General features: G+C 39.4%; 46 protein-coding genes and 1 riboswitch (2 of these 47 cut by a window edge). Of the genes, 29 read left to right on the top strand and 17 right to left on the bottom strand.

Annotated features, from left to right (window positions below; genetic code table 11):
- Positions 1-953, top strand: the end of a protein-coding gene (gene dnaK / locus G521_RS0107020; protein ID WP_026897906.1) for a molecular chaperone DnaK. The gene continues 970 nt to the left of window position 1, outside the view; only the last 953 of its 1,923 coding nucleotides appear in the window; its start codon lies off the left edge, out of view; its stop codon occupies positions 951-953.
- A 116-nt stretch (positions 954-1,069) separates the two neighbouring features.
- Here the strand turns inward: dnaK and G521_RS0107025 are convergent, their stop codons facing one another.
- The 5 genes from G521_RS0107025 to G521_RS0107045 form a co-directional block, all read right to left on the bottom strand.
- Complete coding sequence (locus tag G521_RS0107025; protein ID WP_026897907.1) at positions 1,070-1,969, bottom strand: nucleotidyltransferase family protein; 900 nt, start codon at positions 1,967-1,969, stop codon at positions 1,070-1,072.
- Between the two features lie 153 nt (positions 1,970-2,122).
- On the bottom strand, positions 2,123-3,682 hold the full coding sequence (locus G521_RS0107030) for a helicase HerA-like domain-containing protein (protein WP_026897908.1): 1,560 nt from the start codon (positions 3,680-3,682) through the stop codon (positions 2,123-2,125).
- Positions 3,683-3,761: 79 nt separating this feature from the next.
- Complete coding sequence (locus G521_RS0107035) at positions 3,762-6,179, bottom strand: alpha/beta hydrolase family protein (protein WP_026897909.1); 2,418 nt, start codon at positions 6,177-6,179, stop codon at positions 3,762-3,764.
- Between the two features lie 110 nt (positions 6,180-6,289).
- The gene (locus tag G521_RS0107040) at positions 6,290-7,393 is read right to left on the bottom strand and encodes a M42 family metallopeptidase (protein WP_026897910.1); all 1,104 of its coding nucleotides are present in this window, start codon (positions 7,391-7,393) and stop codon (positions 6,290-6,292) included.
- Between the two features lie 23 nt (positions 7,394-7,416).
- Positions 7,417-7,827 carry a GNAT family N-acetyltransferase gene (locus tag G521_RS0107045; RefSeq protein ID WP_245580838.1) on the bottom strand — a complete coding sequence of 137 codons (411 nt, stop codon included), beginning with the start codon at positions 7,825-7,827 and terminating at the stop codon, positions 7,417-7,419.
- Positions 7,828-8,246: 419 nt separating this feature from the next.
- Here G521_RS0107045 and G521_RS0107050 point away from each other — a divergent pair, with 419 nt between their 5' ends.
- The 5 genes from G521_RS0107050 (at position 8,247) to G521_RS0107070 (ending at position 14,946) form a co-directional block, all read left to right on the top strand.
- Positions 8,247-9,800: a SulP family inorganic anion transporter gene (locus tag G521_RS0107050; protein ID WP_026897912.1), complete on the top strand. Its 1,554-nt coding sequence runs from the start codon at positions 8,247-8,249 to the stop codon at positions 9,798-9,800.
- Between the two features lie 28 nt (positions 9,801-9,828).
- A complete protein-coding gene (locus tag G521_RS0107055) occupies positions 9,829-10,470 on the top strand; it encodes a carbonic anhydrase family protein (RefSeq protein WP_026897913.1) in 642 nt (213 codons plus the stop codon).
- A gap of 74 nt (positions 10,471-10,544) precedes the next feature.
- Positions 10,545-12,224 carry a peptidase domain-containing ABC transporter gene (locus G521_RS0107060; RefSeq protein ID WP_026897914.1) on the top strand — a complete coding sequence of 560 codons (1,680 nt, stop codon included), beginning with the start codon at positions 10,545-10,547 and terminating at the stop codon, positions 12,222-12,224.
- Between the two features lie 2 nt (positions 12,225-12,226).
- The gene (locus tag G521_RS16700) at positions 12,227-13,540 is read left to right on the top strand and encodes an HlyD family secretion protein (RefSeq protein WP_051189549.1); all 1,314 of its coding nucleotides are present in this window, start codon (positions 12,227-12,229) and stop codon (positions 13,538-13,540) included.
- Entirely contained in the window at positions 13,537-14,946 is a 1,410-nt protein-coding gene (locus tag G521_RS0107070) for a TolC family protein (RefSeq protein ID WP_026897915.1), read from the top strand. Before G521_RS16700 ends, G521_RS0107070 begins: the two co-directional genes overlap by 4 nt.
- Before the next feature lie 352 nt (positions 14,947-15,298).
- Here the strand turns inward: G521_RS0107070 and G521_RS0107075 are convergent, their stop codons facing one another.
- Positions 15,299-16,840, bottom strand: coding sequence for an acyl-CoA carboxylase subunit beta (locus tag G521_RS0107075; protein ID WP_026897916.1), 1,542 nt, complete (start codon positions 16,838-16,840; stop codon positions 15,299-15,301).
- Positions 16,841-17,112: 272 nt separating this feature from the next.
- Between G521_RS0107075 and G521_RS16705 the strand changes: the two genes are divergently transcribed.
- From G521_RS16705 to can, 3 genes are all read left to right on the top strand, one after another.
- Positions 17,113-17,463, top strand: coding sequence for a hypothetical protein (locus G521_RS16705; protein ID WP_155975695.1), 351 nt, complete (start codon positions 17,113-17,115; stop codon positions 17,461-17,463).
- A gap of 87 nt (positions 17,464-17,550) precedes the next feature.
- Positions 17,551-19,158, top strand: coding sequence for a SulP family inorganic anion transporter (locus tag G521_RS0107090; protein ID WP_026897917.1), 1,608 nt, complete (start codon positions 17,551-17,553; stop codon positions 19,156-19,158).
- A gap of 41 nt (positions 19,159-19,199) precedes the next feature.
- Entirely contained in the window at positions 19,200-19,871 is a 672-nt protein-coding gene (gene can / locus G521_RS0107095; RefSeq protein ID WP_026897918.1) for a carbonate dehydratase, read from the top strand.
- 68 nt (positions 19,872-19,939) lie between these two features.
- Here the strand turns inward: can and pruA are convergent, their stop codons facing one another.
- A complete protein-coding gene (gene pruA / locus G521_RS0107100) occupies positions 19,940-21,574 on the bottom strand; it encodes an L-glutamate gamma-semialdehyde dehydrogenase (protein ID WP_026897919.1) in 1,635 nt (544 codons plus the stop codon).
- Between the two features lie 250 nt (positions 21,575-21,824).
- Between pruA and G521_RS0107105 the strand changes: the two genes are divergently transcribed.
- Positions 21,825-22,385, top strand: coding sequence for a cytochrome c family protein (locus G521_RS0107105; protein WP_026897920.1), 561 nt, complete (start codon positions 21,825-21,827; stop codon positions 22,383-22,385).
- A gap of 105 nt (positions 22,386-22,490) precedes the next feature.
- On the opposite strand, the gene G521_RS0107110 is transcribed toward G521_RS0107105, so the two are convergent.
- Both G521_RS0107110 and G521_RS0107115 read right to left on the bottom strand, forming a co-directional pair.
- Complete coding sequence (locus G521_RS0107110; protein ID WP_026897921.1) at positions 22,491-22,817, bottom strand: DMT family transporter; 327 nt, start codon at positions 22,815-22,817, stop codon at positions 22,491-22,493.
- Positions 22,818-23,005: 188 nt separating this feature from the next.
- On the bottom strand, positions 23,006-23,917 hold the full coding sequence (locus G521_RS0107115; RefSeq protein ID WP_026897922.1) for a serine hydrolase: 912 nt from the start codon (positions 23,915-23,917) through the stop codon (positions 23,006-23,008).
- An 84-nt stretch (positions 23,918-24,001) separates the two neighbouring features.
- On the opposite strand from G521_RS0107115, the gene lpxK reads away from it, so the two are divergent.
- The 3 genes from lpxK to G521_RS0107130 are packed head-to-tail and all read left to right on the top strand — an operon-like array spanning position 24,002 to position 27,826.
- Complete coding sequence (gene lpxK, locus G521_RS0107120; protein WP_026897923.1) at positions 24,002-25,081, top strand: tetraacyldisaccharide 4'-kinase; 1,080 nt, start codon at positions 24,002-24,004, stop codon at positions 25,079-25,081.
- A complete protein-coding gene (locus G521_RS0107125; protein ID WP_026897924.1) occupies positions 25,038-25,856 on the top strand; it encodes a purine-nucleoside phosphorylase in 819 nt (272 codons plus the stop codon). The genes lpxK and G521_RS0107125 overlap by 44 nt, the downstream gene beginning before the upstream one ends.
- Positions 25,853-27,826: a putative porin gene (locus G521_RS0107130; protein WP_026897925.1), complete on the top strand. Its 1,974-nt coding sequence runs from the start codon at positions 25,853-25,855 to the stop codon at positions 27,824-27,826. The genes G521_RS0107125 and G521_RS0107130 overlap by 4 nt, the downstream gene beginning before the upstream one ends.
- Before the next feature lie 13 nt (positions 27,827-27,839).
- Here the strand turns inward: G521_RS0107130 and G521_RS0107135 are convergent, their stop codons facing one another.
- Entirely contained in the window at positions 27,840-29,021 is a 1,182-nt protein-coding gene (locus tag G521_RS0107135; RefSeq protein WP_220096054.1) for an asparagine synthetase B, read from the bottom strand.
- 198 nt (positions 29,022-29,219) lie between these two features.
- Here G521_RS0107135 and G521_RS0107140 point away from each other — a divergent pair, with 198 nt between their 5' ends.
- Both G521_RS0107140 and G521_RS0107145 read left to right on the top strand, forming a co-directional pair.
- A complete protein-coding gene (locus G521_RS0107140) occupies positions 29,220-29,657 on the top strand; it encodes a peptidylprolyl isomerase (RefSeq protein WP_026897927.1) in 438 nt (145 codons plus the stop codon).
- An 80-nt stretch (positions 29,658-29,737) separates the two neighbouring features.
- Positions 29,738-30,259 (top strand): DUF5606 family protein, encoded by a 522-nt coding sequence (locus G521_RS0107145; protein ID WP_026897928.1) that lies wholly within the window; start codon positions 29,738-29,740, stop codon positions 30,257-30,259.
- Between the two features lie 236 nt (positions 30,260-30,495).
- Here the strand turns inward: G521_RS0107145 and rlmH are convergent, their stop codons facing one another.
- From rlmH to G521_RS0107170, 4 genes are all read right to left on the bottom strand, one after another.
- Positions 30,496-30,969, bottom strand: a complete 474-nt coding sequence (rlmH, locus tag G521_RS0107155; protein WP_026897929.1) for a 23S rRNA (pseudouridine(1915)-N(3))-methyltransferase RlmH — start codon at positions 30,967-30,969, stop codon at positions 30,496-30,498.
- Entirely contained in the window at positions 30,970-33,471 is a 2,502-nt protein-coding gene (locus G521_RS0107160; RefSeq protein WP_026897930.1) for a gliding motility-associated C-terminal domain-containing protein, read from the bottom strand.
- Positions 33,472-33,555: 84 nt separating this feature from the next.
- On the bottom strand, positions 33,556-35,823 hold the full coding sequence (locus tag G521_RS0107165) for an aconitate hydratase (RefSeq protein WP_026897931.1): 2,268 nt from the start codon (positions 35,821-35,823) through the stop codon (positions 33,556-33,558).
- Positions 35,824-36,048: 225 nt separating this feature from the next.
- Positions 36,049-36,684, bottom strand: coding sequence for a polysaccharide deacetylase family protein (locus G521_RS0107170; RefSeq protein WP_026897932.1), 636 nt, complete (start codon positions 36,682-36,684; stop codon positions 36,049-36,051).
- 85 nt (positions 36,685-36,769) lie between these two features.
- Here G521_RS0107170 and G521_RS0107175 point away from each other — a divergent pair, with 85 nt between their 5' ends.
- The 4 genes from G521_RS0107175 (at position 36,770) to G521_RS0107190 (ending at position 41,140) form a co-directional block, all read left to right on the top strand.
- Positions 36,770-38,218 carry a TolC family protein gene (locus tag G521_RS0107175; RefSeq protein ID WP_036678615.1) on the top strand — a complete coding sequence of 483 codons (1,449 nt, stop codon included), beginning with the start codon at positions 36,770-36,772 and terminating at the stop codon, positions 38,216-38,218.
- 25 nt (positions 38,219-38,243) lie between these two features.
- Positions 38,244-39,602, top strand: coding sequence for an efflux RND transporter periplasmic adaptor subunit (locus G521_RS0107180; RefSeq protein WP_026897934.1), 1,359 nt, complete (start codon positions 38,244-38,246; stop codon positions 39,600-39,602).
- Between the two features lie 153 nt (positions 39,603-39,755).
- A complete protein-coding gene (locus G521_RS0107185; RefSeq protein WP_026897935.1) occupies positions 39,756-40,763 on the top strand; it encodes an NAD(P)H-dependent glycerol-3-phosphate dehydrogenase in 1,008 nt (335 codons plus the stop codon).
- A gap of 98 nt (positions 40,764-40,861) precedes the next feature.
- Entirely contained in the window at positions 40,862-41,140 is a 279-nt protein-coding gene (locus tag G521_RS0107190) for a hypothetical protein (RefSeq protein ID WP_026897936.1), read from the top strand.
- Between the two features lie 115 nt (positions 41,141-41,255).
- On the opposite strand, the gene G521_RS0107195 is transcribed toward G521_RS0107190, so the two are convergent.
- Together G521_RS0107195 and G521_RS0107200 are read right to left on the bottom strand one after the other, a co-directional pair.
- A complete protein-coding gene (locus G521_RS0107195) occupies positions 41,256-43,121 on the bottom strand; it encodes a DEAD/DEAH box helicase (RefSeq protein ID WP_036678306.1) in 1,866 nt (621 codons plus the stop codon).
- A gap of 134 nt (positions 43,122-43,255) precedes the next feature.
- Positions 43,256-43,723 (bottom strand): DUF4293 domain-containing protein, encoded by a 468-nt coding sequence (locus G521_RS0107200; RefSeq protein WP_026897938.1) that lies wholly within the window; start codon positions 43,721-43,723, stop codon positions 43,256-43,258.
- A gap of 257 nt (positions 43,724-43,980) precedes the next feature.
- On the opposite strand from G521_RS0107200, the gene truA reads away from it, so the two are divergent.
- The 8 genes from truA to G521_RS0107240 all read left to right on the top strand — a co-directional run bounded on the left by truA (position 43,981) and on the right by G521_RS0107240 (position 55,451).
- The gene (truA, locus tag G521_RS0107205) at positions 43,981-44,727 is read left to right on the top strand and encodes a tRNA pseudouridine(38-40) synthase TruA (RefSeq protein WP_026897939.1); all 747 of its coding nucleotides are present in this window, start codon (positions 43,981-43,983) and stop codon (positions 44,725-44,727) included.
- Between the two features lie 25 nt (positions 44,728-44,752).
- Positions 44,753-46,516, top strand: a complete 1,764-nt coding sequence (locus tag G521_RS0107210; RefSeq protein WP_026897940.1) for an ABC transporter ATP-binding protein — start codon at positions 44,753-44,755, stop codon at positions 46,514-46,516.
- Positions 46,517-46,672: 156 nt separating this feature from the next.
- Entirely contained in the window at positions 46,673-47,557 is an 885-nt protein-coding gene (gene sucD / locus G521_RS0107215) for a succinate--CoA ligase subunit alpha (protein ID WP_026897941.1), read from the top strand.
- 191 nt (positions 47,558-47,748) lie between these two features.
- The gene (locus G521_RS17745; RefSeq protein ID WP_051189551.1) at positions 47,749-50,679 is read left to right on the top strand and encodes a PAS domain S-box protein; all 2,931 of its coding nucleotides are present in this window, start codon (positions 47,749-47,751) and stop codon (positions 50,677-50,679) included.
- 194 nt (positions 50,680-50,873) lie between these two features.
- Positions 50,874-51,245 carry a methionine-R-sulfoxide reductase gene (locus G521_RS0107225; protein ID WP_026897942.1) on the top strand — a complete coding sequence of 124 codons (372 nt, stop codon included), beginning with the start codon at positions 50,874-50,876 and terminating at the stop codon, positions 51,243-51,245.
- Positions 51,246-51,274: 29 nt separating this feature from the next.
- Entirely contained in the window at positions 51,275-51,568 is a 294-nt protein-coding gene (locus G521_RS0107230; protein WP_026897943.1) for a putative quinol monooxygenase, read from the top strand.
- A gap of 173 nt (positions 51,569-51,741) precedes the next feature.
- Positions 51,742-51,891: riboswitch (cobalamin riboswitch) on the top strand.
- 91 nt (positions 51,892-51,982) lie between these two features.
- The gene (locus G521_RS0107235) at positions 51,983-52,957 is read left to right on the top strand and encodes a ribonucleoside-diphosphate reductase small subunit (protein WP_026897944.1); all 975 of its coding nucleotides are present in this window, start codon (positions 51,983-51,985) and stop codon (positions 52,955-52,957) included.
- A gap of 130 nt (positions 52,958-53,087) precedes the next feature.
- Complete coding sequence (locus G521_RS0107240; protein WP_026897945.1) at positions 53,088-55,451, top strand: ribonucleoside-diphosphate reductase subunit alpha; 2,364 nt, start codon at positions 53,088-53,090, stop codon at positions 55,449-55,451.
- 132 nt (positions 55,452-55,583) lie between these two features.
- Here G521_RS0107240 and G521_RS0107245 read toward each other — a convergent pair whose 3' ends face one another.
- The gene (locus tag G521_RS0107245; protein WP_026897946.1) at positions 55,584-56,261 is read right to left on the bottom strand and encodes a class I SAM-dependent methyltransferase; all 678 of its coding nucleotides are present in this window, start codon (positions 56,259-56,261) and stop codon (positions 55,584-55,586) included.
- A gap of 171 nt (positions 56,262-56,432) precedes the next feature.
- On the opposite strand from G521_RS0107245, the gene fabG reads away from it, so the two are divergent.
- The gene (gene fabG / locus G521_RS0107250) at positions 56,433-57,176 is read left to right on the top strand and encodes a 3-oxoacyl-[acyl-carrier-protein] reductase (protein WP_026897947.1); all 744 of its coding nucleotides are present in this window, start codon (positions 56,433-56,435) and stop codon (positions 57,174-57,176) included.
- A gap of 118 nt (positions 57,177-57,294) precedes the next feature.
- Positions 57,295-57,671: the 5' portion of an SIMPL domain-containing protein gene (locus G521_RS0107255; protein WP_026897948.1), read on the top strand. Its footprint extends 349 nt past the window's final position; 377 of the gene's 726 nt are visible here — the first part of the coding sequence; its start codon is at positions 57,295-57,297; its stop codon lies beyond the right edge, outside the window.

Below are 57,671 nucleotides of genomic sequence, written 5' to 3' on the forward strand. Positions count from 1 at the left end.
AAACTACAGATATTGACGAGATTATTTTGGTTGGTGGATCAACACGTATCCCGGCTATCCAGGATGCAGTTAAATCTTTCTTCGGTAAAGACCCTTCAAAAGGTGTTAACCCGGATGAGGTTGTTGCAATTGGTGCAGCTATTCAGGGTGGTGTGTTAACCGGAGAAGTGAAAGATGTATTGTTATTAGACGTTACTCCACTTTCTCTAGGTATCGAAACCATGGGTGGTGTAATGACTAAATTAATAGAGGCTAATACAACCATCCCAACTAAAAAGTCTGAAGTATTTTCAACAGCATCAGATAATCAACCATCAGTAGAGATTCATGTTTTACAGGGTGAGCGCCCAATGGCAAATCAAAACAGAAAGCTTGGTAATTTCCATTTGGATGGTATTCCTCCTGCTCCTCGTGGTATTCCTCAGATCGAAGTTACATTTGATATTGATGCCAATGGTATTCTGCATGTTGCTGCAAAAGATAAAGCAACTAATAAAGAGCAGAAAATCCGTATTGAATCTTCTTCAGGTTTAACTGATGAAGAAATCAAGAAAATGAGAGATGAAGCTGAAGCTAATGCTGAGTCTGATCAGAAAGCCAGAGAAGAAGTTGAAAAATTGAATGCTGCTGATGCTTTAATTTTCTCTACTGAAAAACAACTGAAAGAGTATGGTGATAAAATCTCTGCTGAGAAGAAAGCACCTATCGAAGAAGGTTTAAAGAAATTGAAAGATGCTCATGCTTCTAAAGATTTCGCTTCTATGGAAACTGCTCAAACTGAATTACAGGAATCATGGAATGCCGCATCTGAAGAAATGTATAAAGCAACTCAGGAAACTGCGGGTGCGGAAGCTGGAAACGGCCAGGCAACTGGTTCAGGTCCTTCAGGTGAAGCAGATGATTCTGTAACTGATGTTGATTTTGAAGAAGTAAAGGAAGACGATAAGAAATAACACTTATCAACTTATAAACAAGAAACCCCGCTCATTTTTGAGCGGGGTTTTCTGTTATATATAAATCCTGAGCTTTTACAGAATCTTAAAATGTGAAAAATTTCACTGATTAAAATTTAGTTCCAGAGATTATTTGGATACTCTCCGCTGCTTACAAGCTTGTCAATGCTGGCCTGTACAATTGGCTTATCTTCTTTATAAGTAACACCAAACCATTTAGCGTCTGTAGGGATAACTTTAAAAGTCGCAATGTTGTGTTTGATGAGATGATCAGCAATTAGCGGAATGAAAAATTCAGCTTTTGGATCATTCTCATTATTTTTTACAAATTCTACGAAAAGCTCTTCGATTGTCGGGAAAACGTGTGGCGTAAATCCCCAAAAATTCATAGAAACAGGAGTTGAAGCATCTAAAGGAAATTCTTTATCGTTTTCTTCAAACACAATTCCACCGTTTTTTGAATATACTTTGGTACGCTCATCAATTTCACTCATATTTCCCTTATCATCTGTTTGACAAACTCCGCGGGATACAGAACCGTTTTCAGAAAGTGTGTTGCCTATTTTGTAACCAACAATACTGTATTTATTCTCTGCGGCTTCTGATGTTAAAAATGTGGCCATGTTTTTAAAAGCCTCGTAACCATAATAATCATCGGCATTAATTACACAAAAAGGTTCGTGAACCTGATTTTTTGCTTCTAAAATCGCATGACCTGTTCCCCATGGTTTTGCTCTTTCAATTTCTTTGTCAATTCCGTATTTCTGCAGATCAAAGGTTTGAAAAACATAATCGGTTTCTACTTTACCAGCGAGTTTTGGCTCAAAAATAGATTTAAAATTATCTAAAAATTCTTCCTTAATTATAAAAACAACCTTTCCAAAACCAGCCTTAATAGCATCAGAAATAGAATAATCAATAATTGTTTCTCCGTTCGGACCAAATCCGTCAGTTTGCTTCATGCTACCGTAGCGGCTGGCCATTCCGGCAGCTAAAATCAGTAATGTTGGTTTCATAAGTATTATAAGTAATGTTTAATTTTTATAAAATAAAACTTGGCTAAAAATTAAGCTTGGTTAGCTAAATTAATAATTAGAGTATGATTACAGCAAAAAAGATTCCGAGTTTGCATTTTATGTACAACGATTTGTTATAATGGGCATTTATTTTTAAAAACCGAACAAACTACCGGATTTTCCCCTTGGCTTTTTACCCGAAAGCATACCAAATAAGCCCCTGATAATAGCAGTACCAATTTGTCTTGTAAAAGGTGCATTAATCACCTTTTCCATGGTGCTTTTTTCAGGCCTGCCGGATTTCTGTTCTTCTTTGACCTTTTCTTTCTCTTTTAATATTTCCTGATCAATTGCCAGCCGGTCGTTTACCTTTTTGGTGAGAATATCATATGCGCTTTCCGGATCAATTGTTTCTTTATATTTTCCATATAATTCGCTCGACTGAATCAGCGTATCTATATCAGCTGCCGGCATAGGTCCCATAACGGAGCGGGGAGGAGTTAAATGAGTGGCAACAACTTCAGTTGGAATTCCTTTTTCATTTAATACAGTTATTAAAGCCTGCCCGGTTCCCAGCGAAGTTAAAATTCTATCAATCTCATAAAATTCTGATTTTGGGTAAGTATTAACCGTTTTTTTCAATGCTTCAACATCGTTTGGAGTAAATGCTCTTAAAGCATGTTGTACCCTGTTTCCTAATTGTGCCAGAACGCTTTCAGGAACGTCCATTGGCGTTTGGGTGCAAAAGAATACGCCAATTCCTTTAGAACGAATCAGTCTGATAACCGTTTCAATCTGTTCCAGAAAAGCTTTTGGAGAATCTTTAAAAAGTAAATGTGCTTCATCAAAGAAAAAAACCAGTTTAGGTTTATCCAGATCGCCGGCTTCCGGCATACTGTAAAAAATCTCGGCAAGTAAGCTTAACAGGAAGGTGGAAAAAAGAACCGGTTGGTTTTGAACATCGGATATATTTAACAAGCTTATTACTCCTTTGCCATCCACACGATTAAAAAGATCCTGAATTTCGAAAGATCTTTCTCCAAATATCTGAGCTAAACCCTGCTGTTCAATGGCAACAATTTTCCGAAGAATTGTTCCGGAGGTTGCGGTAGAAATAGATCCGTAATTTTCTTTAATCTCTGCAGCGCCCGGTCCTTCTGATAAGTAAGAAATAACTTTTTTCAGATCATTCAGATCAACCAGTGCAAGCGTATTGTCATCAGCATATTTAAATATGACGGCCATCACACCTGCCTGAGTTTCGTTTAATCCAAGAATTTTAGACAATAATACAGGGCCGAACTCAAGTATTGTGGCCCGCATCTGTGCTCCGGATTTTCCGGTTAAAGAATAAAGCTCTACCGGGAAACCGGATGGATTAAAAGGCATACCTAATGCAGTAGCTCTTTCTTCGAGTTTTGCATTGGTTGGCCCCGGCTGATTTAAGCCTGAAAGGTCACCTTTAACATCGAGCATAAAAACCGGAACACCTGCATCAGAAAGTTGTTCGGCAATTAATTGGAGAGTTCTGGTTTTGCCGGTTCCGGTTGCACCGGCTATCAGCCCGTGCCTGTTCATCATTTTTAATGATAAATTAACCTGAGCTTCAGCAATAATCGCCCCGTCTAAAATTCCGGCGCCTAAGTAAATCGAAGGGTTTTGGGTATTATAAGATGAATTGATTTTCTCGGTAAACAAAACTTTTTTTTCCATGCCGTCAATTTTTGGATTTCTGAATTTACAATAAAATCTATTAATGTACTGGTATACACCAGTTGCCTTTACATCTTGATTATTTAGTTACTTTTTCCGGTTTTGCTTTCTTAACGTATTTTTCAAGCCAGTTATCCATTTCCCACATCATATGCAATACAGATTCTCTTCCCTGGTATCCATGGGCCTCGGCAGGTAAAATCACCAGTCGGGTTGTAGCGCCATGCCCTTTAAGCGCATTGTAAAAACGTTCACTTTGCATGGGGAATGTTCCCGAATTATTGTCTGCTTCGCCGTGGATAAGTAATAAGGGCTCCTTAATTTTATCGGCATATGAAAAAGGCGACATCTTATTGTAAACCTCGGGTGCTTCCCAATAAGTACGTTCTTCTGCCTGGAAACCAAATGGTGTTAATGTTCGGTTGTAAGCTCCGCTTCGGGCAATGCCCGCAGCAAATAGATCAGTATGGGCCAGCAAATTGGCAGTCATAAATGCACCATATGAGTGTCCGCCAACAGCAATTCTTGCGCTGTCTGCAACACCCATTTTTACCAGTGTATCAATAGCCGCCTGGGCATTATACCTGATCTGTTCAATAAAAGTATCATTTGGCTGATCATTGCTTTCACCAACAATTGGCATGTCAGCATTATCTAAAATGGCGTAGCCGCGGTTTACCCAGTATATTGGCGAGCCTGAACTGATTCTTGTAAACTGATAAGGAGATCCCTTAACTTGTCCGGCAGCCAAAGCAGTTTTAAACTCCCGCGGATAAGCCCACATCAATACCGGTAAAGCACCGTCAGAAGTGCTGTAGTTTTTTGGCAGGTAAAGTGTTGCGCTTAAATTTAATCCGTCAAGTCTTTTATAATTTAGCTGTTGTTTGATGACTCCTGCTAAACCAGGATACGGATTTGTGAAATCTGTTAATTGGGTATATGTGCTGTCGGCAAGTTTTACATGATAATAATTGGCAACCGAATCTGCAGATTCTCTGCTTATAATAAGGAATTTTGTGTTATTGAAGAACACAGGCTTTTCATAATAAGGCGCTTGCGAATGAAATAGGGTATCGGTTAATTTGGTTTTAATATTGAATTTTAGCAGAAAAGGACGATCTCCTTCCGGCGACGCTCCATTACTGATAGTAAAGATATTTTGATTTTCTGTCAGTAAAACGTCTCGCTTATAAGCATTTTTCTTGATGACGAATTTCCCGGGATCACTGTAAGCATTTTCATAATAGCGGTCGAATAAGTTTACACGATAAGAGGCGTTTCCGGGTTTAATATAAACTCTTCTTTCAGCACGTGTTTTCCACCATCGCTCTGTAACAATAGCAAGATCATCATCAGCCCAGTCAATATTATTAAATCTTAAATAACATTCTGCGAGTTTTTGAGCAGTTTTTTTAAATGGAGCTTCCAGCATGTAGATAACATCTCTCAAAGGGACCTGCCGGTTCGGATCGCCTTCATCTTTTGCTTCAACCCAAAAAAGTGTTGATGCTTTATCAGTTCGCCAGCCAAATTCACGGGGACCTTTAGGAACACCATCAAATCCGGATGGGATGTTATCTGCCAATGGCGCTTTAAAAAATGTCTTAACAAGTTTTCCCTTTACATTATAAACTGCCGTGGTATATGGAAATAAATTAGCAGGCACCATATAAGAGTAAGGGCGGTTAATTGTTTGAATTAGGATATGCTTGCCGTCTGGTGAAAAATCAAAAGATTTATAGATAGCAGGGATATTCCAGTCTGCAGCTTCGCCTTCCAGGGGCACTATTTTCATTTGCGAACTTAAATAGTAATCAAATAATAATTCCTGATAAGGATTTTTTAAGAGATCCTGATAGGTTCTGGATGGTGCTGTTTTGCCAATGTTTTCCTGAACAATTGGACCGGTTGGACGCAGATCAGCTAGCGGAGGGTCTGCACGGTTTGTATCAACAAATTTTGCAAGTAATGATTTACTGCCAGGTGACCAGATAAATGGAGTGCCGTAAGTATCATTAAGGTATGATTCAGACAGTTTTTTAGCTTCTAAGGTTTTAATATCTGCTACCCAAAGTTCTATACCGTAAGCGGATAAATTACTGAATGCAATTTTACTTTCATCCGGCGACCAGCTTACATCAGAGATTCTGAGAATTTCAGGCAAGCCTGTAAACTCGAATTCTTCATTTTTTTTTACTGACTTTAATTTAATTCCATTAAAATATGCAGATCTGCTCTGACCATTAGTTGCAGGATTTATTCTGAGTCCGGCAATTCTTAATTCGGGCTGTGCAACTTCTGAAATAGGAGGCAAACCAGGTTTTTGAAGAAGCAGCATCCAGCTGCCGTCAGAATTTAATTTAATTTCGGGAGTAGTAGGTGCATCAACCAGATCAATTATTGATTGAGGTGGTGTTTGATAAGTCAGTTCCTCCTGTGCGAAGGCAGATAGTTTGAGGAAAATAAATCCCGCAAAGGCTAAAAGATTAAGTTTCATACGTGTTTATAAAATGAGACTTCTCAAATACTGATTATCATCCTGAGTTGAGCCACCATTAATAGATTGGTTGTCTGACATTTTCATGATGTCAGACACCCGAATTTTATTTATTTAATCGACCGGAAATCATGATCAACCTCAATATTTAACAATGATTCATAAATTAACCGAATTACATTGTCAACATCTTCTTTGTGTATCATTTCCACGGTGGTGTGCATGTATCGAAGAGGCAGAGAGATAAGCGCAGAAACCACGCCATCGTTAGAATAAGCAAAAGCATCTGTATCCGTTCCCGTTGAACGTGAAGACGCTTGTCTCTGAAAAGGAATATTATTGTTTTCGGCAACCCTGATCAATAATTTATTAAGGTTGGTTTGAACGGCAGGTGCGTAAGAAACTACCGGTCCCTTGCCGCAGGCCAGATCGCCCTGAGAAATTTTATTGATCATTGGTGTTTGAGTATCATGAGTTACATCCGTTACGATGGCAACATGAGGCTTTATGCGGTGGGCGATCATTTCAGCACCGCGTAAGCCAATTTCTTCCTGTACTGAATTTACAATGTAAAGAGCGAAAGGAAGGGTTTTTTTATTCTCTTTTAATAAGCGGGCAACTTCGGCAATCATGAAACCGCCTGCACGGTTATCTAATGCACGGCCTACATAGTAACGATCATTTAAAACCATAAATTCATCATCGTACGTAATCACACAACCAACATGAATACCAAGTTTTTCAACTTCTTCTGCAGAAGTACAACCACAGTCGAGGAAAATGTTTTTTAATGAAGGAGCTTCTTCTTTTTCACCGCTGCGTGTATGGATTGCAGGCCATCCGAAAACTGCTTTTACAATTCCTTTTTCGGTGTGAATATTTACTCTTTTAGACGGTGCAATCTGGTGGTCAGAGCCGCCATTTCTGATCACGTAAATTAAACCTTCTTTATTAATGTAATTTACATACCAAGAAATTTCATCGGCATGAGCCTCAATAACTACCCGGTAAGGAGCTTCAGGATTAATTACTGCTACTGCAGTACCGTAATTGTCTACGAAATGCTCGTCAACATATGGTTTTAAATAGTCAAGCCATAAACGTTGTCCTTCCCATTCGTAGCCGGTTGGCGAGGGGTTGTTGATGTACTTTTCAAAAAACTGAAGAGATTGTTCGGTAACTACCGGAATGTGCTTATTTTCTTTCTTAGCCATTATATTTATTGCTGATATATTTATTATTGCAGAGATAATTCCATTATCACAAAATCATACCCATCCTGATTAAAAGTATTTTCTGTTAGTTTAAAACCCAACTTTTTATAAAAATCAGATACATTTTTACGGGAATTACACCATAGCATGTCTGCACGCTCACTCTTACTGAACTCAATTATATGTTCCATTAACAAAGTAGCATAACCAAAACCCTGATATTGTTTTACTGTTGCGAGTTTTCGAAACTGAGCATTATTTCCTCTTTTAAACCAGGAAACTATACTGATTAATTGATTATGATCAAATAACCCAAAGTGTATGCCATCTTCATCGTCAGCTAATTTAATATCTTTTAATTCTTTTTCAGGATACATTACTTCATGACGAATAGCCCAGGTCAATTCTGCCGGTATTTGTTCGATTTGATACACAATTTATTTTTTTGGGATGCTAATTTACTGATCAACCTCTATCCAACCAACCAAATCACAACTAAAAGGTGTGGAACAGTCACAGCGAGGTTAATCCTTCAAGCCGCAAAATACCAAATCTTTCATAAATGAAATAGTCTTGATTCCATTCACAAAATGTTTATATTACCTCTGGTTGCCATTCATTCTAGACTCAGAGACAATCTTTTCTGTCATTTTTATTTCAAATTCTTATTGCAATTATGTTGGTTTTTTAATGATTCCTTTTGGGATTCTTCGCTTTAGGGTAAACCAGTAGAGAAAGTTAAACCTTATAGCATAAAAGGAGTTAAAAGTATTGCAATTTAAAATGATAGTAATACTATCATTTTAAATTAAAGTACTATCTTCGCCTAATAAACTTACAATGACAATTGATTATGGAATTGAAAGACGCGTTTAAAGAATTGAAGAACGATTTGCCCGCAAGCATCGTTGTGTTTTTTGTGGCAGTACCTTTATGCCTTGGAATTGCCTTAGCTTCAGGGGCTCCGTTGTTTGCCGGGATTATAGCCGGAATAGTGGGCGGAATTATAGTAGGTATAGCCAGTGGTTCCCCTTTGGGAGTTAGTGGTCCGGCAGCCGGGTTAGCTGTAATTGTGCTGACCTCTATCGCTGCACTTGGTTCCTGGCCTGCATTCTTGCTAGCGGTTGTACTTGCCGGAGTTTTTCAGGTAATTATGGGCTATGCCAAGGCGGGTTTTATTGCGTACTTCTTTCCTTCTTCTGTAGTTAAAGGAATGCTTACCGGTATCGGGCTGTTGATAATTTTAAAACAAATACCCCACGCTTTAGGATACGATAATGATGCTGAAGGAGACTTATCTTTCTTACAGGCCGATGGTGAAACCACCCTTTCATCCATATACAAAGCGTTTGATGTGATAACGCCTGGAGCCCTGCTAATAGCCGGCCTATCTATCGCCATTCTTATATTGTGGGATCAGGTTCTGATAAAAAAACATAAATTTTTTCAGTTGGTACAAGGCCCTATTGTGGTTGTGATATTGAGCATTGTCATGAATTATTTATTCCAAACAGGTGCTATGAATTACAGCCTTTCGGCAGATCAGGTAGTGAGGCTTCCGGTTGCAAACACCCTCACTGATTTTTTTAGCTTTTTTACGTTTCCGGATTTCTCTGCGATCACTAACCTGAAAGTTTGGGAAGTGGCTGCCGTACTAGCAATTGTTGCAAGTTTAGAAACTTTGTTGTGTGTTGAGGCTACCGATAAAATGGACGCAGAGAAACGGGTTACGCCCACTAACAGAGAATTGAAGGCTCAAGGATTAGGTAATATTGTTTCTGGCTTAATCGGCGGTTTGCCAATTACTCAGGTAATTGTTCGCAGTTCGGCCAACATTTCATTTGGCGGTAAAACAAAAATGTCTGCCATATTGCATGGCGTATTTTTACTGATCAGTGCTATTACTATTGCAGGCTTATTGAATATGATTCCACTCTCCAGTTTAGCAGCCATCTTAATTATGGTAGGTTATAAACTTGCGAAGCCTGCTCTCTTTAAACAGATGTACAAATTGGGATGGGAGCAGTTTGTGCCTTTTATGGTAACAATAGTTGCAATTTTGTTAACCGATTTATTGAAAGGAATAACCGCGGGATTAATGGTGGGCGGCTTTTATGCGTTGCTACACAGCTACCGCAATTCACACTACATGAAAGAGATTATTACTACGGAAGATGGTATTCAAACGTATCACCTGGTATTAGCTGAGGAAGTTTCATTCTTTAATAAAGCCAATGTGGTGAAAGAACTGGATCAAATTCCGGCAAATTCAAAAGTGATAATTGATTTTTCCAACTCAAAATCGGTAGCATACGATGTTCTTGAACTAATAAAAGATTATGAGGTTAACGCTAAAACTAAAAACATTACCGTTGAAAAGATAAATTTTATTGAAAGAGCTGCTTAAACACAAACCATTTAAAAATTGAAATATTATGAAAACGTTGAACAAAGAAATGCAAGATGCGATTACACCCACTATGGCGCTGGACATATTAAAAGAGGGGAACAAGAGATTTGTAAGTAACCTGAAAGTAAACCGAAACCTGTTGCAGCAAGCCAATGAGACATCAGACGGGCAGCATCCCTTTGCCGTCATTTTAAGTTGCATTGATTCCCGTACTTCGGCAGAGTTAATTTTTGACCAGGGTCTGGGTGATGTTTTTAGCGTGCGGATTGCAGGTAACATCATCAACGAAGATATTTTGGGCAGTATGGAATTTGGCTGCAAAGTAGCCGGCTCAAAAATAATTGTAGTGTTGGGCCATACAAAATGCGGGGCTATAAAAGGTGCCTGCGATCACGTAGAAATGGGCAACCTGACGGCGCTGTTAAGCAAAATACAACCCGCCGTTTATGATGAAAAAACAGAAACAGAAAACCGCAATTCAGGCAATATCGAATTTGTGGAGAAAGTGGCCGCCATTAATGTGAAGAGAACCGTTCATGCCATTATGGAGCGCAGCCCTATTTTAAAAGAAATGATAGAAGCCGGAGAAATCGGAATTGCAGGCGGCAGTCATAATATTGCAACCGGCGAGGTGAGTTTTTATGAAGATACGTTAATTCTTAAATAGTTTAAAAGCCATAAACCTGATTATCCCAATTAGGGCCGGGCAGATAAATTAGCACCATTAAATAAAATCGATCAATGCCAACAACTGCAAGCCCTCTTTCGCGGATCCTTAACCTGTTAGAACTGGAGCGAAATGAAATAACTGCTGTATACTTATATGCCATACTAGGCGGGCTGATACAGCTTTCGCTCCCTTTAGGCGTGCAGGCCATCATTGGTTTTGTGCTTGGTGCCACCATGAGGGCTACATTAGTTGTATTAATAGCACTCGTGGTTATAGGTGTACTTGTTGCGGGTATTATGCAGGTTAATCAGATGAAACTGATCGAAAAAATCCAACAGAAACTTTTTGTTCGTTACTCTTTTGCCTTCGCTAAACATATCCCAAAGATAGATCTGAAGAAAACAGACGCTATTTATCTGCCCGAATTGGTAAACCGGTTTTTTGATATCCCCGTGCTGCAAAAAAGTTTGGCGAAAATACTGCTGGACATACCTACAGCCAGTATTCAAATATTATTTGGATTGATACTACTATCTTTTTATCACCCTGCATTTATCCTTTTTGGATTGATTCTTATTATTTTGCTTTGGCTGATACTTCGCTACACAGGTAAACACGGCTTGTCTACCAGCATTGCCGAAAGTAGTTATAAGTACAAAGTAGCCGCCTGGCTGGAAGAAACCGCAAGAGTAGTAAAATCTATTAAACTGGTAAAAAGTAATAATTTTCACCTGCATAAAACCGATGGACATGTAAGCGATTACCTGGACGCCCGCAATCGGCATTTTAAAATATTGCTGTTTCAGTACCATGTGCTGGTAGTTTTTAAAACGATAATTACCGCGTCGATGCTGATAGTAGGCACCATATTGCTCGTCAATCAGCAGTTAAATATCGGCCAGTTTATTGCCGCTGAAATCATCATCCTGCTTGTGCTCAATTCCGTAGAAAAACTCATTATGAACCTGGATAGTGTGTATGATACGCTGACATCGGTTGAGAAAATATCCAACCTGACCGATATGCCGGTAGAAGAAAGTGGTTCTGCCAAATTACCCGGCAATGGCAATGGGTTAAAAGTGGAAATGAAAAACGTGGGCTTTGGTTACAATAATGAGAAAGAAATATTAAATAATATTTCGCTGCAAATAAATCCCGGAGAAAAAGTATGTATAAAAGGCAAAGACAGTTCCGGTAAATCAACATTGATACGGCTAATGGCCGGTGCCTACACAGAATTTAAAGGCTCTATTCTCTTAGATAATATACCTGTTGGAAATTATGATCTTGATTCAGTTCATTCGCAGATAGGGGTGCTAATCAATCATCAGGATATTTTCACCGGTACTCTTTGGGAAAACATCGCATTGGGTAGTTCAACTGCTACTATAGAATCAGTGAGTAATTATGCCGATAAGGTTGGGCTAAATGATTTTGTGGCCACACTGAAGAATGGTTACGAAACCATGCTTGATCCCACCGGTAACAGGCTGCCAAGAAACGTGGTACATAAAATTTTATTGGTGAGAGCCCTTGCCGGAAACCCTCGTTTATTATTGCTGGAAGAACCCTGGATGCACTTCGAAAATGGGTTCCGAACGCAAATTATTCAACTGCTCAACGAAATTAAGAACACAACGCTGGTAGTGGTAAGCAATGATGAAGAGTTTGCAAAGCAATCCGACAAGGTTTTAATTATGGAAAAGGGAACCATCACTACTCTGGTAAATACCAAGTCATCCAACCAATAACCATGAACGATATTTCAATTAAATCAAACACCCGTATTTACCAGTATGATAAAAATAGTAAGGTAAAGACATGGTTCTTTATCTGTGTATTGATTTTTGTTATTTTCTTATTCTTGCCATGGACACAGAATATCCGGGCTACCGGAACGGTGACCACCCTGTTCCAGGATCAGCGTCCACAACAGGTGAATACCATTATCGGCGGCCAGGTAGCCAAATGGCATATTAAAGAAGGTGATTATGTGAAAACTGGCGATACATTAATTCAGCTAACAGAAATAAAGGTGGACTACCTTGACCCGAATTTGCTGAAGCGTACGCAGGAACAATTAGCCGGTAAACAGCAATCGGTTGATTATTATAAAAGCAAAGTAGATGTAGCCGACCAGCAAATAGGCGCCATAAATTCAGGGCTTCTGTTAAAATTAAACCAGTTAGAAAACAAGCTTAAACAGTTGCAATTGAAAGTGCAGGCGGACAGCGCAGAAGCGGCTTCTGCCAATAACGACTTCGTTATAAGTACTACGCAATACAATCGACAAAAGACTATGTACGATAGCGGCCTTGTGTCATTAACCCAATTGGAAATTCGTAATCAGCAATTCCAAAGTGCCCAGGCAAAAAAAATCAGTGCCGAAAATAAACTTGAAAACAGTAAGCAGGATTTAGTTATTACCCGGATAGAGATGAGTTCCCTGAAACAGGAAAACCTGGAAAAAGTGACCAAAGCGCAGGGCGAGCAATTTCAATCATTAACACAAATAGCCGGTGGCCAGGCTGATATTGCCAAACTTAAAAATCAATACGCAAGCTATAGTATCCGTAACGGCCAGTATTTTATACTGGCTTCTCAAAGCGGGCAAATTATAAAAGCGCAAAAAGCCGGTATTGGTGAATTTGTAAAAGATGGTGATATGATTGCCGAAATAGTGCCCGACAAAATTCAATATGCTGTCGAAATGTTTGTACGGCCGCTTGATTTACCCTTGCTTGCAAAAGGACAAAAAGTTCGTTTTCTCTTTGACGGATTTCCGGCCATTGTATTTAGCGGATGGCCCAAAGCCTCTTCGGGCACCTTTGGCGGCGAAATTGTAGCGGTAGAAAGCAACATGAGCGTAAATGGCAAATACAGAGTTTTAGTGCAGGAAGATGCGAACGATAGCCCATGGCCAAAAGAACTGAGAATTGGTGTAGGGGCGCAAGCTATTACTTTACTAATGGATGTGCCGGTTTGGTACGAGTTATGGCGGAATATTAATGGCTTTCCACCAGACTATTATACAAAAGAGGATGTGAAATCAAAAGGGAAAAAATGAATGCTGTAAAATTTGCTTCCTTTCTTATTATACTATTATTGGCTTTCTCGGCGAAGGCACAGGATAGCTTAAAAACTTTGTCGGCAGGCCAGGTAATGGAGATTGTTAAACAGTTTCATCCGATGGCAAAGCAGGCAGACATCTTTGTAGATAAAGCGAAAGCAGATGTGACTAGTGCAAGAGGCCTGTTTGATCCGGTTCTTAAGAATGAAATGGCGGAGAAAACATTTGATGGTACAAATTACTATTCCTACAACAGACCTGAACTTATTATACCCACCTGGTTTGGTATGGAAGTTTCGGCAGGTTTAGAAAATTTATCCGGGAGTCGCACTCCGCCTGAAGAAACGCAAGGAAAAACAAGTTATGTGGGCATCAGTATACCTTTGGCAAAAAATTTACTGATAGACAAAAGAAGAGCAGTTTTGCAAACAGCAAAAATTTTAGAGGATGCTTCAGCTGTTGAGAAAAGAACCATACTCAACACCCTGTTGTTGGATGCGATGAACAGTTATTGGAATTGGGCGAAGCAATACCAAATATATAACATATTAACCGATGCCGTAAAAGTTAACGAGAAAAGAGTCGGGTTTACAAAAACGGCTTTTAGGTTGGGCGATAGACCGGCTATTGATACGACAGAAGCGCTCGCACAATTGCAGAATTTTGAATTGCTGAAAAGTCAGGCCTTGCTTGATTTTCAGAATGCTGGCCTGGAACTCTCCCTTTTTATGTGGACTGGAAATGCACAGCCCTACACCTTGACATTAGATATTGTTCCGGCAGATGACATACAACTTAAAAATATTGCGGCAGCGCAGCTTCCGGAATTAAATAATTTACTGCAGGACGCCCTAGAGAATCACCCAGACTTACTCATTTATAATTATAAGCTGGATGTATTAAGCGTGGAGAAGAGGCTAAAATTTCAGGACTTGTTACCTACTGTAAATTTCAGATACAATCAGTTAGGGAAGGGTTATGATGTACCCCAAATCGGTCCGTTCTTTGAAAATAATTATCAGTACGGGTTATCGTTGGCCATTCCGCTCCGCTTGTCACAGGGAAGGGGTGAATACCGGAAAGCAAAATTGAAAATTACAGAAACGCAATTACAGCAGAGAGAAAAACAATGGCAGGTGGAAAACAAGGTAAAAAGTTATTTTAACGAATTGATGGCGTTGAAAAGCCAGGTGGCCTTGCAGGAAAAAGCTTTGAAAAATTACCAGTTGTTACAGCGGGGAGAAGAAATCCGGTTTCAGGCAGGAGAAAGTTCTTTATTTCTCATTAATTCCCGCGAAAACAAAACATTGGAAGCCCTGCAGAAGCTACAAGATCTGAAAGTGAAATATTATAAAACAGAAAATAGCCTGCAGTGGGCTGCAGGTAGGCTGATACCATACTAACTATAAACATTTAGATTTTAAAGCCATAAAATGTGTCCGAATTGTGATGAAACATAGGTAGTAACGAAAAGACAAGGTTTATAGATTGTTTACTATCCTAAATGCCTAGGTACTCGGTTGGATAAGGGATACCTGGATAAGATAATTGAGAAGTCGGCCTCAGTAGATTTACCCCAGCAATCAAACCAGGGGCATGACCCTCAGTCGGTTATGCTTTAAGCAAAGACTTTACTCTCACGATCCAATAAGAGGAACACTCCGACATCATAAAAAATTGCCCAAAATAGGGTGAGGCTTAATTTTTTTTTAAGGAAATCGCATTTCCGAACAATTATTCTTTTAGCTCAAGGATTTACAAAGGAATATTCCCGTGTTTTTTCCTTGGATTGTTAACCACTTTATTCTCCAGCATTTTGAATGCCTTAATCAGTTTTTTCCGGGTTTCGGCAGGCTCAATAACTTCGTCTATAAATCCCCGTTCTGCAGCACGATACGGATTAGCGAAAATATCAGAATATTCTTTTTCCTTTTCAAGCCATTTGGCGTTAGAATCATCTGCTGTAGAAATCTCTTTTTTGAAGATAATTTCTGCCGCACCTTTAGCTCCCATCACGGCAATTTCGGCTGTGGGCCAGGCGTAATTCATATCTGCTCCAATATGCTTGGAGTTCATAACATCGTATGCTCCGCCATATGCTTTACGGGTAATTACAGTAATCCGCGGAACGGTTGCTTCGCAAAAAGCGTAAAGCAATTTGGCTCCGTTGGTTATAATGGCATTCCATTCCTGATCTGTGCCAGGTAAAAACCCGGGTACATCCTCAAATACCAGCAAAGGAATGTTAAAGCTATCGCAAAAGCGGACAAAACGGGCGGCTTTGGTAGATGAATGAATGTCAAGAACGCCGGCTAAATAAATCGGTTGGTTGGCAACAATGCCTATACTTCGGCCTGCAAGCCGGGCAAAACCAACAACAATGTTTTCTGCAAAATCTTTATGAACTTCTAAAAATGAATCCTGATCAATTACCTCCTGAATTACCTCACGAATATCATAAGGCTGAGAATTATTTTCGGGCATAATTTCATTCAGATTCGGACGAAGTTCATCGCTTATCTCGTAATGAAAAGCCGGAGTTTGTTCTTCGCAATTCTGAGGCATATAGCTTAATAATTGCTTCACATGATTGATAGCTTCAATTTCATTGCTGCAGGCAAAATGAGTAACTCCTGATTTGGTAGCATGAGTGGATGCACCACCCAATTCTTCTGAAGTTACTTCCTCATGCGTTACGGTTTTAACCACGTTGGGCCCGGTAACAAACATGTAAGAGGTATTTTCTACCATCAATACAAAATCAGTAATAGCGGGTGAATACACGGCTCCGCCGGCACAGGGACCCATAATAGCTGAAATCTGAGGAACCACTCCCGATGCCATTGTGTTGCGATAAAAAATATCTGCGTAACCGCCTAATGAAACTACTCCTTCCTGAATTCGGGCTCCGCCCGAATCGTTTAAACCAATAACCGGAGCGCCATTTTTCATAGCCAAATCCATTATTTTACAGATCTTTTCTGCATGAGTTTCAGAAAGAGAACCTCCAAAAACAGTAAAGTCCTGGGAAAAAACATATACTAATCTTCCGCTGACGGTTCCGTATCCGGTAACCACGCCATCGCCGGAATACCGTTCCTTTTCCATTCCGAAATCAGTTGAGCGATGTGTTACCAGCATCCCGATTTCTTCGAAAGAACCCTCATCCAATAGAAAATGAAGGCGTTCACGTGCTGTTAACTTGCCCTTTTTATGCTGGCTTGCAATGCGAATTTCTCCGCCGCCTAATAAAGCTTGGTCTTGTTTTTGTTGAAGTGATTCGATCTTTTTATTCACAATTTAGGATTTAAGAGGCGGTTTAGAGGCCGGGCGGTAAAAATACAAAAACTCCACTTAAAAAGGATTCCAATACAAGAATTGAATTTTCGGGCTGTAATTTTTTTGAATTGTTTGAAATCATGAATTATCACAATAAATTATTTTATTAGTCTAGTAAACCGCATGATTTTTACTAGATAAGGCTTAATTCTCCGGCTATGTAATTGTTTTTTTTTGGTAAAAAAAGCCATTTAGTAAAAATTGGAGAGATTTTTGGATAGTTTTGCGCATTGAAAAATAATCTGCATAATACAAATATGGGAATGGCGCATTTCAAAAAGGCGTTCAGCATAATATTTTTAGGTATCTTCTTTGTGAAGATGCTTTTAGCTGTTATGCCCCTGTTTGCTCATCATATTGATAAAAAATCAGTATACGCAGTTATCATGCAATTAGAGATTGAACAAACCAGCGGCAAAGAAGCAAAGGAAACCCTTAAAGGTGACTGGTATGAAAAGTTTTGCAGCCAGGTCTTTTTTCAGTCGCATGAAAATGTAATTAAAACAAGCTTCATCATTCTGGATGATGAAGCCGTTCAGGCATTCTATCCCAGCGTGGCTACCCCACCGCCAAACTTTTAATAAATTTTCTTAGCCTGATCTTTCCGGATAATTTTTTATCCCGGTAAGGATAATTATGAATTTTTATTAACACTTAAAAAAATTACTATGAAAGTTGATCAGAGTATCGGATCAGCATTGAATATTAAAAAATATTTTTTGCCCAAAAATTTAAAAAAGGATTTCCCTTCCAGTATTGTTGTATTTCTGGTTGCCTTACCCTTATGTTTAGGTATCGCTCTGGCATCAGGCGCACCTTTATTCTCCGGTATTTTAACCGGTATTATTGGTGGAATTGTAGTTTCCTCAATTAGCGGATCTCAATTAAGCGTAAGCGGACCGGCAGCAGGATTAACCGTAATTGTATTTAGTGCAATTGCTTCGCTTGGATCTTATCAAACATTTTTACTGGCCGTGGTTTTAGCGGGGATAATTCAAATTATTTTGGGAATAGCCAAAGCCGGAATCATTGCAAATTATTTCCCCTCTTCTGTAATAGAAGGTATGCTGGCGGCTATTGGTATTATTTTAATTTTGAAACAGCTTCCGCATGCTTTAGGATTTGATTCTGATTTTGAAGGAGATGAGAGTTTTTTCCAGCTCAATCAGGAGAATACTTTTTCAGCTATAATGCGGGCTTTTAATGAGATAAGTCTTGGAGCAGTAATTATCAGTTTGCTTTCTCTGGCCCTGATGATATATTGGCCACGGTTTAAGAAGCTAAGTGCCATTCCGGCTCCGTTATTAGTAGTAATTTCAGGAGTTTTACTATCTATCCTGTTTCAAAATACAGGTCTGGCCTTAAGAGCTGATCAAATGGTTGTTATTCCGGTGGTGAATTCATTCAATGAATTTAAAGATCTCTTTTCAATGGCCGATTTTTCTCAGATAGGCAATAAAGAAGTTTGGACAGTTGCATTTACCATCGCAATTGTTGCTAGTATTGAAACTTTATTGAGTATTGAAGCGGTTGATAAAATTGATCCCATCAAACGGATTACACCAACAAATCGCGAATTGGTAGCCCAGGGTATTGGTAACATAACCAGTGGTATGCTGGGTGGCCTGCCTATGACTTCGGTAATTGTCAGATCATCAGTAAATGTCAATTCGGGAGCCCGTACAAAAATGAGTTCGATTTATCATGGTGCATGGTTACTGCTGTCTTTGTTATTTATTCCCATGTTATTGAATAAAATTCCACTTGCTTGTCTTGCCGCCATTTTATTAATTACTGGTTATAAGCTTGCAAAAGTTGCTCTTTTTAAGAAAATGTGGCGTGATGGTAAAGATCAGTTTGTGCCATTTTTGGTAACGGTTTTAGCTGTAGTATTTACAGATTTACTTAAGGGTGTAGCAATAGGAATGCTTGTAGGTGTATTTTACATTTTGAGAACTAACTTACGCAATCCTTATTTTTATAAGATTGAAAAAAATGGAGGTAAGAAAGTCATTCGTATACAATTGGCGCAGGAAGTATCCTTTTTAAATAAAGCTGCCATTCAATATACATTAACACATTTACCAAAAGAATCTGATGTTATTATTGATGGTACAGATTCAATGTTTATTGATAAAGATGTGCTCGAGATCATTCATAATTATAAACACAATGCGTACACAAAGGCAATTATCGTAAATCTGGTCAATATTAAAGATCATTACGATGTGCCGCCTTTGAATGAATTAATTTATAAACCCACAAATAATAGTTAATTATGAATGTTGGAAATAATAATAAAGATATAGTTGAAGATATGGACAATACGGTTAAACAAGGGCAAAAGCGGGGATATGAAGAATTGCTTCAGGGTAACCGCGATTGGGTACAAAGAGAGCTGAATGAGGATCCGGATTATTTTACCAAACTGGCAAGCGGTCAGGAACCAGATGTATTATGGATTGGATGTTCAGATAGCCGTGTGCCGGCCAATCAGGTAACCAATACCAAACCCGGTCAGGTATTCGTACATCGCAATATTGCCAACGTATGTGTTCATTCTGATATGAATATGTTAAGCGTATTGGATTATGCAGTTAACGTTTTAAAAGTAAAACATGTAATTGTTGCCGGTCATTACGGTTGCGGTGGTGTTGCTGCGGCGCTAAGCAATAAGCAATATGGTGTAATTGATAACTGGCTCAGACACATTAAAGACGTATATCGTTTGCATAGTAATGAACTTAACCGCATTTCGGATGAGAAAAAGAAGTTAAATCGTTTGGTTGAGTTAAACGCCATGGAGCAGGTTTACAATCTTTGTAAAACTACAATTGTGCAGAATGCCTGGCGTGAGCGGGCCGATCTGGAAATTCATGGTTGGGTTATCGATTTAGGTACCGGTTTGGTAAAAGACCTTGGCGTTACCGTTAAAAACAGCGATAATCTGGATAAGGTTTTTGCACTCGATAAGTCAGATATAAAGTAAACCAAGTTTATTATACTAAAAAGCGGGAATTCTGTCACCAGATTCCCGCTTTTTTTATTGATTTCAGATTATTCCTTATCTAAAAAAGGATAGCGATAATCAGTTGCAGGGTCAAAAGTTTCTTTAATTGCTCTTGGCGATACCCATCTTAATAAATTGATCATTGATCCGGCTTTATCATTTGTGCCCGATCCCCTGGCTCCGCCGAAAGGCTGTTGCCCAACAACTGCACCTGTACATTTATCATTAATGTAGAAATTTCCTGCAGCATTGCGCAGAGCATGTGTTGCTTTCTCCAAAATATATCTGTCCTGAGCTAAAACAGCACCGGTTAATGCATAAATCGAAGTCTGATCGATAATTTCCAGTGTTTTGTCGAAGTCAGCATCTTCATAAACAAACACAGTTAAAACCGGTCCGAATAACTCTTCGCACATCGTCACATATTTAGGATCCTGGCTTACAAGAATAGTTGGTTCAATAAAATATCCTTTTGATTTATCGTAATTTCCTCCGGCGATGATTTCAACCTCTTTATCTTTCTTGGCAGCATCAATATATTTCGAAAGTTTGTCGAATGATTTTTCATCTATAACGGCATTCACGAAATTCCCAAAATCTTCTGTCGGACCCATTTTTAATGTAGCCAGATCGCGGATTAATAATTCTTTAACCTGAGGCCAGATAGATTTTGCAATGTAAACTCTGGAAGCTGCAGAACATTTCTGTCCCTGATATTCGAAAGAACCACGTAAAATAGCTGTACTTGAGGCAGCTGCATCAGCAGAACCATGTACCAGAATAAAATCTTTGCCTCCGGTTTCACCAACAATCCGGGGATAGGTTTTGTATTTGTGGATATTGTTCCCGATAGTTTTCCAGATATTTTGAAAAACAGCAGTTGATCCGGTAAAGTGAATTCCTGCAAAATCTGCATGATTAAAGATCACATCACCTGCATCCGGTCCGGATACATACACCAGGTTAATCACACCGTCAGGTAATCCCGCTTCACGGAAAATTTCCATCAATACATTGGCAGAATAAATCTGAGTATTGGAAGGTTTCCATACAATCACATTGCCCATCATGGCTGCCGACGTAGGTAAATTCCCGGCAATAGCCGTAAAATTAAAGGGAGTAAGGGCAAAAACAAATCCTTCAAGCGGACGCTGTTCCACACGGTTCCAGGTTCCTCTTGGCGAAACCGGAGGTTGCTGCTGGTAAATATCTGTCATGTATTTTACGTTGAAACGTAAAAAGTCAATAAGTTCGCAGGCGGCATCAATTTCTGCCTGGAACGCGTTTTTTGACTGCCCCAGCATGGTTGCAGCATTTAACTTATAGCGGTAAGGCCCGGCAATTAAATCTGCTGCTTTTAAAAATATGGCTGCACGATGTTCCCAAGCCAGGTTTTCCCAGTTGGATTTAGCTGCCAGGGCAGCCTTAATGGCATCCTCAACATGGCTTTTGTCGCCTTGTGAGTAATGTCCCAGAATGTGCTGATGATCATGCGGCGGGCGCATAGCAATTTTAATATCTGTACGAACTTCTTTTCCATTAATATACATGGGTACGTCCAGTTCTTTTGAACGGGCCTCAGAAATAGCATCTTTCAATAAGGCTCGCTCTTTGGTTCCCGGAGCATAGCTTAAAATAGTTTCGTTTACCGGAGTAGGTACGTTATAAAATCCTTTTAGCATAGTTTGGTTTTTTGTTGGGCAAAGATAAGATTTTTGAAAAGGATACAATTCTAAATTATGGAAATGAAAAAAGATGCCTTTAGGCTGGATGAGGCCATGATTTTATTTATATGAGAAATAGATTTTAAACGGATAGTTAGGGTTGTATTATATTATTAAACTCCCATTCAATTTGATTAAATTAGTTTATAACAAAATGACCTGCAGAAGTTTATATAATTAGGAATTAACCACTATTAAATATATTCTTATGAAAACAGTAATCAAATCAGTTATGCCTGGCTTTATAATGCTGGGTATATTTTTATCGAGTCCGGCTCAGGCTCAGGATGCAAAGAATAAGGCTCAGGATAAAGTGAAGAACACGGATTCTGCAATGCAGGACCTTCCATATTCTGCAACTTATTCCTCTAAATTTGAAATGGGAGATCCGGCTAAAGCACAGTTGATTTTACATTTATGGAAAGACTGGGACGACAATGCACTTGAGCGCCACTCCAATTTATTTGCAGATACGGTTACGATGAATTTATCTGATGGGAGTGTGATCAAAGGGAAAGATCAGAATTTAAGCGCTGCTAAAGAATATCGAAGTACTCTGCTGAGTGCCAAAAGTACGGTTAATGCTTATATGAGCCTTCGAAGTGTAGATAAAAACGAAAACTGGGTTGCTATTTGGGGTGTTGAAGAAGATACACATAAAGACGGCAAGAAAACCATGAGCACGTTACACGAAATCTGGAAATTCAACAAGGACGGCAAAATTGACTGGATGAGACAGTTTCATGGGAAATTGCCTGATGCTCAATAACAAAGAAATCCGCGAAAGCGGATTTCTTTTGGATAGTAATCTGAATAATTTATAGGATTAAATTTCTGAAGAAAGGGTACTGATTTTATTTATTGATTTCTAACATCAATTTGATACGGCTTTTAATCCAATTACAGATCCGATAAGTGTTATGATAAAGAAAATTCGCCAGAAACTTGCAGGGTCTTTAAATACAAAAATGCCCATTAGCACTGTTCCAACGGCCCCAATGCCTGTCCAAACAGCATAAGCGGTTCCAATTGGTAAAGTTTGAGTAGCCTTGATTAACAAAATCATGCTAATGGTTAAAGAAACAAGAAACCCGAAATACCACCAGTAAGCTTCGGTACCACTGGTTTCTTTTGCCTTGCCCAGGCAAGAGGCAAATGCTACCTCAAATAATCCGGCAATAATTAAAATAATCCAGTTCATAGTTTGTATATCGAAAGATATTGGGTTAAGGCTGCTAAATTAATTAAAAATGTTCATCAGAAAATCAGGATGATAATTAGCAATTTGATCTACCAAACAATGGGAGCATCTTATAATTATTCTACAGATCAATATTTTTTAAGAAAGAATAAGCTCACGAACAAATGCGTATTGCACGTTTCAGAAAATTATCTGCCGTATTGTTCTATTCCCTCAGCAGGTTTCCAGTCAGATCCGGGTTCAAAATAGTTCCACAATAAAGCTGATAAATTACGGATTAGTGTATAACCTTCATTGTTTGCCTGCCATGACTGGTCCTTTTGGTTTTTCGTGGCAACGCAAAAAACATAATCGCCATGAGGCGCATTGACTAACACTACTTCCGACCGGGATTCATTTACGGCGCCCTGTTTTGAAGCTGCCTGGATATAGGGAGGAATTTGAGATAAAGCTACCTGGTCAAAATAAATGCGGATCATGTTACGGTACATCCGTTCGCTTGCCGCCGGCGAAATTGCTTTTCCCTGCCTGATTTTTACTAGCAATCCGGCCATTTCCCTTGGAGTTGTTTGTCCCCAGCCATATAATGCCCGGTCTTTTTCACGCCCTTCGGTACGGGAATTTATCCGGGTTTGTGTAAATCCATTGGTTTGAAGCCATTGATTTATATACTTACCGCCGGTCAGTTTCTGCAGCCAAAGGCTGGCCGTATTGTCACTTGTAGTAATGCTCAGCATTTGAACTTTGCTTAACGCAATCTTTTCTCCGTCTTTAAAAGAACCCAGAATATCTTCTCCGGCATACAGCAAACTATCTTTGTAAATTAATTCCTGCTGATAGCTCAGTTCACCTTTTTCTATCTTGTCAAATACAGCGCACATAATAGGAACCTTGATCATGCTGGCTGTTGGGAAAATAGTATCGGCATTGTAAACTGCAATTTTGCCGGTTTTTAAATTCTGAACAAAAATGCCCGTTTCACCATTAAATCCCTGGGTTAGTTCTTGCAGTTTTTGGCTGAGTTTTTTGTCTATCTTGTTTTGAGAAAATGAAGTTCCGGAAAGTAAAACCAGCAGGCAGATCAGTATAAATTTATTCATCTCCCAAAGTATAAAATTGATAAGGATTGTTCAACAGCTTTCTCAATTAAATCAAAAATGTATTTTTACCTCCAAACAGATTAAATGAAGTTATTGCGCCTTCTTTTGTTTCCTTTTTCACTGTTCTACGGTCTATGCGTTATTTTACGCAATCTGGGATATGATCTTGCAATTTTCCGTTCCCGGAAATTTAAGATCCCGGTAATCAGTGTGGGTAACCTGGCTGTAGGCGGGGCAGGTAAAAGTCCGATGACAGAATATCTGGTTGCCCTGCTAAAGCAGGATTTCAGGATCGCGATATTAAGCCGCGGTTACGGACGTAAAACAAAGGGTTTTTTTAAGGTAAACACGGCATCTCTTGCCGACGATGTGGGCGATGAACCTCTTCAGTTTAAGCAGAAATTTCCCGAGTTAACGGTAGCTGTTTGTGAAGACCGCGTAGAGGGAATTAAAGAATTAAATAAAGCGCATGAACTTATTATACTGGACGATGCTTTCCAGCACCGGGCAGTAAGACCGGGGTTCAGCATTCTTTTGTTTGATTATAATTCAGTAAGCCATTTCCAATGGCTGCTGCCAAGCGGAAATTTAAGAGAGCCTTTATATGGCCGAAAAAGGGCAAACCTGATTATAATTACCAAAACTTCCCCGGATTTACCGGATGAAGCCCGGCGGAAAATGATTAAAAGAATAGCTCCTTTTCCGCATCAAAAAATTTTTTTCTCCTATCTGGAGTATGGCAAATTGCAGTCATTTCTATACGCGGATAAAGAAATGGATCTGGAAATTATACAGCCCCAAACTCATATTCTTTTGCTAACCGGAATTGCTAATCCGCTTCCGCTCATAAATGAGCTGAAAAAGTACAGTCAGAATATTGTACAGCATAACTACCCCGATCATCATCGCTTCAGCAAAGAAAATATTCTTAAACTTGTAGCAGATTTTAAAAGCCTTCCGGGAACTGATAAATTGATTATTAGCACTGAAAAAGATGTGCAAAGGCTTAAAACGGCTTCCATAATAAAACTTATACAGGATCTGCCGGTTTACTACCTTCCGGTAAAAGCCGAGATCCATCAGCCGGATAAAGCTGAATTTAATGATTTGATAAAAAAATATGTTACAGAACACGCAGCTAACCACAGAATACATAAAACGTAAAATAGGAGATTTTGAACCCGAGATCGGGATTATTTTGGGAACAGGTTTAGGAGGACTGGTTAATGATATAGAAGTGGAGCATAAACTGATGTACTCCAACATTCCGAATTTTCCCATTTCAACTCTCGAGTTTCATTCTGGCAAACTTATTTTCGGAACGCTCAGCGGTAAAAAGGTGGTGGCCATGCAGGGCCGGTTACATTATTACGAAGGATATGACATGAAGCAGATCACCTTCCCCGTTAGGGTGATGAAAATGCTGGGCATTAAAAAATTATTTGTATCAAATGCCAGCGGCTCTTTAAATCCGGATTTCAGAAAAGGTGATCTGATGATTATTGAAGATCATATTAATATGCAGCCGGATAATCCGCTTCGCGGACGTAATCATGATGATGAAGGTCCTCGTTTTCCGGATATGAGTGAACCCTATAACCGCGAAATGATAAATGCGGGATTAGAGATCGCACACAAACATACTATAACCTGCCATAAAGGTGTTTATATTTCTGTAAGTGGCCCAAATCTCGAAACAAAAGCCGAATATCGGTTTCTGAGAACTATCGGAGGCGATGCCGTTGGCATGAGCACGGTTCCTGAGGTAATTGTTGCCAACCATATGGGACTTCCGGTATTTGCAATTTCGGTGATTACCGATGAAGGTTTTCCGGATACGCTTAAACCGGTGAGCCTTGAAGAAATTATACAAACCGCTACAGCAGCAGAACCCGGAATGACCCGGATTTTGAAAGATTTGATCACTCATTTTAAATGAAGAATATTTCCAGGTTAATTTTATTCCTTTTCCTCGCTGTTGCATCTATTAAAAGTTTCGCCCAGGAGCCTGTTTCAGAACTTGATTCATTGCGAAAAATGGAAGAATCGGATGAAGATTCGGTAGTGGTTACTGCTAAATACATCAGGTACACCAATTTGCAATTGTTAAAAAACGGAACCCGTACCAATCAGATTGATACTACACTTCTGAATTTTCAAAACTATAGCCCGCTTTATCAGCCCGAAAAGCCAACCATCGGCTTAGGTAGTCTGGGCATTTCCTATCGCGATTTGCTGTTTAATCCTTCCAAATCGATCGGCTTTAATGCCGGATTTCATTCTCTGGACAGATATATGCTCAGGGCAGAAGACATAAAATATTACAGGGCACGATCTCCCTATACCGAACTTTATTATGTAAACGGCAGCCTGCAGGAACAGGTTTTTAAAGTTACCCATACGCAGAATGTTAATTCGAACTTCAATTTCGGGGCAAATTATAATCGCATCGGATCGGAGGGATTTTATATTAACCAAAAGGCCGATCATTTAAATGCTGCATTGTTTGCCTGGTATGAATCGCCAAGCAGGCGGTATAATTTATGGAGCAATGTTGTTTTTAATACGTTAAAAGCAGGTGAAAATGGATCGACAATTAATGACAGTATTTTTTTTAGAAATAACCAATCGCTGCGTAAAGATGCAGAAGTGGTTCGTTTGAGTGCAACGGGTGTTAGCCGTCCGAAGCAAACCTGGCGTGAACAGAGTTTGTTTTTGAAACAATCTTACAATATAGGTCGCATTGATTCTTTAAATGCAAATACTGATTCCATGCAGATTCTGCCCACACAAAGGCTTTCGCATACGCTGAAATACAGCAGAAACAGATATAATTTCTTTAAAAATGAACGGGATGTGTTAGGTGCATTTCCCTCCATTCCACTGATTGATTCGGTACTCACCAGCGACTCCACCAGGCTTACCAACCTGCATAACGAATTTATGTATAGCTTTTACCTTAGAGGTAAAACAATTGGTTTTTTAAAGAATGAAGTGAAACTCGATTTGGGAATTCAGCACGATCTCTATCAGTATGAACAGAACGATTATAAATTAAATACGTTTCAGAACGTAGCTCTGCAGGCAGGTGTAGGTTACCGTTTTAGTGATCGGGTGGATATTGAAGGTAATTTTTTGCAGATAGCTTCCGGAAGAAATGCAGGCGACTTTCTGTATGAAGCCAAAACAAATTTCCTGTTAAGTAAATCTATTGGACGCATTGTACTGGGAGCTTATTCCCAAAATAAATCCCCGGAAGAAATCTTTGAACGTTTAAATTATACCTACCATCAATGGGATCAAACGTTTGATCGCACAAAAATTAATAATTTTTCATTTTTGTACGAAAATCAGAAAGGGCGATTATCTGCTAAAGCAGAGTATTTTTTGCTCAATAATTATCTCTATTTCGAGGAAAGCAGCCCCTCCCAACAAATCAGGCCGGTACAGCTTGGCGCTGCTATTAATCTCTTAAAGGTAAGTCTCCGTAAAGATTTCAAGTTCGGTAAATTTAATCTGGATAATTTTGTGGTCTATCAGAAAAGTGATTTTCAGGATATTTTAAGAACTCCGGAGATCTATACTTACAACAGTTTTTATTATTCCAATCGCCTGTTCAAAGTTTTATACACGCATTTGGGTTTCGATGTACGCTATAACACTCGGTTTAAAGCTCCCGCTTACGCGATAAATGCCGGTCAGTTTTATAATTACAATAATCCTGTAGAATATTTAACCAATCCCGTGGTAGATGTGTGGATCAAAGCAACTCTCAAGAGAACAAATCTGTTTTTAAAATATGATTACGCTAATCAGAACCTGTTTTCAAAAGGATATTATACCGTGAGCCAATATCCCATGCAGGATGCCCTGTTAAAATTTGGGCTGAGCTGGAAATTTTATAATTAAGATTTTGGCGCATTCAGGTCTTTTGCTTTTTCTTCTTTGCTGCCGGGAATAATACATTATTCAGGATGAGGCGGTAGCCCGGAGAATTGGGATATAAACTTAAATCTGTAGGCGGATCGCCTACGGCATGCTGATAATCTTCCGGATCATGACCGCCGTAAAAGGTCCACTGTCCCTTGCCGAACTGCCCGTGAATGTATCGGGCTTCGTTAGCTGTTTTCGTTTCTCCCATGATCAACACTTCGGGTTTAATCAGCTCTTTTTTGAAAGCGGTGGTTTGTCCCATAAAGCCTTTTACCACCTTATCATGATTTTGAGTTAGCATGGTGGGCACAATATCCCATTTTGCAGAAAAATCAAATAAAGTAAAAAAGTCATGAGTAGGATCTACAACGCGGGTGGGGGTAGCATCAATATTAGAGAATTCGTATTTGTTTGGGTTCATATCCAGAATGAAATTCTGAAAGGCGAAAGCTTTGGAATAATTGAGTTTTGACTGAGCAGAGGGATCAGCTCCATCACCATCAAACATACTCTCGGCAATATCCAGTCCATCAGCAGCCAGTGCAATATCAATTGTTTCCGGACCAGAACACATAGCGAACATAAATCCACCGCCGGCACAAAATTTTTGAATGTTTCGTGCTACTTCCAGTTTCATTTCCGATACTTTTTTAAAACCGTTTCTACGGGCGGTTTCCTGCTGTAATTTTACATCCTGAATATACCAGCTGGCATTTTTAAAAGCATTCCAGAAACGGCCAAACTGACCCGTAAAATCTTCATGGTGCAAATGCAGCCAGTCGTATTTAGGCAATTCGCCTTTTAAAACTTCCTCATCGTACAAAATATCGTATGGGATTTCGGCGTAGCTCAATACAAGAGTCACGGCATCATCCCAGGGAAGTTTATTTTTTGGGGAGTAGACAGCAATTTTTGGCGCTTTTTCTAATTTCACCAGATCCATATTTACAGATGGGTCTGAAACTTCATTCAGTATCAGGTTCACCTTTGCATCAGAGATCACCTCGTAAGAAACACCCCTTATCTTGCATTCGTTTTCTAGAGGCTGGGCATATTTTATTAAAAAGCTACCGCCGCGATAATTGAGTAACCACTCCGCTTCCAGTCCGCTTTTTAATGTCCAGAAAGTAATGCCATACGCCTTTAAATGATTTTTCTGTTCCTCATCCATCGGAATAAGAATGGAAGCTGCCCGGCATAAAACCGTACAAATCATCAGCAAAAGGGTTAACCGCCATTTTAGCATCATAATTCTTATATAAACGTAACCGATGAAAATTTCATTTAATCAATTCCTAAATATAGTTTTTATAAGAATTATTTCAATTGACCGAAATAATTAACTTTGCTGATTACCATAAAGATAAAAATGAGCAAAGCAATTATAAAAACAGAGAAAGGTGACATGACCGTAAATTTTTACGATAAGGATGCACCCAATACAGTGGCTAACTTTTTAAAACTGGCAAAAGAAGGATTTTACAACGGTGTTACTTTTCATCGTGTGATTCCTGATTTCGTAATTCAGGGTGGCGATCCAACCGGAACAGGTGCAGGTGGCCCCGCTTATAAGATTAAATGTGAGCTTGATGGCGAGAATCAATACCATGACCGCGGAGTACTTTCAATGGCACATGCAGGGCGTGATACAGGCGGTTCGCAGTTCTTTGTTTGCCACAGCCGTACAAATACAGCACATTTAGACCGCAACCATACTTGTTTTGGTAAGGTGGTTGAAAATGTAGATGTAGTGGATGATATTCGTCAGGGCGATAAAATACTTAGTATAGAAATTATTGAAGAATAGATTGGAGAACTTGATATGAGATTGCTAACCCTGGTTTCCAATCTCATATCTCAAATCTCTATCTCAAAATCTAAAAACATATGAATTTAAGAGGACTTGTTTCCGTATCCGGTAAACCGGGATTATTCAAACTGATCGGTCAGAACAAATCAGGATTTATCCTGGAAAGTCTGGATGAGCTGAAGAATAAAATTGTAGTGAATATTTCTACCGCAAAAATGGCTTCATTAGAAGATATTACTGTTTTTGGTGAGGATGAAGATTTGAAATTGAGCGATATTTTTGAAAATATGAATTCCGAAATGGAAGTTCCTGATGCGAAAACGGCAGATGGTGCAGCTTTGAGGAAGTATTTTTTACATGTTGCACCCAATCATGATACCGACCGTGTTTATGCTTCGGATATGAAGAAGATTATAACCTGGTATAACACGATTAAAGTACTTCCATTATTTTCAGAAGAGGCTCCTGAGCCAATTACTGAAGGCAGTCCGGCTGCTGAATTAACAGCAACCAAAAAGCAGGATCATGTTACTGAAAAACCAAAAGCTACTAAAGCTGCAGGTAAAAGTACCACCCGTTTGTCCCAGAAATCTAAATAGCATTTGCCGGGTTGAGTGCAGTTTATTTATCTGTTTCGTTTGGGTTTCAGATTTATAAACTCTTCTCAGCCCGGTTTTTATTTCAGTAAATTCTATTTTAGAAAAAATAGATAATTGCGGCTCCAATAGCCAGCGCTAACAAAATTAAAATCCAGAAGCGCTTTTGTTCTTTTCCCGGGTTTATGCCCTTGTACCTGTAATTTCGTTGTCCGAAAGCCATATATAAAATTAAAAAATTATTCGTGATGATAGGGTTCGCCTTTTAGTATGGTAAAAGCACGGTAAACCTGCTCCACAAAAAATAATCGAACCATCTGGTGTGAAAAAGTCATCCGCGAAAGCGAGATTTTTTCTTCTGCCCGCTGAAATAAAACAGGATCAAATCCATAAGGACCGCCAATTAAAAATACCAGGTGTTGTACACTTCCAATCATTTTTTTATTTAAAAAGTCAGAGAAATGTTTGGATGAAAATTCAAGTCCTTTTTCATCCAGCAAGATCAGGTGATCTGTAGATTCCAGACTTTTAAGAACTATTTCGGCCTCTTTAGATTTTTGCTGCTCCTGTGATAAACTTTTGGTATTTTTTAATTCAGGCAGTTCCTGAATTTTAAAATTAATGTAATGTTTCAGGCGTTTCAGATATTTCTCAATACCTTCTATAAGATATTTATCTTCTGTTTTACCGATGGTTAATAAGGTGATTTTCATTTACCTGATAATTGTTATTGACCCAGATTTTCTGATGCTCTCATCGCTTAAATCCAGTGCATCTATAATGTAATAATACGTTCCTACAGGTAAGGGCTCATTGTTGTACGTACCCTTCCAGTTATCAAAAATATCATTTGCCTGGAATAAACGCGTTCCAAAGCGATTAAATATTTGCAATCTGTAATTTTTTAAATTTGTGATGGTTACTACAAATTCATCGTTAATCTGATCTGCATTGGGACTGAAGGTATTGGGGATAAAAAGAGTATTCTCTTCGCGGATTATAAATTTACCTTTTACAATTGAGGTGCTGCATTGTCTGCTGTTGAAAGCCGTTAAAGTAACATCAAATTCGCCTGTTTGACTATAATTATGCTCAGGGTTTTCAAGGATAGACGTGCTTCCATCTCCAAAATCCCATAAATATGAATCGGCTTCGAGAGATTGATTGTTAAATTTTACGCTTACCGGAAGGGAAAGTTTAGCAGGTATTCCCGGCACTGAACTGAATTGAGCAAGGGGTTTTCTTAGTACAGGAGGAATTTCAAAACTTGCTGTCTGACTGCTGCATTTTCCCTGGGTAATTTGCAGGTTATACGTTCCGGCTATTGAATAATCTGAGACAGGAATAATGACTGTTGAACTTGAGGATACAAAATTATTTGGGCCTGTCCATCGGTAAATGGTATTTTCCAGCTGCGGACTGCTTAAGACTAATGTATCGTTTAAACAGAACTGCAGTTTATTTGAACTGATCTGAGGTATAGATGGTACCGGAGATACCTCCAGAGTTTTGGAGAGGGTTACCTCGCACCCAGAATTTCCTCTGGCTGTAAGAACAATGGTTTTTAAGCCCGGCCGGGTATAAGAAACGGTAAACGGGCCATCTCCGCTGCCAGCAGTTATTTGGGCATCATCACCAAAACTCCAGAGAATCTGCTGGAAATCAATACTGGCATTTGTGAACGTATAATTCTGATTTATGGTGCAAGCATCGTTTTCTGCGATGTTGAATGCCACTACAGGCGTTTGGCCTATTGGCGGAATGCGGAAAGTGGAAACATCACTGATACATTCATTAATAGTTATCTGAAGCGTATATAAGCCAGCAGATTCATAATTATTAACAGGGATTACAAGCTCTGGCAAATTTGATGTAAAACCATTTGGTCCCGTCCATTGATAAATAGCATCCGTTTGCGGAGGAGTGCTCAGAATAATGGTATCTGCAATGCAAAATGTATTTTGATTACTATTGATCTGCGGAGGATCGGGTTTTAAACCTACAGCAAAAGTTTCAGTAGCTACCACTGAACATCCCTTTTCTCCAAAAACCTGTAATACAACTGTTTTAATTCCCGGAGTAGAATAACTTATATTTAATGGGCCTTCACTACTGGCAGAATCAATACTTGCTCCATCTCCAAACGTCCATTTAAGAGTTTTATAGTTTTTAGAGAGGCTGGAAAAGGTATAATTCTGGTCAACAGTACAGGGCTTGTCGCGGGTAAATTCTATCATTGCTTCCGGGCCGGTAAATTCTCCTGTGCCGCCAAATTCAAGAGTAAAGCCATTATTTCCGCGATCGAAATTATTAACAAGTAAAGCATAAACATGGCCCTCAATCATATCCACGTATCTTACAAAGCCATCCTGGTTTTCAAAACAGCCCCCGTTTTCAGACAGGTCGGTGGATGTCAGATCCAGACCGGTTTTGGTAAATCTTTTTTGCCCCGGCCCTGTGCAGTCTACTCCCCGGGCTGCATTGCAACGAATTGCATTGCCTGCATTAGCAGCGCTGCAATTATCACTGGTTCCCAAATCATATAAAACCCAGTCTATATCATCATTTGCGGTGGGTGTGATTACAAAAGTTAAAGTTCCGCTAGTTGCTGCCTGCCATTTATACCAGGCGCTGTTTTGCTCTGATGCGGTATTGGGATACTCCAGACAGGTGCCTGCAGCTTCATTATTATTTAATCCGGCTCCGGAAACGTCAAGTTGGGTAAAGCTTTCTTTGCTGCATAAAAAAGATGCAGTATTACAGTCTTGTCCGGGTTTAACAATTGGGTTGTAGTTATTAATACATAATTTAAATGTACCTATATTCGATCCGCTTATGCGGATAAAATAGATCTTACCTATAATCAGGCCTCCTTTATATTGTGTAGTAACATTGTTTGAACTGATGGTTGCAGCTGGGAAAGCGCCCGAATTACAGTCTGCAAATAATTCTACCACAGGCGCTATTAAAGTTCCGCCAAGGTTTCCGCTGCCATCAGAATTTCCGCTTACAGAAATATTGACATCAAACGCTCTTGCCGTAAACTGGAACCAGATGTCATTATTGGTGGTATTTAAGGTAGAAAATTCTTTATCTGCTGAACAGTAATTATCAACATTCGCGATTACTTTAGAAGAGCTGCACTCATCGTTTGATACTTGTCCGTAACCCAGAAGGGGAGAAAGAAGGATCAAAAAAGAGAGAAGTTTCTTCATGAATTTTTTTCAGTTTTTTAAATATACAAAAAAGCCCTGCTCAAAATTTTGAGCAGGGCTTACATTGTGTATTGTTAAAAATGCTTAAACGTTTTGTTTCATCCGGATGATGTTTAAAGCTCCACCCGCTTTAAACCACTCAATCTGCTGTTCGTTATAAGTATGGTTCACACTAAATGATTCAGCATTTCCGTCGGAATGATGAAGCATAATGGTTAACGGAGTTGCAGGAGCAAATGTATTTAATCCGCAGATATCAATTATATCATCTTCTAATATGCGTTCATAATCATTTGGATCAGCAAAAGTAAGGGCAAGCATACCTTGTTTTTTAAGGTTTGTTTCGTGGATACGAGCAAATGACTTAACAAGAATTGCACGAACACCCAAATGACGTGGCTCCATAGCTGCATGTTCACGGGATGAACCTTCACCATAATTCTCGTCACCTACTACAATGCTTCCTACACCAGCAGCTTTATAAGCACGTGCCGTTGCAGGAACTGCTCCGTATTCGCCGGTAATTCCATTTTTAACATTATCCGTTTTCTCATTAAAGAAATTGGTTGCTCCGATAAGCATATTGTTAGAAATATTATCCAGGTGGCCGCGGAATTTTAACCATGGTCCGGCCATTGATATATGGTCGGTAGTACATTTCCCTTTGGCTTTAATCAGAAGTCTTAAACCTTTAATATCGGTTCCTTCCCATGCTTTAAAAGGATCAAGCAATTGTAAGCGGGCTGATTTCTCGTCAACAATTACACTCACCATACTTCCGTCTTCTGCCGGAGCCTGGTATCCTGCATCTTCTACAGCATATCCTTTTATCGGCATTTCCAAACCCTGAGGCTCATCAAGTTTAACCTGTTCTCCGCTAAGATTGGTTAAAAAATCAGTCATCGGATTGAAACTTAGATTACCTGCAATAGTTAATGCCGTTACAACTTCCGGAGAAGCAACAAATGCATGTGTATTTGGGTTACCGTCGTTACGGTTTTTAAAGTTTCTGTTGTATGAAGTTAAGATTGAGTTTTTACGATTAGGGTCGTCACTGTGACGGGCCCATTGGCCAATACACGGTCCGCAGGCATTTGCTAACACCACGCCGCCCATCTTCTCAAATGTATTCAGAAAACCATCACGGTCTACCGTATAGCGAACTAATTCAGAGCCCGGTGTAATTGTAAATTCAGCCTTTACTTTCAGGTTTTTATCAACCGCCTGTTTGGCAATTGATGCAGCACGTGAAATGTCTTCGTAAGATGAGTTTGTACAAGATCCAATCAGTCCAACTTCCAGTTCTTCCGGCCAGCCATGTTCTCTAACCGCTTCTGCAAATTTTGAAATCGGCCATGCCATATCCGGAGTATAAGGGCCGTTGATATGAGGTTCTAAAGTTGAAAGATCAATTTCGATTACCTGATCAAAATATTCCTGAGGATTGTTGTAAACTTCCTCGTCACCTGTTAAATGCTCTTTAACTTCATTCGCCAGCAAGGCAATATCTTCACGACCGGTGCCTGTAAGGTATTCAGCGATTTTTTGATCGTAACCGAAAACTGAAGTGGTAGCGCCAATCTCGGCTCCCATATTGCAGATTGTTCCTTTACCGGTTGCAGAAAGAGACTGAGCACCTTCACCAAAATATTCAACAATATAACCGGTTCCGCCCTTAACGGTTAAAATTCCGGCTACTTTTAAAATCACGTCTTTTGCTGATGTCCAGCCAGAAAGTTTTCCGGTTAATTTAATTCCGATCAGTTTAGGGAATTTTAATTCCCATGCCAAACCGGCCATTACATCGCATGCATCAGCTCCGCCCACACCAATAGCAATCATACCTAAACCACCTGCATTGGGAGTATGAGAATCTGTACCGATCATCATCCCGCCGGGGAAAGCATAATTTTCTAAAACTACCTGGTGAATAATTCCCGCACCCGGTTTCCAGAAACCAATGCCATATTTATTCGATACGGAAGCAAGGAAATCGTAAACCTCTTTATTTTGAACATTTGCATTTTGCAAATCTTCGTCTGCTCCAACTTTCGCCTGGATCAGGTGATCGCAATGTACTGTTGAAGGTACTGCTACTGTTGGACGGCCAGCCTGCATAAACTGCAATAAAGCCATTTGAGCTGTTGCATCCTGCATAGCCACACGGTCTGGTGCGAAATCTACATACGTTATTCCACGCTCATGAGCCTCAGAAGCTTTACCCTGCCATAAATGAGCGTATAGTATTTTTTCTGTTAAAGTAAGGGGTTTATTAACAACATTACGGGCAGCCTCAATGCGGGTGCCGTAGTTGTCATAAACCTTTTTGATCATATCTAAATCAAATGCCATATTATTGATTGATTTTTAAAAGTGATTTTTATAGAATTGCTTCGAATTTACAAAAATTGCCCGAAATTTTCCTATTTAGAGCTAATAAGTGGCGGAAATAAGAATTTTTAGCGACCCATTAAGATCCGGCAAGTACTATTATCAGACGGCTTATTTGATGATAAGTTTTTTTGGAGGAGTCTTATACGGATAGTTCGCAGCCATTTCCCTATAGTAGTTATGAAACTAAATTTCTGCAACCTGAGGCAGTGCTGAAAAAACAAACCCTTTTTGCTGCAATTTTTCAATGGTAAGCGGCAATGCATATTTAAGCCTGTCGAACGCTTTCAGGCTATCGTGGAAAACAATTACAGAACCATTCTGTGTATGTTTTAAAACATTTTGAAGACATTTTTCAGGATTTAAATCCTGATCGAAATCTCCGCTCAGAACATCCCACATAATAATCTCCAGATTCGGAAATTGTGATTTGAGATTTGCGATTTGCGATTTTTTTATTCTCCCGTAAGGCGGACGAAATAAACTGGATTTTACAAATCCGGCGCATTGGCTCACATTGGCCAGATAAATTTCATCAGCTGTTTTCCAGCCTTTTAAATGGTTGTAGGTATGATTTCCTACCGAGTGTCCGTCATTTAAGATTTGTTGATAAACTTCCGGATATTTGAATACATTCTCCCCAATACAAAAGAAAGTTGCTTTAATATTAAAATCTTTTAAAGTATTTAAAACCCAGGGTGTAACAACAGGTATGGGTCCATCGTCAAAGGTTAAGTAAATGCATTTTTCTTTGCGGCTTTTGTGCCAGGTTAGATCCCGGTAAAGCCAGCGTAACCAAAAAGGAGAGTATGCCAGGTACATATTTAATTGCTATCTTATCACGAAGATAAGATGTGTGGTAAGATATTTAAGCTCAGGAACACAAATAAAAGGCATTGATAATTGTATGAATTTTAAACTTATTAAAAATAAATTTTTTCTCATCAGCGCATTGGTCTGTACGTATGCGGCAGTTTCTGTAACGCAGGCATCGGCACAGGAAAAAATTACGTTGAGACAGGCAACAGAAATTGCCCTGCAAAATAATCTGCAGATAAAACAGGCTCAGCTTTCTGAAGCTTTATCTGATGAAAATCTAAAGCAATCTAAAATAGCTCTTTATCCCACATTAAATGCGAGTAACAACCTGAATTTTAATTATGGAAGAAGCATCGATCCTTTAACCAATCAGTTTGTTAACCAATCTGTGACTTCTACCAACGGAAATCTGTTTTCGGGAATTACCCTGTTTCAGGGATTTCAAAAAATAAACCTGATTTCCCAAAGTAAGTATGAGCTGGAAGCAGATAAAAGTAATACCCAAAAAAGTAAGAATGATTTGGTGCTTGCAGTAGTTACAACTTATCTGCAGGTGTTAAACAGTCAGGATTTTTTAGTGGCTGCAAACCAGCAACTGGCCATTTCCCGTCAGCAATTAGACCGGGAACAGAAATTTTTTGATGTTGGAAACAAAACACTGGCAGATTTGTCGCAGTCTAAAGCGCAGGTTGCTACGGCAGAATTGAATGTAACCAATGCTCAGAATCAACTTGATTTATCATTTCTTAACCTTGCCCAGCTGATGGAACGTGATCCTTCAGTTCCTTTTGAAGTAGAGAAACCGGTTATAGATGATGTTCCTTTAAATTCTGCTTACTCGGCATCAGAAGTTTATAATACAGCTTTAAAAAATTATCCCGACATTAAAATTGCCGAATACAGCCGAATGGCTTTTGCTAAAGCTGTTGATGTTGCAAAAGGAAATTTTTATCCGCGTTTAACTTTACAGGGAGGTTTGGGAACAGGATTTTCAAATGGAAGGCAGCAACTGGTAAGCCGCAGTCCGGATGGAACCAATAGTCCGATTGGTTTTGTTGAAAATACGGGCCAGGTGGTAGTAACTCCAAATTTTGCAACCACGTTTGAAAAAACTCCGTTCAGAACTCAAATTGATGAAAACTTCAACCAGTCAATCAGTTTTGGACTTTCCATTCCTATTTTTAATAATTTCACGGCAAGGTCATCAGTACGCAGAGCTAAAATTAATTTGCAAAATGCCGAAGTTTCAGAGCAGATCGCTAGAAATAGTTTAAACAAGGTGGTGAACCAGGCTGTGTATGACCTGAGAGCGGCAGAAAGAAGACTTTATTCTGCGCAGGTTGCTTTTCAATCTTCCAAAGATGCGTTTTATGCCATTGATCAAAGATATACAGTAGGACTGGCCAACTCGCTGGATCTCAACCAATCTCAAACGAATTTAAATAAAGCAGAGTTTGATCTTATTCAGGCTCGTTACGATCTTATATTCAGGGCTAAAGTAATTGACTTTTACCTGGGAAATCCAATATCTTTCTAATCAGAATTAAATTTTTCTATACAAAATGGCAAAGAAGAAAAACACGTTAAAATATGTACTCATCGGAGCGGTGGTTTTAGTGATTCTTGCAATCACGGGTAATAAAATGGGCTGGTTCGGACAGGGGAAAACCGAAAAAGTTGCAGTAGATAAAGTAGAACGCAGAACGATAATAGAAACCGTTTCTGCAAGTGGAAAGGTGCAGCCCGAGGTAGAAGTAAAGCTGAGTTCAGAAGTTTCCGGAGAAGTTGTTGAATTACGGGTTAAAGAAGGAGACGTTGTAACTAAGGGGCAGCTTTTATGTAAAGTACGGCCCGATGTTTTAAAATCAGGTTACGACCGGGCGGTTGCATCTTTAAATAGTCAGCGTGCAAGTCTGGCCAGTTCTCAGCAGCAGCTAAAACAGGCTCAGGCTAATTTCGCTAATACAGAGGCACGCTATAAGCGTAATAAGGAGCTATTTGATAAGAAAGTTATTTCGGTTTCTGAATTTGATGCAGCGAAGGCAGAATACAATTCTGCAAGAGCGAACTTAGAATCGATAAAGCAAAATGTTATCGGAACAAGATTTGGTGTAGATCAATCCAATGCAGTAGTTAAGGAAGCTGGCGATAATCTGGCGAAAGCTTCAATCTATGCTCCTGTGGATGGTGTTATTTCGAAATTATCTGTCGAAAAAGGAGAGCGAGTAGTAGGTACGGCGCAAATGGCCGGAACTGAAATTATGCGGATTTCTAATTTGAACACGATGGAAGTAAGCGTAGATGTGAATGAAAGTGATATCAACAGAGTTTCATTGAATGATACCGCTCAAATAGAAGTAGATGCTTTTCAGGGGAAAAAATTTAAAGGAGTAGTTACCGAGATTGCCAGTTCTGCCAATGTTGTGGGTTCAAGTGCAGATCAGGTAACTAATTTCACAGTAAAGGTTCGTATTCTTCCCGAATCGTATGCAGTTCTTTTACGCTCCGGAACGTCTAATCCTTCACCTTTTCGCCCGGGATTGTCGGCTACCGTAGACATCCAAACAGAAAGATTTAGCGGTTTGTCAGTTCCTATTCAGTCGGTAACCATACGTGAAGATAAAAAGGCTGCTCCTGATGTTGACAAGCCCGAAACCCAGTCAAGTTCAGATAGTGAAAAGCCCAAATCAACCGAAGATATAAAGGAATATGTCTTCATTTATAAAGATGGAAAAGTGAAACAGGTGGTTGTAACTACAGGTATACAGGATGATGCATTCATTCAGATTCTTTCAGGTTTAAAGGGAGGAGAGGAAGTTGTTTCAAGACCTTTTACCGCGATTTCCAAAACTCTGAAAGATGGTATGCAGGTTGAAAAAGTAGACAAAGAAAAACTTTTAAGCAACGATAAAAAAGATTAGTAAGTAGCTTCTAAAAATGTTCCGGGTAACTATTGTTTGGATCAGAAATTCCTCATCCAAACGATAGAACAACACCTCCGGACACACATGTACTGAAAAAATAATTAACTTGTCCCGATTTCAGAACTACTCTGAATCGGGACTTTTAAATATATGGAGCAAATCATAAAAAAGATTGCAATAATAGGCGGGGGAAGCTGGGCAACGGCTATTGTTAAAATGCTGTGTGATAATATTGTAGAAAAAGAAGTATTCTGGTGGATGCGGAATGATTCGGCAATTGAGCATATCCGGAAATTTAAACACAATCCAAATTATCTTAGCTCAGTAGAAATTAACGTTCCTGCCGACAATATCAGTTCGGATATCAGGAAGATTATTGCCGCTGCAGACTCTATTCTGCTGAATATTCCCGCTGCTTTTCTAAAAGAAACTTTACAGGATATTATAGCTGAAGATTTAAAAGGTAAAAAAATCATTTCCGCTATAAAGGGAATTGTTCCGGATGAAAATCTGATCATCGGAGAATTTATGAATCAGAAATATAATATTCCTTTTCAGGATATTCTGGTGATTAGCGGGCCCTGCCATGCAGAGGAAGTTGCCCTGGAAAAACTATCTTATCTAACCATTGCTTCACCGGATAATCAGGTGGCATGCTGTCTTGCCGGAATGCTGAAAACCCGATATATTAAAACCAATATTTCGGACGATATATACGGAACTGAATATGCTGCGGTATTAAAAAATATTTATGCAGTGGCCAGCGGTATTTGTCATGGTGTAGGTTTTGGCGATAATTTTCAGGCTGTTTTGATATCAAATGCAATCCGTGAAATCAAGCGCTTTGTAGATGTAGTACATCCCATAGACCGCGATATTAAAGAATCGGCATACCTTGGAGACCTGCTGGTTACAGCATATTCTCAGTTCAGCAGGAACCGAACGTTCGGAAATATGATTGGAAAAGGATATACTGTAAAATCTGCACAGCTGGAAATGAATATGGTTGCCGAAGGATATTATGCAGTAAACTCCCTACACCAGATCAATAAAACGTATAAAGTAAATATGCCAATTTGCAGGGCGGTTTATGCCATAATTTATGAAAAGCATTCTCCGTTAATAGAAATGCAGCTTCTTTCAGACCTTCTTTCCTGATTTTATTTATTTAAAACTAAGTTCCTGAGGCGTTGTTAATTTTAAAAACGCAACAGGATCAGCTTTGAGCTGATTTTTAAAATAAATAGATATTAGATATGAGAAATTCACTGAAAATTATTGGGATAGTTGCCGGAGCAATAGCTGCTGCAAGTATAATTACAAGAAAAAGAGCAGATGGTACCAGTCTTTTCGATGATATTGCCGATGCAAGTAAAGGATGGAGTGATAAGCTTCAGCAATATGGTACAAAATTGAAAGACAGATTCTTACCGGATTTGAAAGGGCCGAATGGTGAAGATGTTTTTTCGGATATGTATGACCGTAAGTATTATATGGACGATATGAATAACCGTATTTATACTGACAACATCTAAACTGATTTTTTCCGGTAATTATAAATCAAGAATTTAGCCGGATCAATTATTTTTCTATAAAAAAAGAGTCCCGATTTCCGGGACTCTTTTTTTATAACAGATTTATGAAATAATCTTAGTTGCGTCTGCGTCTTTCACCTGATCCGCCTTCACGACGACCGGCTCCTGAACCAGAGTTTCCTCCTACACGATCTTCACGGCGCTTGCCAGAAAAATCGCGGAATCCACCTCCGCCTTCACGACTTCCACCTTCACGGTTTCCACCGCTGCGACCTTTATAGCCACCGCCGCCGCCGTAACCGCCACTGCGTTCACGTCCGCCGGATCTTTCGCCACCTCGTTCGCGTTCCCCGCCTTCGCGTTCTCCTGCCAACTCAATACGTACCGGGCGACCCTGGTAATCAACTGATTTAAAACCTTGCTGAACCTGATCAACAAATGCATTTTCAACTTCAAAGAAGGTGAAAACCCCTTTCAGATCGATTTTACCAATGCTTTTTCCACTGATTTTGGTGTTGTTGCAAATGAATCCCAGCATGTCTCCACGTGTAAAATCATCAACAGATCCAAGGTTCATAAATAAGCGTGTAAAGCCTGCGCTTGTACTTGATTTGAATGAACGGTCACCACGATCGCCTGCACGGTCTTCATGAGCCGGAGCATTCAGGTCTGGTGCATTCTGATAATATTTAAGGAAGCTGTTAAATTCTAAAGAAGCAAAACGTTTAATGATTTGTTCTTTATCCAGATCTTTAAATTCATCCATAATACGAGGGATGTATTGTTCAATCTGCTCTTCGTTCACCTCAACCTGGTGTACTTTATGGATTAGTGCAAATAACTGCTTTTCACAAACATCAAATCCGTTTGGAATTTCAGCTTTAGTAAACTGCTTTCCGATTACGCGTTCAATCTGACGAATTTTTCCCTGCTCTTTAGAATTGATGATAGCAATTGAAATACCTGTTTTACCAGCACGACCTGTACGTCCGCTACGGTGGGTATAATTTTCAATCTCATCAGGTAAAGAGTAGTTAATTACGTGCGTTACATCGTTAACATCAATTCCTCTGGCTGCCACATCTGTAGCAATCAGTAATTGTAAGCTGCGATCGCGGTAGCGCTTCATTACTTTATCACGCTGTTGTTGTGATAAATCTCCGTGAAGTGCATCTGCATTATATCCATCTTTTACTAAAGACTCTGCAATTTCCTGAGTTTCTATTTTGGTACGGCAAAAAACAATACCGAAAATTTCGGGATTGAAATCTACAATCCGTTTAAATGCGGCATATTTATCCCGGGCACGCACAACATAATATTCATGCTCGATGTTAACGTTACCGGTATTTTTGGTACCCATTGTTAATTCGAACGGATCAGTCATGTATTTTTTAGCGATGCGTCTAACTTCGGTAGGCATCGTGGCAGAAAATAACCACGTTTTTTTATCTTCAGGAGTGGTAGATAAAATGATGTCGATGTCTTCCTGGAAACCCATGTTCAGCATCTCATCAGCTTCGTCTAAAACAACGTAACCAACCTGTGAAAAATCAATTGCTTTACGATTGATAATGTCAAGCATCCGGCCTGGTGTGGCCACTACGATCTGTACGCCACGCTTGATCTGACGTAATTGATCTGAAATGTTAGCACCTCCGTAAACAGCAACAACGTTAACGTTCTTCATGCTTTTGGAGTACTTATTTATATCACTGGTGATCTGTAAACAGAGTTCACGCGTTGGACATAAAATAAGTGCTTGTGGATAATTTTCTTCGAAATCCAGTAATTCTAATAAAGGCAGGCCAAATGCTGCCGTTTTACCGGTTCCTGTTTGAGCTAATCCGACAAAATCGTTGCTGCCTGAAAGTAATACCGGGATGGCTTGTTCCTGGATTGGTGTAGGGTTTTCAAACCCTAGTTCAGTAATGGCATTAACAATATCATGACGGATACCCAAGGTACTAAATGGGTTCATGATGTATTATAAAGCTCTAAAGCGTCATTGCTTTAAGGCGCCGCAAAGGTAGCATTAATATTTAATATATTTAAGCGGGATCTCAGTATTGCAATATATTTACAATTGAATCTAACTGTCTGTTTATTATCCGGTTATCGTAAACGATCTGCAGATTTAATCAGTTTCTCATCATTCCGAATCCCTTTCAATGCAAGGATAATAAATAAAATTGCCAGTGAAGGTAAAATAACGCCTATTCCGTAATTACCAAGCTGCAGCGTTATATCTCCGAAAACCTGCTTGGCGATTTGAACAAGCCAAAAGCTATATCCAAGAATGGCTAATATGCATAAGTAGCAAATGTTAATCTGTTTTTTGCGGTCCTTATAAAAGAAAATGATTACCAGAGGAATTAATCCAAGAATTACGGTTGCAATCATAATGGGTACGAACATTTGAGTCTGAACAATTTCTCCGTTAATGTTTTCATACACGCCGCTAACTTTTAAAGCTTTTGCAGTACCGTTTGCGCTCAGAACCTGTAAATATGGAAATAAGAAAAGACAGAAAATAGCCAGTGTTGCAAAAAATAACCAAATGGTTTGTACACGTTGTAGCATAATTAATAAATTATTTTATTGCACAAATATATATTGATTTGCGATTTTAGGTTCAGGGATTAGAAATTTATTTCAGGAGATGAACTATGAATATAATCGCTCCCCGTATTTAAGTGTCTGAAATTTATGTCAAATAGTATTCGGTGGCAATTATTCAGATGTTTAATAGTATGCTTTAAATACATAAACAACAGAATGGAGCCGATAATTGGTTTTTCAAATCTTAATCTTTTCCAAAATCAATTACCTTTGATGCCGTGAGCATATTAAAACGATATTTTATTGAACTAACCTTTAACGGCTCGAAATATCACGGATGGCAGAAACAGGAAAATGCCATTTCAGTACAGCAAGTCCTGAATAATGCAATGTCAACTTTATTAAGGCAGGATGTAGAAACGCTGGGTTGCGGGCGAACGGACAGCGGAGTCCATGCCACCCAGCTGTTTGCTCATTTTGATGCGATGGCAGAGCTGGATGAAAACAAATTCCTCAAAAGCTTAAATTCACTTCTTCCTTATGATATTGCTGTTAACAGGTTAATACCAGTTCATCCCGAAGCGCATGCCCGTTTTGATGCAGTAAAAAGATCATATCAGTATCAGGTTCATTTTAAAAAAGATCCATTTAAACAGGGTTTTTCGTGGCTTTTGCGTGATGTTCCGGACATTCAGAAGATGAATCGTGCGGCAGCAATTCTTAAAGAATACAGAGATTTCAGCTGCTTCAGTAAATCCAATACTCAAACGTTCACTAATAACTGCGTAATTACCAGGGCAGAATGGGAAAGTAACGGCAGTAGTTTGGTTTTTCACATTTCGGCCGATAGATTTTTGAGGAATATGGTAAGAGCTATTGTTGGAACGCTTATCAGTATCGGAAGAAATGAAATAAATGAAGATGATCTTAGAAAGATTATAGAAAGTAAAAACCGCTCTAAAGCTGGCGCATCTGTTCCTGCATGCGGCCTGTATCTTACAGAAGTTGTTTATCCATATATTTAGATCCCCAGTAGTCGTAAAATAATCCATGACCAAAGTAAGCGGAAAAGCAGTTGATGTAAATTTATTAAAACGGATTCTCCGGTATGTTAAACCATACCGATCCATTTTTATCTGGTCGGTAATTTTAACTGTGGCCCTGGCAATTTTAGCTCCGATAAGGCCATTAATAATTGAATACACCCTTGATGAATTTATTCTGAAGGATGACAGCTCGGGTTTGTTAAGAATGACTTTGCTGATGATCCTTATTTTACTGGTTCAAACAGTAGTTCAGTATTTTCATACATTTTTAACAAATACACTGGGCCAATCGGTTATAAAAGATCTGCGGATCAATGTATTTAACCATATCAGCAAGCTCCGTTTAAAATATTTTGACCGCACACCAATCGGGCAGCTGATTACTCGTACAGTTTCTGACCTGGAAACCATTGCTGATATTTTTTCTGAAGGAATGATCCAGATCATTGGCGACGTGTTGCAGGTTGTTGCAATTATTGCAGTGATGGCTTATACCGACTGGAAACTTACCCTGATCGTATTGGTTCCTATGCCATTTTTAATCCTTGCCTCCTATATTTTTAAAGAAGCTATTAAATCTGCTTTTCAGGATGTACGCACTCAGGTATCACATTTAAATACGTTTTTGCAGGAGCATATTACAGGGATGAGCATTATCCATTACTTCGCCCGTGAAGAACAGGAAATGCGTAAGTTTAAAAATATCAATGCAAAGCACCGTGATGCGCACATCCGCTCTAACTGGTATTACTCTATTTTCTTTCCGGTAGTCGAAATAATCTCTGCTCTTTCTATTGGCTTGCTGGTTTGGTACGGGTCCAAATCTATTTTAACCAATGCTATTTCCCCGGGTGTGGTGGTTGCATTTATCATGTATATCAATATGCTCTTCCGGCCCATTCGCGAGCTTGCCGATAAATTCAATACCCTTCAAATGGGTATGGTAGGAGCTGAGCGTATTTTTAATGTATTGGATACACGTGAAGAAACGGAAAACAAGGGCACGTTGCAGCCTGCACTTTTGGAGGGTAAGATTGAATTTAATCATGTTTGGTTTGCATATAATGATGATAACTGGGTATTAAAGGATATTTCATTTATGGTTGAGCCCGGAGAAACCCTCGCACTGGTTGGTGCCACCGGAGCCGGTAAATCATCTACTATAAATATATTGAATCGATTTTACGAGATCGGCAAAGGAAGTGTTAAAGTAGATGATCGTGATATTAAAGACTATGAATTGGGCTATCTGCGTTCCCAGATAGCCACCGTGTTGCAGGATGTTTTTTTATTTTCCGAATCCATTGCCAATAATATTAATCTGAATAATCCGGATATTACCCGTGAAAAACTGATTGCAGCAGCAAAAGATGTGGGTGCACACGACTTTATAGAACGCCTGCCCGGCGGCTACGACTATAATGTTATGGAACGCGGCGCCACATTATCTGCCGGCCAGGCGCAGCTTATTTCTTTTATCCGGGCATTGGTTTTCAATCCCCGCATTTTGGTTCTAGATGAAGCCACCTCTTCGGTAGATACCGAAACGGAAGAACTTATACAGACAGCCATAAACAAACTGATGCAGGGCCGCACATCTATAGTTATCGCCCATCGTTTATCCACTATTCAGAAAGCGGATAAAATCATTGTTTTAGATCACGGAGAAATTAAAGAAATCGGATCGCACCAGGAACTGCTTAAACTCAATGGATTTTACAGACGTCTGTACGATTTGCAATTTAATTCAGAAGGAATAGGAAGGTAGAGATGAGACCCGTGATATGAGATATCTTCAGTAGCAGGATCTTAATTTTCTGTCTTACATCTCAGATTTCAGTTATCGGACTATCCGCTTCATATCTCAGATTTAATTTGCCTTTTGTTGTGATTCTCTTAGCTTTGCCAAACATAAAACTAAGCTATGAGTGTTCTGGTTAATAAAGATTCAAAAGTTATCGTTCAGGGTTTCACAGGTAATGAAGGTACATATCATGCCTCCCAGATGATAGAGTATGGTACCCAGTTAGTTGGTGGAGTTACTCCCGGTAAAGGCGGACAAACTCACCTTGACCGGCCGGTATTTAACACGGTGAAAGATGCTGTTGACAAAACAGGCGCCGATGTTTCCATTATTTTTGTGCCTCCTGCCTTTGCGGCCGATGCCATTATGGAAGCTGCTGAAGCTGGTATAAAAGTTATTGTTTGTATCACCGAAGGCATCCCTACAAAGGATATGATTTTGGTGAAAGAATATATTTCAGACAGAGACTGCCGTTTAATTGGTCCAAACTGTCCTGGTATTATTACCGCTGATGAGTCTAAGATCGGTATCATGCCCGGTTTTATTTTCAAAAAAGGTACAGTAGGAGTAGTATCAAAATCAGGAACTCTTACTTACGAAGCTGTTGATCAGGTTGTAAAAGCAGGTTTAGGGATTACTACGGCTATTGGTATTGGCGGTGACCCGATTATCGGAACACCTACCAAAGAAGCGGTTGAGCTGTTAATGAATGATCCCGAAACAGAAGGCATAATCATGATCGGCGAAATTGGCGGAAGCATGGAAGCGGAAGCTGCTTATTGGATTAAAGAAAATGGCACCAAGCCGGTTGTAGGATTTATTGCCGGACAAACAGCGCCTCCGGGACGCCGTATGGGACATGCCGGAGCTATAGTGGGTGGTGCTGATGATACAGCTGCTGCTAAAATGAAGATCATGCGTGAGTGTGGAATCCGTGTGGTAGAATCTCCTGCAGAAATTGGTGTTGCTATGGCAGAAGAACTTCAAAAATTAGTTAAAGCCTAAAACTTCAAACTTTTATATTTTAAAAGATCTGCTACAAAAGCAGATCTTTTTTTTTGAAGATTTATTCACTTTTTAAATTTAATTTCTGTCATTTTCAATTACTGTTAAGCTTAGTTCTCATTTAAGATTAAGCGATTTATCTATTTTATTATAAATTCGCCAGTCGATATTTTTTACCCTCAACTGAATAAATGAACTCTGACTCTCTTATCAAAGACAATCCTGTTTATCAAATATTAGAACTATTCCCTGCTGCAACTGCCCTGTATACTTCAGAAGATATTATTATTAATTATGCAAATAGCCTGATGCTTGACATATGGGGTAAAGATGAGACAATAATAGGTATGCCTGTATTGCAGGGAATTCCCGAATTGAAAGATCAGCCCTTTATTGACATTCTGAAACATGTTTGGCGTACAGGAATTACTTACAGTGCCAAAGATACCAGAGCTGATTTGCTGGTTGGGGGAAAGCTTCAAACATTTTATTTCGATTTTACATATCAGGCTCTCAAAAATGAGAATTCTGAGATCTATGCAATCTTCCATACCAGTTATGATGTAACGGAGAAAAATCTGCACAGAGAAAATGCGGATAATTCAATCGCCGCATTAAGCAGAGAGCAAAGTTTAAACGAGGAACTGGCAGCATCAAACGAAGAACTGGTTTCTACTATTGAAGAATTAAATACCACGCAGCAAAGTTTATCTGATCTGAATGAAAAACTGGAAGAAAAAGTATTAATCCGCACCAAAGCTCTGGCCCAAAGTGAATCGAAAATAAGTTATTTACTGGATGATGCACCTGTTGCTATTGCATTGTTTACCGGTTCAGAAATGTTGATTGAGGCTGCTAATAAAAAAGTATTGGAAGCTTGGGGTAAAACCTCTGAAGTAGTAGGTAAACCACTTCAGCAGGCTTTGCCTGAATTGATCGGACAACCTTTTTTAGGAATTTTGGATGAGGTATACCGAAGCGGAAAACCTTTTTACGGCAATGAGGTGAAGGCGATGCTGGAGAAAAATGGTGTGATAGAAGAGGTATATTGTAACTTTGTTTATCAACCATCAATCGATAACGAAGGAAATACTTTCGGGATCATATTAACTGCAAATATCGTTACCGAACAGGTTCTGGCAAGGAGAAAAGTAGATCAAAGCCAGCATCGTTTAAATAGTATGGTTTCTACAGCGCCTATCGGGATGACTATTCTTCGTGGCCGCGATATGGTTGTGGAAATTGCCAATCAGCCTATGCTTGATATCTGGAATCACAATAAAGAAGAGGTGATTGGCAGAAAGTTACTCGATATTTTTCCCGAATTAACAGATCAGCCATATCCGGAATTGTTGCTGACTGTTTTTGATACCGGCAAGAAAATCAGAATGCCTGAGCTGGAAGCAGATATCATTTCGCCGCATGGCAATAAACATATTTATATTGATTTTTCGTACGATCCGCTTTTTGACGAGAATGGCGAGGTTGAAGCTATACAGGCAACCGTTATTGATATTACAGAAATTGTTGAAGGCAGGAAAATGCTCGAAAAGAGCGAAGCCGAACTGCAGTACATTAATGAAGAACTGAGCGCTACTGTTGAAGAACTGGCTGCCGCTAATGAGGAGCTTTTAACAACTCAGGATACATTACAGGAAATGTTCGATTCGCTCGCCAGCAGCGAATCACGCTTTCGTTTCATGCTGAACGTTATCCCGCAGCAGGTTTGGACAGCCAGTCCGGATGGTGCGCTGGATTATGTAAACCAGGTGGTTTGTACTGATTTTGGCTATACCACAGAAGAAGTGGTGGGACACGGCTGGAAAGCTTTTATTCATCCTGAAGATCTTGAAAACTGCTTGAAAAAGTGGACTACAGCTCTTGAAACCGGAGGGGAGTATGAAGTTGAATTCAGATTGCTTTTTAAAGATGGAACTTACCGTTGGCACCTGGCCAGAGCGGTGCCTCTTATAGAAAATCAAAAAGTAAGTTTATGGCTCGGTACCAATACCGATATAGAAATTCAGAAAGAGAAAGAAAATAAAAAGGATGAATTTCTGTCTATTGCAAGTCATGAATTAAAAACGCCTTTAACAAGTATAAAAGCATTTAATCAATTAATGCAAAAAGTTAAAGATCCGGTCAAAATTGAAAACTTTATCCATAAATCTTCTGAGCATATAACCAGACTCGAAAAACTTATTTCTGATCTGCTGGATGTAACTAAGATTAATGCCGGTAAGCTGGTGTATAATATGGAGCCTTTCAATTTTGAAGAAATGGTTAGGAATAGTATAGACACCCTGCAGCATACGTCTTCAGAACATCATCTAGTCCTGGAGATTAATGAAGCAGCTGAATACAACGGTGACCGTTTCCGCCTGGAAATGGTGCTGAATAACTTTATTTATAATGCCGTGAAGTATTCTCCGGGAGGTGAAAAAGTAATTGTGAACAGCAGGCTGGAGAGAGATAATATTGTAGTTTCTGTACAGGATTTCGGAATTGGAATTGAGGAAGAGGATGTAGATAAATTATTTGACCGCTACTACCGCGTAGATAATACTGCCATGAGGTTTGACGGATTGGGTTTGGGCTTATTTATCTGCTCTGAAATACTGAAACGACACAACGGGAGTTTCTGGATAGAGAGTAAAAAGGGCGAAGGCTCCACCTTCTTTTTCAGACTTCCTTTACAGCAGGAAAGCAGCAATAAGATCATAAAAAGTACAGATTCTTTTTACAAGGATAATTCAATCGTAATTAATTATAATGAAATAAGTAAAAACCTGGAGATAGACTGGATCGGTTTTGAAAGTTTTGAATCTGTACAGAAAGGCTGTATGAAAGCTCTTGAAATGATAAACAGATTTGAGTGCAGCAAGGTTCTGAATGATAACAGAAGAGTTTTGGGAACATGGTCTGATGCTTCTGATTGGGTGGGCACCGTTTTCTTTCCGATGATGGAAAATGCAGGAGTTAAAAATGTAGCATGGATTTTTTCTCCGAGTTCCTTCAGTCAGTTATCTGCTAAGAAAAGTCTGGATGTGGCTGTAGGCAATATTACCGCCCAGTTTTTTACAGATATGAATTTGGCTAAAAAATGGCTGGCTGAGGTTTGATAGTTTTTAAATTATTCGTTCATTTAAATTAAGACCGCTGCAGGAAAAAGAGTGCCGCAATTTGCTTAGATGGTCCAACGGCCACCGATTCACATTTATGATTTGTAAAATTTATCTGGTTTACTCCGGTATTTTTAATAATCCAAACTCTCTTCGTATTCGTACGTTGTCTTTGAGTTGAAACTATAATTATTATGACTTACAATAAACTGAACCCGCAAGAAGAGGAAGTGATTTTGCATAAAGGAACAGAAAGACCTTTTACTGGCGAATATGTAAATACCAAAGAAGCAGGAACCTATATCTGCCGGCAATGCAATACCCCTTTGTATACCTCCGAAGATAAATTTGAATCGCACTGTGGCTGGCCAAGCTTTGACGATGAATTGCCCGGTGCAGTAAAGCGTGTTGCTGATCGCGATGGACGCCGTGTTGAAATTGTTTGTGCTAATTGTTCCGCACATTTGGGTCACGTTTTTGAAGGAGAGCGTTTCACTCCTAAAAATACCCGCCATTGTGTAAATTCCATTTCGATGAAATTTATCCCTGCCAAAAGCGGAAACTAATTGTATTTATTTCTATTAAATAATTATATATGATCAAATTTGGATTGCTGGCAACCCTTGAAGCTAAGCCGGGCAAAGAAACGGAACTGCATGATTTTTTAATATCAGCCTTGCCATTGGCGCAGGATGAACCGGGTACAAAAACCTGGTATGCTTTCAGGATTAATTCCGGTACGTATGGGATATTTGATTCATTTGAAACTGAAGAAGCACGCGAGGCTCATTTATCCGGACCGATCGCTAGAGCTTTAATGGAAAAAGCCGCTGAGCTTTTAGCCAAAGATCCGGTTATTGAGAAGACAGATATTCTGGCAGCTAAATAAGGTTATCCACATATTTATTTTAAAAGCCGATCTTTTAGATTGGCTTTTTTTGTACCCGGAAGGGTCAGGCTAGCTTTATTGCAGCTTTATCTGATTGTAGATTTTATGCAATTTGTTTAAAACTTAAACTCATGCTAAGCACTCTAAAGTATATATTTGTTGCTCGAAAAAAGTTCTTACCAATTTAACCGGCTTGCCGGATTTTTTCCGGAATAAACAAGGGATACCGTGTGTAAATCACGGGCTGACGTGCAACTGTTAGGATCATTAAATCAGTATGATTTAATCTCAGCCAGAACACCTGCCGCGTTTAATTGTCAAAGCTTTCACGAATAAAGTTTTGACGGAGATTCTGATTCTCGCATCTGTTGATGCAGGAATTGCTGTCTTCTGTCAATTCCAAAACCATCTGTTATGAATCACGAGAACGAAATCCTGTTAAAGGAAAATAAAGACCGCTTTGTCCTGTTGCCAATAAAATATCCCGCTATATGGGAAATGTATAAAAAAAGCGAGGCCAGTTTCTGGACAGCTGAAGAGATTGACCTTTCTGGAGATATTAAAGATTGGGAAAATCTGAATGATGGTGAAAAACATTTCGTGTCGCATATTCTGGCCTTTTTTGCTGCCAGCGATGGTATCGTAAACGAGAATCTGGCTGTTAATTTTATGAGCGAAGTGCAGATTCCGGAGGCCCGTTGTTTTTATGGCTTCCAGATTATGATGGAAAACATTCATTCAGAAACCTACGCCCTGCTAATTGATACCTATATCAAAGATGCGGTTGAAAAAGAAAGATTGTTTCATGCTATTGATACAGTTCCCTGCGTGAATAAAAAGGCACAATGGGCCTTGAAATGGATCAATAACGGGAATTTTGCCCAGCGACTGGTGGCATTTGCTGCCGTAGAAGGTATTTTCTTTTCCGGAAGTTTCTGTTCTATTTTCTGGTTGAAAAAACGCGGACTGATGCCGGGCTTGACTTTCAGCAATGAGTTGATTTCCCGTGACGAAGGAATGCACTGCGAATTTGCTTGCCTGCTTTACAGCATGCTGAGTCAAAAACTTTCTAAAGAGGAAGTAACAGAAATTATTGCTGATGCGGTGGAGATTGAAAAGGAATTTGTAACCGATGCCCTGCCTGTAAATCTGATCGGGATGAATGCCAAACTGATGAGTCAGTACATTGAATTTGTAGCCGACCGCTGGTTGCAGGAATTGGGCTATGATAAATTATATAACGCCACAAATCCGTTTGATTTCATGGAAATGATATCCCTGCAGGGGAAAACTAACTTTTTCGAAAAACGTGTGGGCGATTATCAGAAAAGCGGTGTACTTTCCAGCGATGCAAAAACACAGGCATTTTCTCTGGACGAGGATTTCTAATCACAGATAGGAGAGCTTGGATTATCGAACTAAACTCAAATATCTCAATAAAAAATAGTTTATATACAAAGATTGAAGTACGGGACTTTGAACATCTCAAATCCAATATCTCAATCTCAAATCTTAAAGCATGTTCGTAATAAAACGCGACGGAAAGAAAGAATCCGTAAAATTTGACAAGATCACTGCAAGAATTGAAAAGCTTTGTTACGGATTTAATCCGGCCTTGGTGGATCCGATAGATGTGGCGAAAAAAGTAATCGAAGGATTATTTGACGGAGTAACAACCTCTGAGCTGGATAATTTAGCGGCAGAAACTGCAGCTTCTTTAACTACCAAACATCCTGATTATGCATTGCTGGCATCGCGGATAGCGATTTCCAATCTTCATAAAAATACAATCAAATCATTTTCTGAAACCATGCGTCTGCTGCATGAATACATTGATCCGAAAACGGGTAAGAATGCCTCTTTGATTGCTGATGATGTTTGGGCGGTAATTGAAGAACATGCAGAATTGCTGGATAGTACACTTATTTACGACCGCGATTTTGGTTTTGACTATTTTGGTTTCAAAACGCTTGAAAAATCGTATTTGTTAAAAATAAATAATCAGATCGCCGAAAGGCCGCAGCATTTGTACATGCGTGTAGCGGTTGGTATTCATAAAGCCGATATCGAAAGTGTTATCAAAACCTATCACTTGATGAGTGAACGCTGGTTTACACATGCTACGCCAACTTTATTTAATGCCGGTACGCCTAAGCCACAAATGTCGTCCTGTTTCTTGCTTACTATGAAGGATGACAGTATTGACGGAATATATGATACACTCAAGCAAACGGCCAAGATCTCGCAAAGTGCGGGAGGAATTGGGCTGAGCATCCATAACGTTCGGGCAACAGGTTCATATATCAGCGGAACCAACGGTACCAGTAACGGAATTATTCCGATGTTGCAGGTCTTTAATGATACTGCCCGTTATGTAGATCAGGGTGGAGGTAAGCGTAAAGGTGCTTTTGCAATTTATCTTGAGCCATGGCATGCAGATATTTTTGCGTTTTTAGATCTTCGTAAAAATCATGGTAAAGAAGAAATGCGTGCCCGCGATTTATTCTATGCGCTCTGGGTTTCTGATTTGTTCATGAAACGTGTGGAAGAAGATGGCCACTGGAGCTTGTTCTGTCCTCATGAATCGCCGGGACTGGCCGATTGTTTTGGTGCCGAGTTCGAAAGCTTATATACCCGTTATGAAGCAGAAGGCCGTGCCCGCAAAGTGGTAAAAGCTCAGGAATTATGGTTTGCCATTTTAGATGCCCAGGTAGAAACCGGTACTCCGTATTTATTATATAAAGATGCGGCAAACAGTAAATCCAATCAGCAAAATTTAGGAACTATCAAAAGTTCTAATTTATGCACCGAGATAATTGAATACACTTCACCTGACGAAGTAGCGGTTTGTAATCTCGCTTCGCTTGCGCTACCCAGATATATTATCAATGGAAAATTTGATCACGATAAATTATACGAAGTTACTTATCAGGCCACTTTAAACCTTAACAGGATTATCGATTGTAATTATTATCCGATTATCGAGGCCCAGAATTCAAACCTGCGCCACAGACCGATCGGTTTAGGTGTTCAGGGATTGGCCGACACATTTATTCAGTTACGTTATCCTTTTGAAAGTGAAGAAGCCAGAAGACTGAACATCGAAATATTTGAAACCATTTACTTTGCAGCGATGACCGCTTCAAAAGATCTGGCCATTCAGGAGGGTGCTTACGAAACTTTCCAGGGTTCTCCTTTATCCAAAGGAATATTCCAGTTTGATATGTGGAACATACAGCCCGACAGCGGACGCTGGAACTGGGAAGCTTTGCGTACAGAAGTGGTTAAAAACGGGGTTCGTAACTCATTACTGGTGGCGCCGATGCCTACTGCCTCCACTTCGCAGATTTTAGGAAATAACGAGTGTTTTGAACCTTATACTTCTAATATTTACAGTCGCCGTGTATTAAGCGGAGAATTTATCGTGGTAAACAAATATTTATTACGCGACCTGGTTAACCTGGGATTGTGGAATAACGATATGAAGAACCAGATCATTTCTGCGAATGGCTCCATTGCAGATATCGCAGAAATTCCTTCGGAAATTAAGGAATTATATAAAACTGTTTGGGAGATAAAAATGCGTTCATTGATTGATATGGCCGCCGATCGTGGTGCTTATATCTGCCAGTCGCAATCTCTTAATTTGTTTGTTAGTTCTCCGAATGCTTCTAAGCTTACCTCCATGCATTTTTACGCATGGAAAAAAGGATTGAAAACCGGAATGTATTACCTGCGTACGCAGGCTGCATCGCAGGCCATTAAATTTACTGTAGAAAGCCAGGGGGGTAAAAATATGGAACCTGTTATTCCCCAGGTGGATGAAGAAATTCAGGGTGAAGTTTGCTCCATGGAAGAGGGTTGTATCAGCTGTTCGGGTTGATACGGATAGTAGATGGGAGACATGAAGTTTGAGAGCGCTTACCACTAAGTAAGATTGTTTTTTGCAAACGAAAAAGTGCCTGATGAAATGTCAGGCACTTTTTTTATATCTAAGCTATAACATCTTTTCTGTTTATTTTTGAGCCCAGATAACGGCCCACATAATATTTTTCCAGATAATATCCACTTCTTTGAAACCGGCCTGTTCCAAAGTTTTTAAATGCCAGCTTACAGGCGTATGAAAATCATGCGCATCCTGATGTTGCATCCACATATCCCAATTTTCCTGTGTTGAGCCTAGTTTAAAAGCCTCTTCCTTCCACCTCGAAATATGCTTCTTATAGATCTCTTCATTAATTCCACGGGTTTGGTCGGCAAAAATGAAGAGTCCATTTGGCTTTAATGCCTGCTGAATATCCCGGTAGAGGTTTATCTTATCCGGGTCTGGAATATGATGAATGGCTATGCTGGATAAGATCAGATCATATGAACCCGGCGGAAGATGCATGTGCCGGAAGTCAGCCTGAATGTGCCTGACATTGGGTTGTGCCATAAATCTTTTCTGGCTTTCTTTCAGGATATCTTCTGAAATATCAAGTGTATCAATTTCGGCTTCGGGATAATATTTAAGAATTTGTTCGGTGAGATTTCCGGTGCCGCATCCCAGGTCAAGTATTCGTGAAGGTTTAAGATCAGCAGGAATATAATGGAACATGTTGTACATCAGTTCGCCATAACGCGGCACACATTTGCTGATCAGCTCGGTATAGCGGCTGCTCAATTCATCGTAAAATGATTCAACTGACTCCATTGAAAAGAATTAAAATATTTGATTTAAGATAGTATATCCGGCTAACATAGCCGGATACATTTTGTTAGATACAAATCATAATCATTTAACCTGAAAAATTTCAGAAATAGCATTCTAATAAAATTGCGGTATATTTTTTAAAATTTCTAATTTCACAGCTTTAAATATATTATGAAACTACTCGAAGGAAAAACCGCATTAATTACCGGTGCATCAAAAGGAATTGGTCGTAAAATAGCTGAAAAATTTGCCGAGCATGGTGCAAACGTGGCATTTACATATCTTTCATCTGTTGAAAAAGGCGAAGCCTTAGAAAAAGAAATGCAAAGCTATGGTACCAAAATAAAAGGCTATCGTTCTGATGCCTCTAAATTTGATGAAGCAGAAAAGCTGATTACTGATATAGTTGCAGATTTTGGAACATTAGATATCGTGGTAAACAATGCAGGAATTACAAAAGATGGTTTATTAATGAGAATGAGTGAAGAGAACTGGGACGATGTGCTCAACGTAAACCTGAAATCTATATTTAACGTTACCAAGGCAGCCTCCAAAATCATGATGAAAAACCGCAAAGGGGTTTTCATTAATATGAGTTCAGTGGTAGGAGTTCAGGGTAATGCCGGACAAGCAAATTATGCGGCGTCTAAAGCGGGAATTATTGGTTTCTCAAAATCGGTGGCAAAAGAATTAGGATCACGAAATATCCGTACAAACGTGGTAGCCCCAGGGTTTATCCGTACAGAAATGACCGAGGTATTGGATCCCAAAGTTGTGGAAGGGTGGGCGCAGGCTATCCCATTGAAGCGTGCGGGTGAAGCAGAAGATGTTGCAAACCTATGCGTTTTCCTGGGATCTGACATGAGTTCTTATATCACCGGACAGGTAATTCCGGTTGACGGCGGAATGTTGTAAAGAAATTATGTAAAAAATGATTTAAAATCTCCGTTGTCTGCGGAGATTTTTTTTTGGATAAATTTTCAGGGAATCTTCTCACAATTAGTATATTATACTTTTATAAATAAAAGCATAAATGCGAACCAACCGTTTTATTCTTCCTTCGCTGATAATGGGCCTGGCCCTTGTTATCTCCACATTTGTTTTCTCCGGAACCTGGCGCAAAATTAAGAGCGAAAACCAAACGATTAACGTTACCGGATCGGCAAAGAAAGTGATTGTTTCAGACCTCGGTATTTTAAGAGGAACCTTAAGTGCTGAAGCTGTTACTGCCAGCGATGCTTATAAAGCCCTTCAAGCTCAAAAACCGATTTTAATAGATTATATCAGGTCGAAAGGTTTTAATTCAGATAAGATCAATTTCCAGACAATCAATAATTATCCGAATTATGAATTTAATCAAAATGGCCAGCAAACCCGGGTACGCTCATTTACAGCTTCGCAATCATTAGA

Origin of the sequence: Daejeonella oryzae DSM 19973, from assembly GCF_000422945.1 — a bacterium.
Classification (GTDB): Bacteria; Bacteroidota; Bacteroidia; order Sphingobacteriales; family Sphingobacteriaceae; genus Daejeonella; species Daejeonella oryzae.

What these genes read in the sequence shown, in the direction of transcription:
- G521_RS0107025 (WP_026897907.1), bottom strand. Translation starts at nt 1,969, where the DNA reads ATGAAACCAACATTACTGATTTTAGCTGCCGGAATGGCCAGCCGCTAC.
- G521_RS0107030 (WP_026897908.1), bottom strand. Translation starts at nt 3,682, where the DNA reads ATGGAAAAAAAAGTTTTGTTTACCGAGAAAATCAATTCATCTTATAAT.
- G521_RS0107035 (WP_026897909.1), bottom strand. Translation starts at nt 6,179, where the DNA reads ATGAAACTTAATCTTTTAGCCTTTGCGGGATTTATTTTCCTCAAACTA.
- G521_RS0107040 (WP_026897910.1), bottom strand. Translation starts at nt 7,393, where the DNA reads ATGGCTAAGAAAGAAAATAAGCACATTCCGGTAGTTACCGAACAATCT.
- G521_RS0107050 (WP_026897912.1), top strand. Translation starts at nt 8,247, where the DNA reads ATGGAATTGAAAGACGCGTTTAAAGAATTGAAGAACGATTTGCCCGCA.
- G521_RS0107055 (WP_026897913.1), top strand. Translation starts at nt 9,829, where the DNA reads ATGAAAACGTTGAACAAAGAAATGCAAGATGCGATTACACCCACTATG.
- G521_RS0107060 (WP_026897914.1), top strand. Translation starts at nt 10,545, where the DNA reads ATGCCAACAACTGCAAGCCCTCTTTCGCGGATCCTTAACCTGTTAGAA.
- G521_RS16700 (WP_051189549.1), top strand. Translation starts at nt 12,227, where the DNA reads ATGAACGATATTTCAATTAAATCAAACACCCGTATTTACCAGTATGAT.
- G521_RS0107070 (WP_026897915.1), top strand. Translation starts at nt 13,537, where the DNA reads ATGAATGCTGTAAAATTTGCTTCCTTTCTTATTATACTATTATTGGCT.
- G521_RS0107090 (WP_026897917.1), top strand. Translation starts at nt 17,551, where the DNA reads ATGAAAGTTGATCAGAGTATCGGATCAGCATTGAATATTAAAAAATAT.
- can (WP_026897918.1), top strand. Translation starts at nt 19,200, where the DNA reads ATGGACAATACGGTTAAACAAGGGCAAAAGCGGGGATATGAAGAATTG.
- pruA (WP_026897919.1), bottom strand. Translation starts at nt 21,574, where the DNA reads ATGCTAAAAGGATTTTATAACGTACCTACTCCGGTAAACGAAACTATT.
- G521_RS0107105 (WP_026897920.1), top strand. Translation starts at nt 21,825, where the DNA reads ATGAAAACAGTAATCAAATCAGTTATGCCTGGCTTTATAATGCTGGGT.
- G521_RS0107110 (WP_026897921.1), bottom strand. Translation starts at nt 22,817, where the DNA reads ATGAACTGGATTATTTTAATTATTGCCGGATTATTTGAGGTAGCATTT.
- G521_RS0107115 (WP_026897922.1), bottom strand. Translation starts at nt 23,917, where the DNA reads ATGAATAAATTTATACTGATCTGCCTGCTGGTTTTACTTTCCGGAACT.
- lpxK (WP_026897923.1), top strand. Translation starts at nt 24,002, where the DNA reads ATGAAGTTATTGCGCCTTCTTTTGTTTCCTTTTTCACTGTTCTACGGT.
- G521_RS0107125 (WP_026897924.1), top strand. Translation starts at nt 25,038, where the DNA reads ATGTTACAGAACACGCAGCTAACCACAGAATACATAAAACGTAAAATA.
- G521_RS0107130 (WP_026897925.1), top strand. Translation starts at nt 25,853, where the DNA reads ATGAAGAATATTTCCAGGTTAATTTTATTCCTTTTCCTCGCTGTTGCA.
- G521_RS0107135 (WP_220096054.1), bottom strand. Translation starts at nt 29,021, where the DNA reads ATGGATGAGGAACAGAAAAATCATTTAAAGGCGTATGGCATTACTTTC.
- G521_RS0107140 (WP_026897927.1), top strand. Translation starts at nt 29,220, where the DNA reads ATGAGCAAAGCAATTATAAAAACAGAGAAAGGTGACATGACCGTAAAT.
- G521_RS0107145 (WP_026897928.1), top strand. Translation starts at nt 29,738, where the DNA reads ATGAATTTAAGAGGACTTGTTTCCGTATCCGGTAAACCGGGATTATTC.
- rlmH (WP_026897929.1), bottom strand. Translation starts at nt 30,969, where the DNA reads ATGAAAATCACCTTATTAACCATCGGTAAAACAGAAGATAAATATCTT.
- G521_RS0107160 (WP_026897930.1), bottom strand. Translation starts at nt 33,471, where the DNA reads ATGAAGAAACTTCTCTCTTTTTTGATCCTTCTTTCTCCCCTTCTGGGT.
- G521_RS0107165 (WP_026897931.1), bottom strand. Translation starts at nt 35,823, where the DNA reads ATGGCATTTGATTTAGATATGATCAAAAAGGTTTATGACAACTACGGC.
- G521_RS0107170 (WP_026897932.1), bottom strand. Translation starts at nt 36,684, where the DNA reads ATGTACCTGGCATACTCTCCTTTTTGGTTACGCTGGCTTTACCGGGAT.
- G521_RS0107175 (WP_036678615.1), top strand. Translation starts at nt 36,770, where the DNA reads ATGAATTTTAAACTTATTAAAAATAAATTTTTTCTCATCAGCGCATTG.
- G521_RS0107180 (WP_026897934.1), top strand. Translation starts at nt 38,244, where the DNA reads ATGGCAAAGAAGAAAAACACGTTAAAATATGTACTCATCGGAGCGGTG.
- G521_RS0107185 (WP_026897935.1), top strand. Translation starts at nt 39,756, where the DNA reads ATGGAGCAAATCATAAAAAAGATTGCAATAATAGGCGGGGGAAGCTGG.
- G521_RS0107190 (WP_026897936.1), top strand. Translation starts at nt 40,862, where the DNA reads ATGAGAAATTCACTGAAAATTATTGGGATAGTTGCCGGAGCAATAGCT.
- G521_RS0107195 (WP_036678306.1), bottom strand. Translation starts at nt 43,121, where the DNA reads ATGAACCCATTTAGTACCTTGGGTATCCGTCATGATATTGTTAATGCC.
- G521_RS0107200 (WP_026897938.1), bottom strand. Translation starts at nt 43,723, where the DNA reads ATGCTACAACGTGTACAAACCATTTGGTTATTTTTTGCAACACTGGCT.
- G521_RS0107210 (WP_026897940.1), top strand. Translation starts at nt 44,753, where the DNA reads ATGACCAAAGTAAGCGGAAAAGCAGTTGATGTAAATTTATTAAAACGG.
- sucD (WP_026897941.1), top strand. Translation starts at nt 46,673, where the DNA reads ATGAGTGTTCTGGTTAATAAAGATTCAAAAGTTATCGTTCAGGGTTTC.
- G521_RS17745 (WP_051189551.1), top strand. Translation starts at nt 47,749, where the DNA reads ATGAACTCTGACTCTCTTATCAAAGACAATCCTGTTTATCAAATATTA.
- G521_RS0107225 (WP_026897942.1), top strand. Translation starts at nt 50,874, where the DNA reads ATGACTTACAATAAACTGAACCCGCAAGAAGAGGAAGTGATTTTGCAT.
- G521_RS0107230 (WP_026897943.1), top strand. Translation starts at nt 51,275, where the DNA reads ATGATCAAATTTGGATTGCTGGCAACCCTTGAAGCTAAGCCGGGCAAA.
- G521_RS0107235 (WP_026897944.1), top strand. Translation starts at nt 51,983, where the DNA reads ATGAATCACGAGAACGAAATCCTGTTAAAGGAAAATAAAGACCGCTTT.
- G521_RS0107240 (WP_026897945.1), top strand. Translation starts at nt 53,088, where the DNA reads ATGTTCGTAATAAAACGCGACGGAAAGAAAGAATCCGTAAAATTTGAC.
- G521_RS0107245 (WP_026897946.1), bottom strand. Translation starts at nt 56,261, where the DNA reads ATGGAGTCAGTTGAATCATTTTACGATGAATTGAGCAGCCGCTATACC.
- fabG (WP_026897947.1), top strand. Translation starts at nt 56,433, where the DNA reads ATGAAACTACTCGAAGGAAAAACCGCATTAATTACCGGTGCATCAAAA.